This window comes from Nocardia sp. NPDC050712, from assembly GCF_040654295.1.
Taxonomy (GTDB): domain Bacteria; phylum Actinomycetota; class Actinomycetes; order Mycobacteriales; family Mycobacteriaceae; genus Nocardia.
Window position 1 is genome coordinate 563,888 of record NZ_JBFAHT010000001.1, and the last position, 56,467, is coordinate 620,354.

General features: G+C 68.0%; 55 protein-coding genes and 1 tRNA gene (2 of these 56 cut by a window edge). 21 read left to right on the top strand and 35 right to left on the bottom strand.

What is annotated here, in order from left to right; all coding sequences use genetic code 11:
• On the top strand, positions 1–1,262 hold the final stretch of the coding sequence (locus tag AB0H76_RS02620) for a UPF0182 family protein (protein WP_357316342.1). 1,735 nt of this gene lie to the left of the window's left edge; only the last 1,262 of its 2,997 coding nucleotides appear in the window; its start codon lies off the left edge, out of view; it ends in the stop codon at positions 1,260–1,262.
• Positions 1,263–1,361: 99 nt separating this feature from the next.
• On the opposite strand, the gene AB0H76_RS02625 is transcribed toward AB0H76_RS02620, so the two are convergent.
• Positions 1,362–1,916, bottom strand: a complete 555-nt coding sequence (locus AB0H76_RS02625; RefSeq protein ID WP_357316344.1) for a transglycosylase family protein — start codon at positions 1,914–1,916, stop codon at positions 1,362–1,364.
• 561 nt (positions 1,917–2,477) lie between these two features.
• On the opposite strand from AB0H76_RS02625, the gene AB0H76_RS02630 reads away from it, so the two are divergent.
• Positions 2,478–2,551, top strand: a tRNA-Met gene (locus tag AB0H76_RS02630).
• 51 nt (positions 2,552–2,602) lie between these two features.
• On the opposite strand, the gene AB0H76_RS02635 is transcribed toward AB0H76_RS02630, so the two are convergent.
• Entirely contained in the window at positions 2,603–3,589 is a 987-nt protein-coding gene (locus tag AB0H76_RS02635; RefSeq protein WP_357316347.1) for a LacI family DNA-binding transcriptional regulator, read from the bottom strand.
• Positions 3,590–3,779: 190 nt separating this feature from the next.
• Between AB0H76_RS02635 and AB0H76_RS02640 the strand changes: the two genes are divergently transcribed.
• The 5 genes from AB0H76_RS02640 to AB0H76_RS02660 are packed head-to-tail and all read left to right on the top strand — an operon-like array spanning position 3,780 to position 9,266.
• Positions 3,780–5,069: an amidohydrolase family protein gene (locus AB0H76_RS02640; protein ID WP_357316350.1), complete on the top strand. Its 1,290-nt coding sequence runs from the start codon at positions 3,780–3,782 to the stop codon at positions 5,067–5,069.
• Positions 5,070–5,102: 33 nt separating this feature from the next.
• The gene (locus AB0H76_RS02645; RefSeq protein WP_357316353.1) at positions 5,103–6,539 is read left to right on the top strand and encodes an FAD-binding oxidoreductase; all 1,437 of its coding nucleotides are present in this window, start codon (positions 5,103–5,105) and stop codon (positions 6,537–6,539) included.
• Positions 6,536–7,705 carry an ABC transporter substrate-binding protein gene (locus AB0H76_RS02650; RefSeq protein WP_357316356.1) on the top strand — a complete coding sequence of 390 codons (1,170 nt, stop codon included), beginning with the start codon at positions 6,536–6,538 and terminating at the stop codon, positions 7,703–7,705. Before AB0H76_RS02645 ends, AB0H76_RS02650 begins: the two co-directional genes overlap by 4 nt.
• A 23-nt stretch (positions 7,706–7,728) precedes the next feature.
• Positions 7,729–8,487: an ABC transporter ATP-binding protein gene (locus AB0H76_RS02655; RefSeq protein WP_357320337.1), complete on the top strand. Its 759-nt coding sequence runs from the start codon at positions 7,729–7,731 to the stop codon at positions 8,485–8,487.
• Positions 8,484–9,266: an ABC transporter permease gene (locus AB0H76_RS02660; protein WP_357316359.1), complete on the top strand. Its 783-nt coding sequence runs from the start codon at positions 8,484–8,486 to the stop codon at positions 9,264–9,266. Before AB0H76_RS02655 ends, AB0H76_RS02660 begins: the two co-directional genes overlap by 4 nt.
• Positions 9,267–9,324: 58 nt before the next feature.
• Here the strand turns inward: AB0H76_RS02660 and AB0H76_RS02665 are convergent, their stop codons facing one another.
• From AB0H76_RS02665 to AB0H76_RS02680, 4 genes are all read right to left on the bottom strand, one after another.
• Entirely contained in the window at positions 9,325–9,918 is a 594-nt protein-coding gene (locus AB0H76_RS02665; protein ID WP_357316361.1) for an ABC transporter permease, read from the bottom strand.
• Positions 9,919–9,953: 35 nt separating this feature from the next.
• Positions 9,954–10,982, bottom strand: a complete 1,029-nt coding sequence (locus tag AB0H76_RS02670; protein ID WP_357316364.1) for a medium chain dehydrogenase/reductase family protein — start codon at positions 10,980–10,982, stop codon at positions 9,954–9,956.
• Positions 10,983–11,059: 77 nt separating this feature from the next.
• Positions 11,060–11,629, bottom strand: a complete 570-nt coding sequence (locus tag AB0H76_RS02675) for a TetR/AcrR family transcriptional regulator (RefSeq protein ID WP_357316367.1) — start codon at positions 11,627–11,629, stop codon at positions 11,060–11,062.
• A gap of 62 nt (positions 11,630–11,691) precedes the next feature.
• On the bottom strand, positions 11,692–12,504 hold the full coding sequence (locus AB0H76_RS02680) for a nuclear transport factor 2 family protein (protein ID WP_357316370.1): 813 nt from the start codon (positions 12,502–12,504) through the stop codon (positions 11,692–11,694).
• Positions 12,505–12,598: 94 nt separating this feature from the next.
• Here AB0H76_RS02680 and AB0H76_RS02685 point away from each other — a divergent pair, with 94 nt between their 5' ends.
• Positions 12,599–13,390, top strand: a complete 792-nt coding sequence (locus AB0H76_RS02685) for a 3-oxo-5-alpha-steroid 4-dehydrogenase (RefSeq protein WP_357316373.1) — start codon at positions 12,599–12,601, stop codon at positions 13,388–13,390.
• Here the strand turns inward: AB0H76_RS02685 and AB0H76_RS02690 are convergent.
• The 11 genes from AB0H76_RS02690 to AB0H76_RS02740 form a co-directional block, all read right to left on the bottom strand.
• Complete coding sequence (locus tag AB0H76_RS02690; RefSeq protein WP_357316376.1) at positions 13,378–13,836, bottom strand: DUF2231 domain-containing protein; 459 nt, start codon at positions 13,834–13,836, stop codon at positions 13,378–13,380. The genes AB0H76_RS02685 and AB0H76_RS02690 overlap by 13 nt on opposite strands.
• Before the next feature lie 59 nt (positions 13,837–13,895).
• Positions 13,896–14,099: a hypothetical protein gene (locus AB0H76_RS02695; RefSeq protein ID WP_357316379.1), complete on the bottom strand. Its 204-nt coding sequence runs from the start codon at positions 14,097–14,099 to the stop codon at positions 13,896–13,898.
• A 166-nt stretch (positions 14,100–14,265) separates the two neighbouring features.
• Positions 14,266–16,026: a cytochrome c oxidase subunit I gene (ctaD, locus tag AB0H76_RS02700; RefSeq protein WP_357316382.1), complete on the bottom strand. Its 1,761-nt coding sequence runs from the start codon at positions 16,024–16,026 to the stop codon at positions 14,266–14,268.
• A 193-nt stretch (positions 16,027–16,219) separates the two neighbouring features.
• Complete coding sequence (locus AB0H76_RS02705; protein ID WP_357316385.1) at positions 16,220–16,807, bottom strand: TetR/AcrR family transcriptional regulator; 588 nt, start codon at positions 16,805–16,807, stop codon at positions 16,220–16,222.
• A 48-nt stretch (positions 16,808–16,855) separates the two neighbouring features.
• Complete coding sequence (locus AB0H76_RS02710; protein WP_357316387.1) at positions 16,856–17,830, bottom strand: DoxX family membrane protein; 975 nt, start codon at positions 17,828–17,830, stop codon at positions 16,856–16,858.
• A gap of 26 nt (positions 17,831–17,856) precedes the next feature.
• Entirely contained in the window at positions 17,857–18,774 is a 918-nt protein-coding gene (locus AB0H76_RS02715; protein WP_357316390.1) for an alpha/beta hydrolase, read from the bottom strand.
• Between the two features lie 89 nt (positions 18,775–18,863).
• Positions 18,864–20,606: an amidohydrolase family protein gene (locus tag AB0H76_RS02720; protein ID WP_357316393.1), complete on the bottom strand. Its 1,743-nt coding sequence runs from the start codon at positions 20,604–20,606 to the stop codon at positions 18,864–18,866.
• A 5-nt stretch (positions 20,607–20,611) separates the two neighbouring features.
• A complete protein-coding gene (locus tag AB0H76_RS02725; RefSeq protein ID WP_357316396.1) occupies positions 20,612–22,270 on the bottom strand; it encodes a class I adenylate-forming enzyme family protein in 1,659 nt (552 codons plus the stop codon).
• Between the two features lie 40 nt (positions 22,271–22,310).
• Positions 22,311–23,351 carry an NAD(P)-dependent alcohol dehydrogenase gene (locus AB0H76_RS02730; protein WP_357316399.1) on the bottom strand — a complete coding sequence of 347 codons (1,041 nt, stop codon included), beginning with the start codon at positions 23,349–23,351 and terminating at the stop codon, positions 22,311–22,313.
• Positions 23,348–24,502, bottom strand: coding sequence for a serine hydrolase domain-containing protein (locus tag AB0H76_RS02735; RefSeq protein ID WP_357316402.1), 1,155 nt, complete (start codon positions 24,500–24,502; stop codon positions 23,348–23,350). The genes AB0H76_RS02730 and AB0H76_RS02735 overlap by 4 nt, the downstream gene beginning before the upstream one ends.
• Positions 24,503–24,505: 3 nt before the next feature.
• The gene (locus tag AB0H76_RS02740; protein WP_357316405.1) at positions 24,506–25,876 is read right to left on the bottom strand and encodes an NAD(P)-binding domain-containing protein; all 1,371 of its coding nucleotides are present in this window, start codon (positions 25,874–25,876) and stop codon (positions 24,506–24,508) included.
• A gap of 105 nt (positions 25,877–25,981) precedes the next feature.
• On the opposite strand from AB0H76_RS02740, the gene AB0H76_RS02745 reads away from it, so the two are divergent.
• Positions 25,982–26,593: a TetR/AcrR family transcriptional regulator gene (locus AB0H76_RS02745; RefSeq protein WP_357320340.1), complete on the top strand. Its 612-nt coding sequence runs from the start codon at positions 25,982–25,984 to the stop codon at positions 26,591–26,593.
• Here AB0H76_RS02745 and AB0H76_RS02750 read toward each other — a convergent pair.
• On the bottom strand, positions 26,590–27,066 hold the full coding sequence (locus tag AB0H76_RS02750; protein ID WP_357316408.1) for a hypothetical protein: 477 nt from the start codon (positions 27,064–27,066) through the stop codon (positions 26,590–26,592). The genes AB0H76_RS02745 and AB0H76_RS02750 overlap by 4 nt on opposite strands.
• 536 nt (positions 27,067–27,602) lie before the next feature.
• Here AB0H76_RS02750 and AB0H76_RS02755 point away from each other — a divergent pair.
• On the top strand, positions 27,603–28,034 hold the full coding sequence (locus tag AB0H76_RS02755; RefSeq protein ID WP_357316411.1) for a DUF6319 family protein: 432 nt from the start codon (positions 27,603–27,605) through the stop codon (positions 28,032–28,034).
• 3 nt (positions 28,035–28,037) lie between these two features.
• Here the strand turns inward: AB0H76_RS02755 and AB0H76_RS02760 are convergent, their stop codons facing one another.
• The 3 genes from AB0H76_RS02760 to AB0H76_RS02770 form a co-directional block, all read right to left on the bottom strand.
• Positions 28,038–29,585, bottom strand: coding sequence for a GGDEF domain-containing protein (locus tag AB0H76_RS02760; RefSeq protein WP_357316414.1), 1,548 nt, complete (start codon positions 29,583–29,585; stop codon positions 28,038–28,040).
• 59 nt (positions 29,586–29,644) lie between these two features.
• Positions 29,645–30,124 (bottom strand): hypothetical protein, encoded by a 480-nt coding sequence (locus AB0H76_RS02765; protein ID WP_357316417.1) that lies wholly within the window; start codon positions 30,122–30,124, stop codon positions 29,645–29,647.
• 97 nt (positions 30,125–30,221) lie between these two features.
• The gene (locus AB0H76_RS02770; protein WP_357316419.1) at positions 30,222–30,887 is read right to left on the bottom strand and encodes a pyruvoyl-dependent arginine decarboxylase; all 666 of its coding nucleotides are present in this window, start codon (positions 30,885–30,887) and stop codon (positions 30,222–30,224) included.
• A gap of 353 nt (positions 30,888–31,240) precedes the next feature.
• Between AB0H76_RS02770 and AB0H76_RS02775 the strand changes: the two genes are divergently transcribed.
• Together AB0H76_RS02775 and AB0H76_RS02780 are read left to right on the top strand one after the other, a co-directional pair.
• Positions 31,241–32,929, top strand: a complete 1,689-nt coding sequence (locus tag AB0H76_RS02775) for a sodium:solute symporter family protein (protein ID WP_357320343.1) — start codon at positions 31,241–31,243, stop codon at positions 32,927–32,929.
• An 11-nt stretch (positions 32,930–32,940) separates the two neighbouring features.
• Positions 32,941–33,219 carry a hypothetical protein gene (locus AB0H76_RS02780; RefSeq protein WP_357316422.1) on the top strand — a complete coding sequence of 93 codons (279 nt, stop codon included), beginning with the start codon at positions 32,941–32,943 and terminating at the stop codon, positions 33,217–33,219.
• Between the two features lie 60 nt (positions 33,220–33,279).
• Here the strand turns inward: AB0H76_RS02780 and AB0H76_RS02785 are convergent, their stop codons facing one another.
• From AB0H76_RS02785 to AB0H76_RS02820, 8 genes are all read right to left on the bottom strand, one after another.
• The gene (locus AB0H76_RS02785) at positions 33,280–34,740 is read right to left on the bottom strand and encodes a PepSY domain-containing protein (protein WP_357316424.1); all 1,461 of its coding nucleotides are present in this window, start codon (positions 34,738–34,740) and stop codon (positions 33,280–33,282) included.
• 123 nt (positions 34,741–34,863) lie between these two features.
• A complete protein-coding gene (locus tag AB0H76_RS02790) occupies positions 34,864–35,427 on the bottom strand; it encodes a hypothetical protein (protein WP_357316428.1) in 564 nt (187 codons plus the stop codon).
• 153 nt (positions 35,428–35,580) lie between these two features.
• Positions 35,581–37,221: an acyl-CoA synthetase gene (locus tag AB0H76_RS02795; RefSeq protein WP_357316431.1), complete on the bottom strand. Its 1,641-nt coding sequence runs from the start codon at positions 37,219–37,221 to the stop codon at positions 35,581–35,583.
• A 185-nt stretch (positions 37,222–37,406) separates the two neighbouring features.
• Positions 37,407–39,032 (bottom strand): acyl-CoA synthetase, encoded by a 1,626-nt coding sequence (locus AB0H76_RS02800; protein ID WP_357316434.1) that lies wholly within the window; start codon positions 39,030–39,032, stop codon positions 37,407–37,409.
• 107 nt (positions 39,033–39,139) lie between these two features.
• Positions 39,140–39,556 (bottom strand): helix-turn-helix transcriptional regulator, encoded by a 417-nt coding sequence (locus AB0H76_RS02805; RefSeq protein ID WP_357320344.1) that lies wholly within the window; start codon positions 39,554–39,556, stop codon positions 39,140–39,142.
• Between the two features lie 200 nt (positions 39,557–39,756).
• Positions 39,757–40,425 carry a hypothetical protein gene (locus AB0H76_RS02810; protein ID WP_357316437.1) on the bottom strand — a complete coding sequence of 223 codons (669 nt, stop codon included), beginning with the start codon at positions 40,423–40,425 and terminating at the stop codon, positions 39,757–39,759.
• A 159-nt stretch (positions 40,426–40,584) separates the two neighbouring features.
• On the bottom strand, positions 40,585–41,094 hold the full coding sequence (locus tag AB0H76_RS02815) for a winged helix-turn-helix domain-containing protein (RefSeq protein WP_357316439.1): 510 nt from the start codon (positions 41,092–41,094) through the stop codon (positions 40,585–40,587).
• A gap of 65 nt (positions 41,095–41,159) precedes the next feature.
• Positions 41,160–41,567, bottom strand: a complete 408-nt coding sequence (locus tag AB0H76_RS02820) for a DUF3224 domain-containing protein (RefSeq protein ID WP_357316442.1) — start codon at positions 41,565–41,567, stop codon at positions 41,160–41,162.
• Positions 41,568–41,636: 69 nt separating this feature from the next.
• Here AB0H76_RS02820 and AB0H76_RS02825 point away from each other — a divergent pair, with 69 nt between their 5' ends.
• The 3 genes from AB0H76_RS02825 (at position 41,637) to AB0H76_RS02835 (ending at position 43,464) form a co-directional block, all read left to right on the top strand.
• Positions 41,637–42,425, top strand: a complete 789-nt coding sequence (locus AB0H76_RS02825; protein WP_357316445.1) for a helix-turn-helix domain-containing protein — start codon at positions 41,637–41,639, stop codon at positions 42,423–42,425.
• A gap of 27 nt (positions 42,426–42,452) precedes the next feature.
• Positions 42,453–42,917, top strand: coding sequence for a T6SS immunity protein Tdi1 domain-containing protein (locus AB0H76_RS02830; RefSeq protein WP_357316447.1), 465 nt, complete (start codon positions 42,453–42,455; stop codon positions 42,915–42,917).
• A 202-nt stretch (positions 42,918–43,119) separates the two neighbouring features.
• Positions 43,120–43,464 (top strand): Clp protease N-terminal domain-containing protein, encoded by a 345-nt coding sequence (locus AB0H76_RS02835; RefSeq protein ID WP_357316450.1) that lies wholly within the window; start codon positions 43,120–43,122, stop codon positions 43,462–43,464.
• A 72-nt stretch (positions 43,465–43,536) separates the two neighbouring features.
• Here AB0H76_RS02835 and AB0H76_RS02840 read toward each other — a convergent pair whose 3' ends face one another.
• Both AB0H76_RS02840 and AB0H76_RS02845 read right to left on the bottom strand, forming a co-directional pair.
• The gene (locus tag AB0H76_RS02840; protein ID WP_357316453.1) at positions 43,537–44,757 is read right to left on the bottom strand and encodes an acyl-CoA dehydrogenase family protein; all 1,221 of its coding nucleotides are present in this window, start codon (positions 44,755–44,757) and stop codon (positions 43,537–43,539) included.
• A gap of 33 nt (positions 44,758–44,790) precedes the next feature.
• The gene (locus tag AB0H76_RS02845) at positions 44,791–46,182 is read right to left on the bottom strand and encodes an acyl-CoA dehydrogenase family protein (RefSeq protein WP_357316456.1); all 1,392 of its coding nucleotides are present in this window, start codon (positions 46,180–46,182) and stop codon (positions 44,791–44,793) included.
• 279 nt (positions 46,183–46,461) lie between these two features.
• Between AB0H76_RS02845 and AB0H76_RS02850 the strand changes: the two genes are divergently transcribed.
• The 3 genes from AB0H76_RS02850 (at position 46,462) to AB0H76_RS02860 (ending at position 49,599) form a co-directional block, all read left to right on the top strand.
• Positions 46,462–47,946, top strand: a complete 1,485-nt coding sequence (locus AB0H76_RS02850) for a glycosyltransferase family 39 protein (RefSeq protein WP_357316459.1) — start codon at positions 46,462–46,464, stop codon at positions 47,944–47,946.
• A 179-nt stretch (positions 47,947–48,125) separates the two neighbouring features.
• A complete protein-coding gene (locus AB0H76_RS02855) occupies positions 48,126–49,031 on the top strand; it encodes an SMP-30/gluconolactonase/LRE family protein (protein ID WP_357316462.1) in 906 nt (301 codons plus the stop codon).
• Between the two features lie 55 nt (positions 49,032–49,086).
• Positions 49,087–49,599: a GNAT family N-acetyltransferase gene (locus tag AB0H76_RS02860; protein ID WP_357316465.1), complete on the top strand. Its 513-nt coding sequence runs from the start codon at positions 49,087–49,089 to the stop codon at positions 49,597–49,599.
• 24 nt (positions 49,600–49,623) lie between these two features.
• Here AB0H76_RS02860 and hisN read toward each other — a convergent pair whose 3' ends face one another.
• The gene (gene hisN, locus AB0H76_RS02865) at positions 49,624–50,409 is read right to left on the bottom strand and encodes a histidinol-phosphatase (protein WP_357316467.1); all 786 of its coding nucleotides are present in this window, start codon (positions 50,407–50,409) and stop codon (positions 49,624–49,626) included.
• 160 nt (positions 50,410–50,569) lie between these two features.
• On the opposite strand from hisN, the gene AB0H76_RS02870 reads away from it, so the two are divergent.
• Positions 50,570–50,920, top strand: a complete 351-nt coding sequence (locus tag AB0H76_RS02870) for a TfoX/Sxy family protein (RefSeq protein ID WP_357316469.1) — start codon at positions 50,570–50,572, stop codon at positions 50,918–50,920.
• Positions 50,921–50,936: 16 nt separating this feature from the next.
• On the opposite strand, the gene AB0H76_RS02875 is transcribed toward AB0H76_RS02870, so the two are convergent.
• Entirely contained in the window at positions 50,937–51,515 is a 579-nt protein-coding gene (locus tag AB0H76_RS02875) for an NAD(P)H-dependent oxidoreductase (RefSeq protein WP_357316471.1), read from the bottom strand.
• Between the two features lie 174 nt (positions 51,516–51,689).
• Between AB0H76_RS02875 and AB0H76_RS02880 the strand changes: the two genes are divergently transcribed.
• On the top strand, positions 51,690–52,547 hold the full coding sequence (locus tag AB0H76_RS02880; RefSeq protein ID WP_357316473.1) for a helix-turn-helix transcriptional regulator: 858 nt from the start codon (positions 51,690–51,692) through the stop codon (positions 52,545–52,547).
• Between the two features lie 10 nt (positions 52,548–52,557).
• Here the strand turns inward: AB0H76_RS02880 and AB0H76_RS02885 are convergent, their stop codons facing one another.
• Entirely contained in the window at positions 52,558–53,103 is a 546-nt protein-coding gene (locus AB0H76_RS02885; RefSeq protein ID WP_357316476.1) for a LysR family transcriptional regulator, read from the bottom strand.
• A gap of 82 nt (positions 53,104–53,185) precedes the next feature.
• Complete coding sequence (locus tag AB0H76_RS02890; RefSeq protein ID WP_357316478.1) at positions 53,186–54,526, bottom strand: cytochrome P450; 1,341 nt, start codon at positions 54,524–54,526, stop codon at positions 53,186–53,188.
• 246 nt (positions 54,527–54,772) lie between these two features.
• On the opposite strand from AB0H76_RS02890, the gene AB0H76_RS02895 reads away from it, so the two are divergent.
• Positions 54,773–56,467, top strand: partial view of an HAD-IIIC family phosphatase gene (locus AB0H76_RS02895; RefSeq protein WP_357316481.1) — the 5' portion only. Its footprint extends 8,385 nt past the window's final position; the window shows 1,695 of its 10,080 coding nt (coding positions 1–1,695); the start codon lies at positions 54,773–54,775; its stop codon lies beyond the right edge, outside the window.

Consider the following 56,467-nt stretch of genomic DNA (forward strand, 5'->3'; position numbering starts at 1 on the left):
AGAAGGTGGCGCCGTGGCTGACCACCGACGGCAACGCCTACCCGGCGGTCGTCGAGGGCCGGATCAAGTGGATCGTCGACGCTTACACCACCCTGGACAAGTACCCCTACGCGCAGACCACCTCCCTGGACGGCGCGGTCGAGGACAGCATCGACAACAAGACCGGCCGCCTGCTGCCTCGCAAGGAGGTCAGCTACATCCGCAACTCGGTGAAGGCGACCGTCGACGCCTACGACGGCACGGTGACGCTCTACGAAACCGACAGCACCGATCCGGTGCTGAAGGCGTGGCGCGGGGTGTTCCCGGGCGCGGTGAAGCCGGAGAGCGAGATCTCGCCGGAACTGCGCGCGCACTTCCGCTACCCCGAGGATCTGTTCAAGGTGCAGCGCGACATGCTCACCAAGTACCACGTGGACAATCCGCGAGAGTTCTTCACCAACAACGCGTTCTGGTCGGTGCCGAGCGATCCCACCATCGAGAGCCAGGGCGGCAGCTTCAAGCAGCCGCCGTACTACGTGCTGCTCGGTGACGCGAAGTCGGACAAGCCGGTGTTCAACCTGACCAGCGCGATGGTGGGCTTCAACCGGCAGTTCCTGTCGGCCTACATCTCGGTGCGCTCGGATCCGGACGGCTACGGCAAGTTCACCATCCTGCGCCTGCCGACCGACACCCAGACCCAGGGTCCACAGCAGACGCAGAACAGCATGACGACCGCGGATCAGGTCTCGCGGGAGAAAACCCTGCTGTCCAACTCCAACAAGATCAAGTACGGCAATCTGCTGACGCTGCCGATCGCCGACGGCGGCATCCTGTATGTGGAGCCGTTCTACAACGAGCGCAATACCGGCCCGAACACCTCGACCTTCCCGCAGCTGCTGCGCGTGCTGGTCAGCTACCGCGACGAAGCGGGCAGCGTGAAGGTCGGTTACGCGGCGACCCTGGCCGAAGCGCTGAACCAGGTGCTCCCCGGCGCGGGCGCGCTGGCCACGTCCTTCGGCGGTGACCCGGCGACCCGTCCGAAGGCGGGCACCACGCCGCCGGTGCCGGACACCACCCAGCCGCAGCCCGGGACCACCCCGCCGGTGCCCGGCACGGCGACGCCGCCCAGCGGGGCGTCGGCCGCCAAGGACGCCGCCGCCGCGGAGTTGAACCGGAAGATCGAGGCGGTACGCGCCGCCATGAAGACCGGTAACTTCTCCGATTTCGGCCGGGCGATGGACGAACTGGAGGTCGCGGTGAAGGCCTACCAGGACGCCAAGTAGTCCAATACACAGAAACGGCCCCGCTGAGTCCCAGTGATCAGCGGGGCCGTTCCTGTATGCGCTGGACGGGCCGGGTTCGGCGGCTCCGCCAGCGGGTCTCTAGTTGCCGGCCACCGAATCGATGATCGGGGCGTGCTGCTCCAGCAGCTGCTGGTACAGATCCTTGACGCCGTACTGCTCGGCGACGTTGGCGCCGGCGCTCTTGGCCTGATCGACAGCGGCCTTGGGGGAGTACGGGATCGCGGCCTGGACATCCGGCGCGAGCTCGGGCTCGGGGGCCGGGGCGGGCTCGGGTTCCAGGCCCGAGGAGACGCCCGCGGTCAGGCGCTGGCCGCAGACGGGCCAGGCGCCGACGCCCTGGGTGTTGAGCACGTTCTCCGCGACGCGGATCTGCTCGGCCTTGCTGGCGTTGTGCGCGTAGCCGGTGCCGCCGTTGGCCTGCCAGGTGGAGTGGCTGAACTGGAGGCCACCGTAGTAGCCGTTGCCGGTGTTGATACCCCAGTTACCGCCGCTCTCGCACTGAGCGACGCCGTCCCAGTTGTGGGAGGCGGCTTCCGCGGAGCCGGTGGCGAGTGTGAACGGGATGGCCACCAGTGCGCCGGTCACGGCCGCGAGGCCCAGGGCGCGAGCGTTGAACTTCCGGTTCTCAGACATACAATTCCCTCCCTGTGCCCACCTCCGCGACCGGATCGGTCGTGGCCCTGTCCCCAGGAGTCGGGGATCCTCGAACCGCGGGACAGGGTCACCGGCGTGCGGCGGATCGAGTTCTAGCCCATCCGCAGATTGCCTCCGGGCCGAGCACGACGGTAACGAACAAATCTCGGCAGATCACGTCTTGATAACAAGCGAATTGCATGAAGCGAATAACGCGATTATGGGCATTAACCCAGGTCGTAAATGCCATAAGTATGGATTCCGGACGGTCGGTTATAGCACCGTAATGTGTCGGGCGTCACAGGTAAATTGTGATGCGGGGCACGTTTGAATCGTGTTATCTAGATCGAATACGCGTGCGCGCGGATTTGAAAGCGTACATATCGGGTAATTCGAAGCGAATATGCGCATTGCGGGCCACGGCTGCCGGGGCCCGGCGCGGGCCGGTCGCTACAAGATCATCCGGCCGCCGCCTCCGAACCGTGCTGACCTGCGCGAACCTGCCGCATGGCCAGCGATTTGCCATCTGGGCGTAGACCTGTGTAATGTTGTGTTTACCGACGCGGGGTGGAGCAGCTCGGTAGCTCGCTGGGCTCATAACCCAGAGGTCGCAGGTTCAAATCCTGTCCCCGCTACAAAGAAGAACCCCGGAACCACTGGTTCCGGGGTTTTTTCTGTGCGGCCCCTTAGTCGCGCACGATCAGATCCGCGGTGAACGTCCGCGACGGCTCCTTGATGCCGGTCTTCATCTGTGCGATCAGCATGCGGGTGGCCTCGGTGGCCTGCTGTTCGCGTCGGGTGTCGATCGCCGTCAGCGGCGGCGCGGACAGCCGGGCGATCATGCCGTCGGCGGTGATCAGGGATATATCGTTGCGGCCCAGAAAATTCAGGGCCGCACCGACGCCGTGTGCGATCGAATCCAGCGGGGCGTAGATGCTGTCGGTGTCGGGGAATTCGCGCAGCAGTTCCAGCGTGGCCGCGCGGCCGGCCTCGGAACGGGCATCGCCCGGCTCGGCCAGGCCCACGCGTGCGGGAACCGCCTGGCGCGTGCACCATTCGAGGAAAGCGCGGTGCGTTCCGGCGGCGGTCTGCCGCTTGCTGGAATCCACCACCAGCGCGGGGCGGGTGCGCCCGCGGGCCAGGAAGTGCGACATCGCGCAGTCCACCGCGCTACCGCGATCCAGCGATACCGTCGCCACGTCCGCGCGTCCGACATCGCCGTTCACGATCACCATCGGCAGCCCGCGTTCGAGCAGCGTCGCGACCAGGGCGTCGTCGGGATCCGGATCCACCAGCAGCACGCCGTCGACCGTGAGCGTCCGCGCCCAGCTCTGCTGATCCAGGGGCGGCACGAGGGTGAGAGCGTAACCCTGCGCGAGACTTTCGGTCGCCGCGGCGAATGCCGTGCGCATGTACCAGTCGAGCCGGCTGTCGCGGTCGGCGGTCTGATCGGTCATGAGCGAGCCGACCAGGCCGATGGTGGTGCCCGCGCCGGTGCGCAGGGCCCGGGCGCGCGGATCGGCGCGGTAGCCGAGTTCGGCGGCCACCTGGCGGATGCGTTCGCGGGTGCGGTCGTCCAGGCGGCCCTTGCCGTTGAGCGCGTGCGACACGGTGGCGAGGGAGACCCCCGCCGCGGCGGCGACATCACGGATGGTGGGTCGCACCGCTGCCACAGGAACTCCCTCCGAGCTGCCGCCGAGTGCGGCCGCAGTCATGCTACCTGCTGCGCCGAACCCTGCACGCTTTGCCAAAACGTTTTTGCAACACCATCGTAAACCAGGTTCACGCCGACGAAATCTCGGGCGCGCAAGCTGATTCGCACACGGCGCTAAAACGTTTTGGCATCGGGATGGGAGGCAGCTCATGACGCATCGCACGGTCTTCACCGACGCGGTCGTGTTCCCCGTGCACGACGAGAATCTCGACCCCGAGCGCGGTTACCTCGTGATCGACCAGGCCGGAACCATCGTCGAGACCGGTGGCGGCGACTACTCGGGCGGAACGGCCGCGGAAACCGTGATCGACTTGGGCGGCAAGCTGGTGCTGCCCGGTTTCGTCTCGGCGCACAGCCACCTGTGGCAGAGCGTGTTCCGCGGCGTCGCGGACGGCTGTTTCACGATGGGCTGGATCGACAAGCTGCACAAGCGATTCGGCGCCGCCATGGCGCCGGGCGACATGTACGCCTTCACCCGGCACGGGCAGCACGATCTGCTGCGGCACGGCGTCACCACGGTCTGCAATCACACTCACGAATTCGGCGGCGGGCCCACCGAACAGTGGCAGGCCGCGCTGGACGGCGCCCAGCGCACCGTCTACTCGTTCTCGCCCCCACTGTGGCTGGCGGCGGCGGAGCGGCTCAGTGACCTCGACAAGTTCGCACACCTGATCTCCGACAGTCGCGATCGCGTGCTCGGGGTGTCGGTGAACACCACCCGGATCTATCGCGTCGAGGAGATGCGCCGCGAGAACGAGATCCTGCGCGAGCTCGGCTTCGGCATGCACGCGCACTATCTGGAAGACCCCAGTGTCGCTGCCGAGCAGCAGGATTCGTTCGCGGACCTGCTGGCCGGCGGCCGCATCGGGCCCGAGACGGTGCTGGCCCACTTCATCCACACCACGCCGCATATCCGCGACGCCGCGGCCGCCCGCGGCGCGGCCATGGTCTGGAATCCGCTGTCCAACGGCCGCCTCGGCTCCGGAATCGCCGATATCCCCGGCTACCGCGCCGCCGGACTCCGGATCGGCATGGGCGTGGACGGCCAGGCCAGCTCCGACGTCGCGGATCCCTTCCAGAACATGCGCACCGGCCTCTACCTCTTGCGGGCCGCCGCCCAGCAGGCCGATGTCCTCGACGCGCGCACCATCCTGCGCATGCACACCCTCGACAGCGCAGCGGTTCTCGGCGTCGACGATCGGGTGGGCAGTCTCGAACCGGGCAAGGCGGCGGACTTCCTCGTCTGCGATCCGCCCGCTCCCTACGGTCACCTTCCCGCACGAGAACTGTGGCCTTTCACGGTGCTCTCGACCTCCGCGTCGGACATCACCGACGTCTACATCGCCGGTCGCCGAGTCAGCGGCGGCCCGGCCGATCGCGATCGCGCCCTCGAAACCGATTGCGCCACAAGAGTCTCCCGGCTCTACCGCGCCGTCTGACCCGCACCCCGCACCGAGAAACGGAGTACACCCATGTCCACCTCAGTCGAATTCTCAGCTATAGACCGCCTTGTCGCGGATATCGGCGAGATCGAACACTCCTCCGAAGAACGCGTGCTGCGTGCCAAGAGCCGTGACCGCTTCGCCCAGAGCCCGCTGCTACGCGAGATCATGCGCGGCCGCCTCGCCGACATCTACATCGCGCCGGCCTCGAAGGACGAACTCCGCACCGTGGTGGCTTCCTGTGCGCGCCATCGCATTCCGATCACCGTCCGGGGCGGCGGCACCGGCCAGTTCGGTCAGGCCGTTCCGCTCTCGGGTGGCGCGGTCATCGATGTCACCGGAATCGTCGGTGTGGTCGGGCAGCGGCTCGGTTCGGTCCGGGCCCTGTGCGGCACCATGATCGCCGATATCGACAGTGCCATCCGCCCGACCGGCTGGGAACTGCGCATGCATCCCTCCACCGCCGCCAAGGCCACCATCGGCGGCTATATCGCGGGCGGTCACGCGGGCATCGGCAGCTGCCAGTGGGGCATTCTGCGTGACCGCGGCAATATCACCGCCATCGAGGTGATGACCGTGGAGGAGGAACCTCAGCTCGTCGAACTCATCGGCTCGGATGTCAACCTCGCCCATCACGCCTACGGCGCGAACGGCATCATCACCGAGGTCGAGCTGCCGACCGCGCCCGCCTGGAACTGGCAGGAGCTGGTCATCTCCTTCCCCACGTTCGCACAGGCCGTGCGGTTCTCGGTCGACGTGTGCGAGAGCGAGGGCGTGCTCAAGAAAGTCGTTTCGCCACAACAACATCCGCTGCCGACGCTCTATCCCGCGCTGGCTCGTTTTGTGCCCGAGGGGCATTCGATGGTGCTGGTGATGGCCGCCGAGCAGAGCATGCCCAATGTCGAGGATCTGGTGGCCGAGAACGACGGCCGGATCGCGAACCGCTGCGCCGAGGGCGCCGGCGACTACCGGCTCCCGCTCTACGAATACACCTGGGGCCATTCGATGATGCACTTCCAGCGCATGAACCGCGGCCTCATCGGCCTGCTGGCGCTGTACCCGCAACAGGACCTCTACGAGGCGATCATGCGCGTCACCGAGGAATTCGGCGATCTCGGCCCGACCCATCTGGAAATGAAGCGCTTCGACGGCGGCCTGTCCGCGCAGGGTTCTCCGGTGTGGGAGTTCGAGAGTCAGGAACAGATGGCCGATATCACCCGCCGGCTACAGGAGGCCGGGTTGTCGATCGCCAATACCCACACCCCGGTACTGCTGGCCAGCGGCATGAAGCCGTGGGCTCGCGCCGAGGCGGAGCTCAAGCGCCGAACCGACCCGTACGGCCTACTCGCACAGGGCAAGTCCGACGATCAGTTCGACGACGACGTCACCCGCAATACCGCCCTGCCCAGCAGCGGCTGGTCCTACCGTCTGACCGCCTCGAACGAGAACGTGGAGCAGGGACGATGAATCGTGCACTGAAAGCCGCCGCTGTCGCACTGGCGACGGCACTGCTGGGCGCGGCGGCCGGATGTTCCGGATCTACTGACAGCGCCGCTCTTTCGGGCTTCGACGGCCCGATCGGCTCGGTGAATCTGCGCGAGGTGTGCCCGGCCAAGATCGTCGTGCAGAGCGGCTGGAATCCGGAGTCGGAGTTCGGCTACCTCTACAACCTGATCAGCCGGCACCCGACCATCGACGCGGGCAGCAAGTCCACCAGCGGTCCGCTGTTCGCGCAGGGCGAGTACACCGGCGTGGACCTCGAGATCCGCGCCGGCGGCCCGGCGATCGGTTTCCAGCCGGTCATGTCGCGCATGTACCAGGACCGCGACATCATGCTCGGCTTCGTCGATACCGAGCAGGCGATCTCCACCTTCGGTGCCACCCCGATCACCAGTGTGTTCGCCCCGCTGGAGAAGAGCCCGCAGATGATCATGTGGGATCCGCAGACCTATCCGCAGGTCAAGACGATCGCCGACCTCAAGGCCGCGAACGCCAAAGTGCTGTATTTCCAAGGCGAGGCGTATATGAACTATCTGGTCGGCGCGGGCATTCTCGGCAAGGATCAGGTCGACTCCAGCTACGACGGCACGCCCTCGTTCTTCGTGGCCGCGGGCGGCAAGGCAGCCCAGCAGGGTTTCGCCAGCACCGAACCCTATGTGTACGAGCACCAGGTGCAGAGCTGGAACAAACCCGTCGCCTACCAGCTGATCAACGACGCGGGCTTCCCGACTTACAAGTCGACGCTGGCCGTCCGCAGTGGCGACCTGACCCAGCAGTCGGCCTGCCTGAAGAAACTGATCCCGGTCGTGCAGCGCAGCATGATCGACTTCCTGGCCGCACCCGGTCCCGCCGACAAACTCATCGTGGATTCGGTCGCCGCCTACGACACCGGGTGGACCTACGACAGCGACAACGCCGCGTTCGCCGTCGAAGCCATGGTGCGCCAGGGCATTGTCGGCAATGGAACCAGCAGCGCCCTGGGCGATTTCGACACCGCGCGGCTGCGCAAACTGCTCGAGATCACCACGCCGATCTTCCAGGCCGAGGGTGTGAATATTCCGTCCGACCTCACGCCCGAGATGGTCGCGACCAACCAATTCATCGATCCGTCCATCGGCTTCGCGACCAGTTGAGGGGTGAGTCCGTCATGGTGACAATGCAGCAGGCCCGCCCCGGACTCGGGTCGGAACTGATCGGGTTCGAGCAGGCGGGCGTGGTGTTCCCGGACGGCACGCCCGCACTCGAGCAGGTCGATCTCACCGTCCGCGCCGGCGAATTCGTCAGCCTGGTGGGCCCGTCCGGATGCGGGAAGTCCACCCTGCTCCGTGTGGCGGCCGGCCTTCAGGACATCACCGGCGGCTACGTCCAGCGCGGGGCGGCGCGACTCGGGTACGTCTTCCAGGAACCGACGCTGTTGCCGTGGCGGACCGTCCGTGAGAATGTCGCGCTACCAGTGGAATCGGCGAAGCTCGGCAAACGCGCGCGGTATCAGCGGGCGGACGCCGCCATCGCCACGGTGGGGTTGGCCGGATTCGCGGATCATCTGCCGCACACGCTGTCCGGCGGAATGAAAATGCGCGTCTCGATCGCCCGGGCGCTGACCTGCGAACCCGAACTGTTCCTGTTCGACGAACCCTTCGGGGCACTCGACGAGATCACCCGGGAACACCTCAACGACGAGACCACCCGATTGTTCGCCGAACGCCGGTTCGCCGGGATGTTCGTCACCCATTCGATCGCCGAGGCGGTGTTCCTGTCCACCCGGGTCGTGGTCCTGTCGGGCCGCCCCGGCCGGGTGGTCGGGGATATCGCGGTCCCGTTCGACTATCCCCGGGCACCTTCGCTGCGCTTCAGCGCCGAATTCAACGCGATCGCGGCCGAATTGAGCGAACTGCTGCGTGGAGGTCACCGATGACGCGCCGGTCCGCACGGATCCTGGCTCCCGTCGCCGTCCTGCTCGGGCTGCTCGGATGCTGGTATCTGGTCAGCTACGCGCTGCTCGATCCGTCCCGGCGGTTCCTGATGCCGCCGCCGCATCAGGTGGTCGGCACGGGATTGCTGGGTCGGCAATCGGGTCAGATGTGGGATGCGCTGGGCCGCACCACGATTGTCGCGCTGACCGGCCTGGCGATCGCGGCGCTGCTCGGCATCGCCTGGGCGACGGTGATGTCGCAGACCCGGTGGGCCGAGATCGCGCTGTTCCCGTACGCGGTGGTCTTGCAGTGCGTGCCGATTCTCGCGCTGGTGCCGCTGATCGGGTTCTGGTTCGGGTTCGGATTCACCGCGCGCGTCCTGGTCTGCGTTCTCATCGCCTTGTTCCCGATCGTGTCGAATACGCTCTTCGGCCTCAAGTCGGTCGATGCGAGCCACCGGGAGTTGTTCGCGCTCTTAGGAATTCCCACGGCGACCCGGTTGCGCAAACTCGACTTTCCCACCGCGCTGCCCGCGATCTTCGCCGGGCTGCGCATCTCGGCGGGCCTGGCGGTGGTCGGCGCGATCGTCGGCGACTTCTTCTTCAAGCAGGGCGATCCCGGTATCGGAATCGTCATCGACACCTACCGCGCCCGATTGCAGTCGCCGCAGCTCTTCGCCGCGATCATCGTCGCGTCGCTGCTCGGTGTCGCCGTCTTCGCCGTGTTCGGCTGGGTGTCCAGGCTGGTGGTCGGCCGGTGGTATCAGCCGTCGCGGGAGTGAACCGCGGCGACGACAAGACCCAGGTCAGAAGCTCTGACCTGGGTCTTGTCGCGATCGATCAGGCGTAGCGGTAATTGATAGCGGCGCTGCGGCGCTGCGGCTCCAGGGCCGCCGCGATCAGGTAGCTGCCGCCTCCGGCGACGGCCAGCACCCAGTACGGCCCGGCCCCGTCGAGCAGCAGCGCGGCCGAGGAGGTGAGGGCGAGCCAGGCGCCGAGCGTGTACTGCAAGACGTCGCGGTAGGCGGCGCCGCTCGCCAGGTAGAGCAGCCCGACGACCAGCCCGGAGCCCACCGGCCAGAGCAGCATCTTCAGGTCCGTCTGGCCCAGCGCCGAACTGAGCGCGGTGATCAGGAAGAACAGCGCGCCGAAGCCGATCAGCCACGAGGCGGCGAGCAGATTGCCGACCACCGCCTCCCGCCCCGTCGCGGAGCGCTGCGCCCGCATGCTCACGACGGTGGTGATGACCATCGCGGTCACCAGCCCGGTGATCAGCAGGGCGGCCGGGACGAGGGCGGGTAACCGCAACAGCGGATCGTCGCCGTGGGACAGGGCGTACGCGCCGTGGCCGAGCAGCCAGGCCGCGCCGAAACTCGAGTAGGACGGCCGGTTGTCGAGCAGGACACGCAGGGCGGTCGAATCAGGCTGGAACATGGTGGATCTCCGATGCGGTGAACGGGGGAGGGGGTTCAGGAGTTCGCGACGATGACGACCTTGCCGACGACGGTGCTCGACTCGGCGAGCTCCATCGCGCGGGCGGCCTCGGTCAGCGGGATACGGGCGGCGACCTGCGCGCGCAGCACCCCCTGCGCCGCCAGCTCGAACACCTGGCCCAGGTCCGCGGTGACGCGTCCGCGGAAGCGGGCGAGGTTGCGCTTGCCCGCCCACAGGTTGAAGAAGTGCGCATGGCGCTTGTTGGGCAGCGCGTTCCAGGTGAGCAGCCGCGCGAACAGCTTCAGTACCGGCAGCCGGGAATTGCCCGCGTCGTCCTTCGTGGCGGCGGTGCCGTAGGAGACCAGCGTGCCGTGCGGAGCCAGCAGTGCGAAGGAGTCGGTGATGCCGGGGCCGCCGATGTGATCGAAGACGGCGTCTACACCGCCGGGCGCGAGCGCTCGAACCTGGTGCGGCACATCGCCGCGGTAGTCGATCCAGGTCGCGCCGAGTGCCTCGACGGCCGCGGCGTTGCGGGCGGAGGCGGTGCCGATGACCCGAATCCCGTTGGCGCGAGCCAGCTGTACGAGGGTGGAGCCGACGCCACCGTTCGCGCCGTGCACCAGGATGGTCTGCCCGGGCCGGACACGCGCGGTCCGGTAGAGCATCTGCCAGGCCGTGATCCCGTTGACCACAAAGGTTTCCGCCTCGGCGGCGTCCAGGCCGACGGGTACCGGAACCAGGTCGCCGGCGTCGAGCAGCGCGTGGCTGGCCCAGCCGCCGATCTTGGTCAGCGCGGCGACGCGGGTGCCGGTCAGGGCCGGGTCGACGCCGGAGCCGACCGCGGTCACGGTGCCGACCAGGTCGTATCCGGGCACGAACGGGAAGGCGGGCTGGTCGTAGTACTTGCCGCGTCGCATCTGCTGTTCGGCGAAGGAGACGCCGCTGGCCTCGACTCTTACGAGTGCCTGGCCGGGCCCGGGTGCGGCGAGTTCGCGCTGGGCGACCAGTAGGCCGGCGGGCTCGACGCGGCCGGGCAGGATGATTTCGGTGGCGAGAGTGGACATGATTACTCCTAGTGTGTGACTGGTCAATCACTCTATGGGTCAAAGAAACGCCCCGCGAGGGGGCGGTCGATGTGCGGTCAGTGGGCGTTCGGGTGGCGAATGCCCGCGGTGAGGATGCGGGCCCAGGGGCTGTCGTCGCCGTCCAGGCCGAGGGTGGTGATGAGGTGGCAGAGCTGCCCGAAGGCGATGAACCGCTGCACCTGGTCGTCCGGGGCACCGGAGCGCTGCTTGGCGACGTCGGTGACCCGGCCCAGGCCCGTACGCAGGGCCGCGCCGATCTCGGGTACGTCCGCGACCGACTGGGCGTGCACCTGGAGCATGAGCAGGCTCTTGTCGCTGATCAGTTCGGCGTAGGCCCCGCCCATTTCGTGCAGGATCTGCTCCGGGGCGGCGCCGTCGGCGCGGGCGGCGCCGGCCGACAGCGCACGCTCGATCAGTTCGAAGCAGCGTTCCAGCGCGGCGACGAACAGGGCGACCTTGCCGGGGAAGAGCTTGAAGACATAGGCCGGGGAAATCTGCGCCGTCGCCGCCACCGTGCTGATCGGGGTGCCGTGATAGCCGGTGCGGGCGAACTCGACGATCGCGGCGTCGACAACGGTGTCGCGCCGGGCGTCCGATCGGGAGAGGGTGACTCCGCTCTTGCTCATGTGAGTGACTGTACACTCACTCTTTGTGAGAGCGCAAGACCTGCCGCTCGGGGGCGCGATAGTCAGGCGGTCTCGTCGAGGAAGACGGTGACGGCGTCGATCCGGTGACCGCCGGTCGCGAAGTCGACGAACGCGACGCCGCGCGCCCCTTCCAGCTCGACCGACACCGAGACGGTGCGTCCGGCGGCGATCAGCTTGTCCCAGCGCATGTTCCGGGTTCGATTGGTGAATTCCTCCGCCGATACCGTGCTGCCCGCGGGCAACTGGAGCGCGGTGCTATCGTCCAGCAGGGCCCGCACCCGCCCGATGTCGGTGGCGGCTGCTGCCGAGAACAGCTGTGTCACAGCCTTTTTCCCGGTACGGCCGACACTGCGCACCGCCCGCAGCATGCCGAACATGCCGCCGACGCCCTGGTTGGCGATCAGCTGGGGTCCGAGCTTCACCGCGGCGGTCAGGCCGCGCACCCCGGTGCGCAGCATGAGCTGGGTGACCATGGCGGCGAACTCCCAATGTGCCGCCAGCCGAACGATTTTCCAGGCGCCGTCCACCTCGGCCAGGTCGTAGCGCAGGTGCATCGGCACCCGCACCGTGGCGCCGGTGGACATGGTGGTCTCGATGTAGAGATCGCGCACCACCGCGCGGCCGCCCACGAGGTCGCGGTCGACATCGAAGGCGATGCCGTTGGGTCCGATGAACGTGTCCCAGAAACGCTCGATGGCCGCGCGGCCGACGTGCGGGCGCGCGCCGACCGGGTCGTTGACTTCGGCGTCCGCCGTGAACAGTGCCACCCAGGTGGATTTGTCGTGCGCCGCAACGGCCCGCGGTGAGGCGTGCACCGCGGCGAGCAGTGCCTCGGCGGTCGGGTTCAGCGCCATGGGTAGTTCCTTCGCGATCGTGGTCCAGGACTCCGACCCATGGTAGAACATGTTCTAATTCACGTGCGAGATGTCTCACCTTTCAAGGATTTCGATGGACTGGTATACCGGGAACACCACCTACGACACCGTGCTCACGGTCGCCTTCGCCTTCGCGGCCTTCGTGCTGGTCGGAGGCATGTTCGCGCAGAGCCCGTACGGCCGCTTCGCCTCCACGAAAGTGGGTTTCAACCTCAACCCGAAACTCGGCTGGTGGTTGATGGAGATTCCCGCGACGGTGGTCTTCGCGGTGTTCTATCTGACCGGCCCGAACCGGTTCGAGCCGGTGCCGCTGGTGCTGGCCGCGATCTGGTTGCTGCACTACGGAAACCGGGGCTGGTTCTTCCCGCTGTCGATCCGGCAGGTGCCCGGCAAGCGCAGCAGCTTCAATGTTTCGGTGATGGCGGCCGGCATGTTGGTCACCACGCTGCACGGTTACCTGAACGGGTCCTTCTTCAGCCACGACTACCTGAACCAGTACGGCACCGAGTGGCTGACCGATCCGCGCTTCCTCGGCGGACTGGTGGTCTACCTGGGCGGTTTCACGCTGCTCGTGCGCTCGGAGTGGATCGTGCGCAATCTGCGCGACAAGGCCAACCCGGGCGCGACCGAATACAAGGTGCCTTTCGGCGGCGGCTTCAAGTTCGTCACCAGCCCCGCCTACCTCGGTGAACTCCTGGCCTGGGCGGGTTTCGCGCTGCTCACCTGGAACCTGGCCGGCCTGGTGATCTTCCTGATCACGGCGGGCAATCTGGTGCCGCGCGCGTTCGCCACACACAAGTGGTATCGGGAGAAGTTCGCCGACTACCCGACCGAGCGCAAAGCGCTGATCCCCTACGTCATCTGACCCCAGACCGCGCGGGAACCCGAGTCGCCGACCCGGTAGGTCTGCACGGTGGCGGCGACGCTCGCCACGATGGTGAGCACCGCGATCACCCAGACCACCACGCGCGCCAGCGGCCGGCCGCGCTGCTCGCGCAGAAAGACCACCAGCAGCGCGGCGGCGGCGACCAGCAGCGGCACCGCGAAGTAGTTCATGGTGCCGCCGAGGTCGGTATGGGTTTGCAGCGCTTCCGAAGGGCCGAAACGCTTTTCGAAGGTTTCCCCGGCCGCGATGGTGACGGGGGTCAGCGCCATGGTGATGACCGCGAGCCCGACGGCGGGCCAGATCAAGCGCTGCCGCGCGGCCGGCCACACCGCGCACAGCACCAGTGCCAGCGCTGTCAGCGGCACGAACACGACGATGACGTGCACCAGCAGCACGTGGGCGGGCAAACCGTTGATGGTCGACATGAGGCGCTCCGTTCGGTTCGGCCTCAGTATCGCCGACACCCGCGCTACGGCGCTGATATTCAGTTCATGGCCGGGTCGGGTAGTGCTCCTTCGGCGGCGCGCATGCGCTCGCTGATGCGGGTGAGCAGTTCGATCGATTCCTCGGAGAGGCCGACGGCGACGCGGACGAGGCGGCGTAACGGCGGATTGGACAGCTGCAGGACGAGGACGAGGTCGTGATCGCGGTCGTGGCCGCGATGGTCGAGATCCACAGGGGTGCTCACAATCTGATTACTCAGGTGAAAAAGACGCTCTGGTTGTAGGCGCGGTGCGGAAGTAGGGAGAGCTACTTCGCTAGGGGAATGCGGTCGCGGGCATGACATAGCCACAGCGACGCACAGTGTCTCTCGCGGCCACGGTGGCCGCGAGCCGGAGCCGGTCGATGCCGGATCACGGCTCCTTGGTTTCGGGTTGATCCGGTGCCCCGGCCTTGTCGAGCTCGAGCGCGGGTTCGGCGACCCGATGCGCCCGCTTCGAGCCCCAGCCCACATGCGCCTCGGCGCGGTTACGTTCGATCATGTGCGGATAGTGCAGTTCGAACGCGGGTCGTTCCGATCTGATGCGCGGTAATTCGTAGAAGTTGTGGCGCGGCGGCGGGCAGCTGGTCGCCCACTCCAGTGAATTCCCGTAGCCCCAGGGATCGTCCACGGCGACCACCTCGCCGTAGCGATAGCTCTTGAAGACGTTCCAGATGAACGGCAGCATCGAGGCGCCGAGCAGGAACGCGCCGAGGGTGGAAATGGTGTTCAGCGTGGTGAATCCGTCGCCGGGCAGATAGTCGGCGTAGCGGCGCGGCATGCCCTCGTTGCCCAGCCAGTGCTGCACCAGGAAGGTGGTGTGGAAGCCGAAGAACGTGGTCCAGAAGTGCAGTTTGCCCAGGCGCTCGTCGAGCATGCGGCCGGTCATCTTCGGGAACCAGAAGTAGATCCCGGCGAAGGTGGCGAACACGATGGTGCCGAAGAGCACGTAGTGGAAGTGCGCGACCACGAAATAGCTGTCGGTGACGTGGAAGTCGAGCGGCGGCGAGGCCAGGATGACACCGGACAGCCCGCCGAAGAGGAAGGTGACCAGGAAGCCCAGCGCGAACAGCATCGGCGTCTCGAAGGTGAGCTGCCCGCGCCACATGGTGCAGATCCAGTTGAAGAACTTCACGCCGGTCGGTACCGCGATCAGGAACGTCATCATCGAAAAGAACGGCAGCAGAACGGCTCCGGTGGCGTACATGTGATGCGCCCATACCGCCACCGACAGGCCGCCGATGGCCAGCGTCGCGTAAACCAGTGTGCTGTAACCGAAGAGCGGTTTGCGGCTGAAGACCGGGAAGATCTCGGTGACGATGCCGAAGAACGGCAGCGCCACGATATAGACCTCCGGATGCCCGAAGAACCAGAACAGGTGCTGCCACAGCAGGATGCCGCCGGTCGCCGGATCGAAGACGTGCCCGCTCAGATGCCGGTCCACGAACAACCCCATCAGCGCCGCGGTGAGAATCGGAAAGGCAAGCAGCACAAGAATGCTCGTCACCAGAATGTTCCAGGTGAAGATCGGCATGCGGAACATGGTCATGCCGGGTGCGCGCAGGCAGATGACCGTGGTGATCATGTTGACGCCGCCGAGGATGGTGCCGACACCGGAGACCGCCAGGCCCATGATCCACAGGTCGCCGCCGACGCCGGGCGAGTGCTGGATGTCGCTGAGCGGGGTGTATCCGGTCCAGCCGAAGTCGGCGGGGCCGCCGGGGGTGAGAAAGCCGGAGGTGGCCATGGTCGCGCCGAACAGATACAGCCAGTAGCTGAAGGCGTTCAGGCGCGGGAACGCCACGTCGGGCGCGCCGATCTGCAGCGGCAGCACGGCATTCGCGAAGCCGAACAGGATCGGGGTCGCGTAGAACAGCAGCATGATCGTGCCGTGCATGGTGAACAGCTGATTGAACTGTTCGGTGGACAGGAAATGCATACCGGGACGGGCCAATTCGGCGCGCATCAGCAGCGCCATCAGGCCGCCGATGAAGAAGAACGTCATCGCGGTGGTCAGATACATGATCCCGAGCACCTTGGGATCGGTGGTGGTGATCATCTTCCACAGGTAGGAGCCCTTGGGCCCGAGCCGGCGCGGGTAGGGCCTTACGGCCTGCACTTGTGCGACTGCCATGGTGGTCGCCACCTTCCATGAACGCCGACCAGCCTTGTGACGGGATTATGCGCCTTCTCGATCACCGACATGCGGAGTTTGGGGCGAACACATGGGATTACCGGGCGACCGGCAGCTACCGTGGGAGGCGCGGCGGGCGCGCGGAGCCTGCTGAATCTGCTTGATTTCCAGCGCATTCCGATGTCGGTGCGAGCTAGGCGGTCGCGACCCGATAGCGCTCGATCAGCGCCACGCCCATCTCGCGGGCGCGGCGGGCGGCCTGCTGGTCGCCTTCGGCGGCGGCGACGATGGAACCCTTCATGAGAATGTGCCAGGAGCGCGCGAAATCGTCCGGATCGGCCAGGCCGGCTTCCTCGGCGCGGCCGCGGACCAGATTCCGGACGGTGGCCAGGTAGTTGATGCTGGCGATTCCGGTCGGGTGCTCGGCACCCATTTCCAGCAGCACATTGACGAATGTGCAGGTCTCGAAGCCGTCGGTGCTGAACCACTCGTCGAATACATCGAAGATGGCCAGCAGCCGCTGCTCCGGGGTATCGCCGCGCAGCTGGGACTGCTGCTCCAGAAAGCCGTAGGTCCACAGCTGCTCACGGCGCTCCAGTACCGCCAGCACCAAATCGTCCTTGGTCCGGAAATGCCGGTACAGCGTGGCTTTGGCGATGCCCGCACGCGCGATGACCTCGTCGATACCGACATCCCGGATGCCCCGGCGGGTGAACAATTCGTAGGCCGAGGACAGAATCCGTTCGCGGGCGCCGCCGACAGGGGCTGCGCTGGCGGCCATGGGGGCCAGCCTAAACCGCGACGGAACGCCGCGGTTCAGGCTGCCTGATCACCGCAGCCGCGCTTCGGCGCGCTCACGGGCGGTCTCGGCCCGTTCCCGAGCGACTTCGGCGAGGTGGGCACTGCGGTCACGCGCGGTGGCGGCGAGCTCCGGTCCGCGTTCACGGGCGGTGTCGGCCAGGTCGGCGCCGTGCTTCTGCGCCGCCTCGGCGAACTCCGCGCCGCGGTGCCGGGCGATCTCGGCCAGCTCCGCCGCCCGTTCCCGGGCGACCTCGGCGAACTCGGCGCCGCGCTTCTTGGCGATCTCGGCCCACTCGCCGCCGTGCTCCTTGGCGTAATCGGCCCAGTCGGCGCCGTGTTCCTTTGCGGTGGAGGCGATTTCGGGTGCGCGATGCTTGGCGACCCCGGCCAGTTCGGCGCCGCGATGCTGCGCGGCATCGGCGAGCACGGCGCCCTTGGCGGCGGCGACCCCACCCAGCTTCTGCGCCCGGACGGCCGCGTCGTGCGCCCGTTCCCGCAGCACCTCGCCGGTCTGCGAATCCGAGGACCCGGTGAACGGCAGCGCCGCGGCCGCGGCGGCCGCGGCCTTGCGGCCCCGCCAGCCCAGCGACGGCTTGCCCGCGGTGTCCGCGGCGGCGATCATCAGGCCGCCGAGCAGGCTGACGTCCTTGAGGAAGGCGGTCCGCTTGGCGGTCTTGCGGTCCGGATCTTCCTCATCCCAGAAGTTCTGCTCGGTGATGGTGGCCGGGACGACCGTCGCGGCCAGCACGAGCGAGGCCAGGCGCGGCGCCTTGCCGAACGCGAGCAGCGCGCCGGCGGAGACCTGGGCGAACGCGTTGATCCGGACGATGGTGCCCGGGTCGGCGGGCAGCTTCGCCGCGTATTTGTCGGGCAGCGAGCGTTCGCCACGCTGCACGAGCGTGGCGGCCGTCTTCGCCCGTGGCTCGGGATGGATGAGCGTATCGACCCCGTCGACGATGAAGGTGGTCGCAAGTAGTGGTCGGGCAAGTCGGCGCAGCAACATAGCGGGGCAACCCTTTCCTCGGTGGCTTATTGGTCGGGTTCCCGCGCATTCTCCCGCCAAACACCAAGATCAACTGGCGGCGACACGGCTTCGACCTGCGTGAATTCGGAATCGGCCGGGAGCGCGTCGAGAAAATCGGTGATTGCGCCGGTCACCGCGCCCGGATCCTCCATCATCGGCAGGTGCCCGCAGTCGGGTAACACCACGCTGGTGTGGGGGTGCAGCGTGGTCGCGCCGAGCGCGGCCCCGGCCGTGGCGGACAGGATGCGGTTCTGCGCGCCCCAGATGGTGCAGATCGGCGGGAAGTCCGGGCCGGGGGTGAAGGAATCGAGCGCTCGGAAGGCCGGGAAGTCCTGGACCAGGCGGTCCAGCGCGATCAGCCGGCCGGTGTCGCCCCAGGGCGCGCGCAGCGTGCGGGAATCCTGCAACTTCTGGGCACGTCCGCGCGAGCCGAGCTGGTTGGCGATGATCAGGCCGGACACCAGGTCGGGCAGGGCGAGCCGGCGGGCCAGCGGCGCGAGCGGCAGCGTCGCCGACAGCCACGCCAGCGGCGCCTGCTGCCCCCGGTAGACGGTGTTCCAGGTGAGCGGATTGATCAGCACCAGCGCGCGCACCCGGGGCACGGCCCGGGTAATCGTGTAGCTCAGGGCCACCGCGCTACCGAGGCAGTTACCGACCAGCACGACATCGGTCAGGTGGTGCTCGTCCAGGAACGCGTCGAGCATGCGGACATAGTCGACGAGTCGGTAGCCGGTCGCGGGCCGCTGGGATTCGCCGTATCCGGGCAGGTCGAGGGCGAAAACCTCGTGGTCCCGCCGCAATTCGGCCACCTGCTCGTCCCAGATCCGGCGCGAGGTGCCGGCGTTGTGCAGCAGCACGATCGGCGGTCCGTCCCCGGCCCGGTCGTAGACCACGGTGCGTCCGTGGTGCGCGAAAGTGGCCACATCGCCTCCTTGCGATCGGGAGGCCGCGTTGCCCCCCTGCGCTCCACGGTAATCCGAATGCCGCACGGCCGACGCCGTATGGCCTGAGCTCAAGCGCCCGCCCGCAGGAACTGCCCGGTGCGCCGCTTGCCGAGAACCTCGGCGGCAACCCCGTTTCCGAAGACGTACTCGCCGTTGACCAGCACCGCGGTCACCGTCTCGTCGTTGCGGTTGACCATGCGGGACAGATTGTCGAACTCGGGCACCGGTGCTTCGGCGTAGGCCTCGACCGTGTCGTCGAGCCGTTCGGGATCGAGCACGACCAGATCGGCGCGATCCCCGGGACGCAGGTGACCGGCGTCCAAGCCGTACCAGTCGGCGAGTTCGCCGGTGACGCGGTGCACCGCCCGTTCCAGCGAAAGGAACGGCGTCCCGGCCTGTTCGGCCCGGTGCACCCGGCGCAGCAGGCGCAGGCCGAAGTTGTAGAAGGCCATATTGCGCAGGTGCGCCCCGGCATCGGAGAAGCCCAGCTGCACGCCTGGGTCGGCGGCGAAGCGATCCAGGACCGCCGGCCGATGATTGGAAATCGTGGTGTGCCAGCGCACTTTTCCGCCGTGCTCGACGACCAGGTCGAGGAAGGCGTCCACCGGGTGCAGACCGCCCCGGTCCACGCCGACCTGGCCGAAGGTCTTGCCGATCACCGCGGGATCCGGGCAGGCCACGATTTCGGCGTCGAAGAAGTCGCGGTGCCAGACCCGCGGCCCGTACTTCTTGTCGTAGTCCTTGCGGAACCGGCGGCGGTAGGCCTCGTCGCGCAGTAGTTCGCGTCGCTCGTCGAGCTGGTCGGCCAGGTGCAGTGCGGCGGCGCCGGAACCGAATTCCTCGAACACCGGCAGGTCGATCCCGTCGGAGTAGACCTCGAACGGCACCGGCAGGTGCTGCCACCGGAAGTTGCCGCCGAGCCCGTTGATCACCTTCGCGATCAGCGGAAAGATCTGGGCCACAGCGGGAATCGCCTTGATATCGGCGGCCGAGAGCAGGCTGACCTTCAGCGGTGCGCGGAAGAGCCCGAGGCTGCTCGCCGCCATCGCGACCAGGCTCTGCGGCTTGGCCACATCCGGGCCGCCCTGCAGTGCGCGTCCGCGCTCGCGCAGAATCTTGTTGAGCCGCCGGCGTTCCCGGCTCGTCGCGTAGGTCGACGGGAGCGTGCGCGAGCGGCACAGTTCGCCGTCGACCTTGTCGAACATGAGCTGCTGGGAGGACATTCCGACGAAACCGGCGTCCAGCGCCTCGGCGAGTTTGCCCGCCATGGACGCCAATTCGGCCGGGGTGGGCCGGACCTCGGATCGGGTGGCGCGGTCCAGGCCCATTTCCGCGGCGCGGATATCGGAGTGGCCGATGAACGCGGCGAGGTTCGGGCCCAGCGGCAGGGCCTCCAGCGCGCGGACGTACTCCGCGGCGCTGGACCAGGTCTTGGTCGCGGTGACCGCCTCGATGACGTGCTTGCGCGGGATCGCCTCCACCCGCCCGAACAGATCACCGGCATCGGTGGCGCCGACGTGCACGGTCGAGAGCGAACAGGAGCCGAGGAACACGGTGGTGACGCCGTGGCGCACGGATTCGGCCAGGGCCGGACCCGTCAGCACCTCGACGTCGTAGTGGGTGTGGATGTCGAGCATGCCGGGCAGCACCCATTTCCCGGTGGCGTCAATGACGGTCGGGCAGGAGTCCTCGGCGAGTGGTTCGGCGGCGACGGCCGCGATCCGGCCGTCCCGGATCCCGAGGTGGCGGACCGCGGAGGGCCCGCCGGTCCCGTCGAACCAGCGGCCGCCCTTGATGATGGTGTCGTACATGGCGCTCACACTTCGAGACCGCTGCGCACGACCTTGCCGGTGGCGTTGCGGGGCAGCGGGGTGGTGGTGATCCGCCAGCGGGCGGGCACCTTGTAGTACGCGAGCCGTTCGCGCACGAATTCGGTCAGCTCCGATTCGGTGAGGGCGTCGGCCTTGTCGACGATCACCAACGCGGCGACCTGCTGGCCCAGATCCGCGTCCGGCACCCCGATCACGGCGCTCTCGCGCACCGCGGGATGTTCGTCGAGGACCTGTTCCACCTCGGTCGGGTAGACATTCTCACCACCGCGCAGGATGAGATCCGAACGGCGACCGGACAATCGGAGCCGCCCCTGCTCGAGGATGCCGATATCGCCGGTGCGCAGCCAGCGGTCCGGGGTGATGGCCGCGGCCGTGGCCCGCTCGTCGTTCCAGTAACCGAGCATCACGTACGGGCTGCGCACGCAGATCTCGCCTTCGACAGCCTCGCCCACGGGTGCACCCGCGCCGTCCCGGATTTCGAGGCTGACGCCGATCACCGGGCGGCCCACCGTATCCGGGAATGCCGCCAGCTCCTGCGGTGCGGCAATGGTTGCGGCGGTGGAGCATTCGGTCATGCCGTAGCTGGTCACCAGCGCGGTGCGGGCCACCGGCAGCTCCGTGCGCAGCTTGTTCTGCAACTGAGCCGAGGACGGGGCGGAGTTCAGCGAGAACGCGGCCAGCGTGGAGAGGTCGTAGTTCGACAGATCGACGTCCAGCAGGCGAGTCGCCATGGTGGGCATGGCGCCCCAGTTGGTGATGCGCTCCCGTTCGATCAGGCGCAGTACCTGGTCGGCGTCGAAGCCGCCCTGATAGATCACGCAGGTGTCGCCGGTGGCCATCCGCGGAATCACCAGGTTGTGCAGGCTCGCGATGTGGAACAGCGGCGAGGTGACCAGGAAGCGGCGGCCCTTGGGCGCGCCGTCGTCCTGACCGCCGGTGAACGCCGCCGCCATCGCGTCGTTGAAACGGTGATAGTCGATGACCGACAACAGGTTTCGCTGCGTGTGCACCGCGCCCTTGGGGCGGCCGCTGGTCCCGCTGGTGTAGAGGATGACCGCGGGATCGTCCTCGCCGACCGGCGCGGGAGCCACGGCGGGCCGGTCCGCGTACTCGGCGATCAGCGCCGGAAGATCCTCCGCCATGGTCAGCACCGGCATCGCGGCGTTCAGGTCCCGGACGCGCTCGGCGCGTTTGGCGTCGACGATGAGCACGTCGGGCGCGGCATGCTCGAGCCCGTAGCCGATCTCGCGGGGTGTCCACCAGGCGTTGTAGCCCACCGCGATAGCGCCGAGCAGCTGCGTCGCCCAGAACGCCTGCACCCATTCGATGGTGTTCGCGGCCAGAATCCCGACCCGGGCGCCGGGGCGCACCTGGTATCTGTCGGCCAGCGCGGCGGCCAGCGCGACGACCTCGGCGTAGTGCCGCGCGTAGGTCAGGCGCTGGTCACCGCTGATCAGGTAGTCGCGGTCGCCGAGTTCCCGGGAGGCCTCGAGAATCTCGGCGAGCGATCGCCTGCGGTTCTTGATCACCGGCAGTTTCGCGCCGAGCACGTCCTCGACGGTCATTTCGAACGGGCCGCCGGGCCCGGTCAGGCGGCCCGCGATCTGCGCGGCCATCGCCTGGACATCAACAGGTTTGGTCATCGAACTTCCTCATTGGTCGACGGAGAATGAGAGCGGGCGGTCAGGGCACGAGGACCGCGCGGCCTTGGATCAGGCCCTTGTCCAGGCGGTCCAGCGCGGCGCGGCCGTCGGCCAGGTCGAACCGTTCGACTTCGACCCGGACCCGGCCGGACCGGGCCAGGGCGACTGAGTTGATCAGGTCGGACTTGGTGCCGCCGTAGGACTTTCGGACCGACGCTCCCCACGGCCAGCCCGGCCCGCCCGCGGGACCGGCGGTGATCTCCGGTGCGCCGCCGCCGAGCCCGATCATGCGATAGGCGCCGTTGGGCGCGACCGATTCCACCGCCAGGGTGGCGGTCTGGTCGGTGCCGACGAAATCGAACACCGCGTCCGCGCCGCGACCGCCGGTGCGATCGAGAATCGCGCGGGCGGTGCCGCTGTCGGCGAGCAGGCCCTCGGCGGCGCCGCAGCGGGCCGCCAGTTCCAGCTTCTCCTCGGCGATGTCGACCGCGATCACCCGGGCGGCCGTAGTCGCCGTAAGTATCTGCACCGCAACATGTCCCAGGCCGCCGATGCCGAGGACGACCGCCGTCGAGCCCGGGTACAGCCGGTCCCGGGCGCCCTCGATCGCGTGGTAGCTCGAGAGCGCGGCATCGGCCAGCGGCGCCGCCTGCAGGAAGTCCAGATCGCCGATGGGCACGAAAGAGCTTGCCGGAATGCGGATGTACTCGGCCATCCCGCCGTCCGGGCCGAGCCCGGGGCACGGCGGCATGGCGACCCGCCCGGCGGCCAGGCAGACGTTCTCGTTGCCGCTCACGCATTCCCGGCAGGTGCCGCAGGACCAGCACAGGTAGACCAGCCCGCGTTCGCCGACGGTGCGGTCCGCGACGCTGCCGCCGACCGCCTCGATGGTGCCGGCGATCTCGTGGCCCAGGGTGAGCGGATCCTCGCGCAGCTGGAACGGCAGGTGCAGTACGTGCAGATCGGAATGGCAGATGCCGGCCGCGCCGACCCGCAGCAGCAGGTCGGCCGGTCCGATCTCGGGAACCGGGATCTCGCGCAGTTCGAGCCGGCCGGGCCCGGTCAGTTGCAGCGCCCTCATCCCCGCACCGCCGCGTAGGTGGCGCGCAGGTAGGCGTCGGCGCGGGCCGAGCCGATGATGCCCGGTTCCATCTTGTTCATGGTGTAGGCGAAGGTCATGCGCCGATCCAGGTCGTTGACGACGATGGATCCGCCGTACCCCGACCACCAGCAGACCCGGCCCGCCGGCACCTCGGGCGCGGTCTGCGGCTGCGGCAGTCCGTAGCCGATGCCGAAGCGCAGCGGGACCATCAGCGCCAGGTCGACGCCGTCGGACTGCTGCTCGAAGATGAGATCGATCGTCTTGCCGGACAGGAACTCCCGGCCCGCCAGCGTGCCGCCGTTGGAGACCAGCGATTGCACCCGGGCGACCGAGCGGGCGTTGCCGTGCCCGTTGACCGCGCCGATCTCGGCCTGCTGCCACTGCGGAGTCGCGGTCATGGCGACGTCGAGCAGGGGACTGGTGAGCGTCTTCACCAGGATGCTCTCCTGATCGAGCAGCGTCATGTCGAATTCCAGGGCGGGCGGCGGGATCAGCGGTGCGATCCGGTCGTGCTGCTCGGGGCCGGTGCCGATGTGGAAGTCCGCACCGAGCGGGCCGGCCAGCTCGTCGGCGAAGAAGGCGCCCAGGCTGCGGCCGGTGATGCGGCGCACCACGGCGTCGACCAGGTGCCCGTAATTCAGGCAGTGGTAGGCCGACGCGCTGCCGGGCTCCCACCACGGTGGTTGCGCGGCCAAGCGGGCGGCGGCGGCCTCGGTGTCGTAGAGGTCGGGCACCGCCATCGGCGGCTGCCAGCCCGACACCCCGGAGGTGTGCCCGAGGATGTGCCGGATCTCGATGTCGCCCTTGCCGTTCGCCGCGAACTCGGGCCAGTAGTGCGCCACCTTGCGGTGCGCGTCCAGCTCGCCGCGGTCGATGAGTAGTAGCGCGGACAGCGCGGTCATCGTCTTGGTGATGGAGAAGACATTGACGATGGTGTCCGACGCCCAGGGCCGGGTGCGCTCCGGATCGCGGTACCCGCCCCAGATATCGACGACGGGCTCGCCGTCGACGACCACGGCGATGGACGCGCCCAGTTCCGCGCCGGAGGCCAGCTGGTTCGCCAATTCCCGGCGCAGGCCTTCGAATTGCCCGGTGCAGGAGCCCGAGGTGGTTTCGGTGATCGAGGTCATCAGCTACTCCGCCGTCTCGAGCGCGCGGGCGGGTACCGGCAGGGCGTTCCCCGCGGCGGCGGCACGCTTCGCGCCCCTGGACATTTCCTTGACCATGTCGCGCACGTACGGCTCGAACTCGATCTGAATCGTGTGCCGCGGTGAGTTGTAGTAGCGCTCGCGCTTCTTCTGCTCGTCGGCGGTGACATCGGCGCGCATATCGGCCGCCGGGGGCGGCAGATACCGGCCGGTGAGGTAGGCGGCAACCAGTTTGCTCTGCTGCTCGGCGAAGTTCACCAGAGTCGGAAGTGGCTGTGCCAGACCGAGATAGAACAGATTGTCCACGCCCGGTTTCATCATCTGTTTGAACAGCGGTAGTCGATTGTCGCTGTCGGGCACCAGCTCCGGATCGGTGAAGAACGGGAAGCTGATGTGATAGCCGGTGGCACAGACGATCACGTCCACCTCCTCGGTGCTGCCGTCGGCGAAGCGCACCCGCGGGCCTTCCAGCGCGGTGATTGCCGGTTTGAACGCGATGTCGCCACAGCCGGCGCGGTGCAGGAATTCCTCACTGGCCGAGGGATGGGCCTCGAACGGCCGGTGGTCGGGTTTGGGCAGGCCGTAGAACTCCATGTCGCCCCGGAACTTCCGGACGAAGCGCTGCTTGAGCCGCAGGCCCAGCTTGCGCGGCATCCACGCGGGCACGCTCTGCTTGTCTCCGACCGCGCCGTGCACGTACTTCGGCAGTACCCACACCCCGCGCCGGGCCGAGACGGTGAGCTTGGCGGCGATGAAGCGCTGGGACAGCTCGGAGGCGATGTCCAGGCCGGAGTTGCCCATGCCGACCACCACCACTCGCTTGCCGCGCATGTCGATCGGATCGAACGGGTCGTTGTAGGCGTGGCTGTGGATCAGCGCGCCGTCGAATTCGCCGGGGTAGTCGGGGGTGCGCGGGTCCCAGTGGTGGCCGTTGCAGACGATCAGCGCGTCGTAGCCGCGGGTACGCCCGTCGCCGGTGGTGACCAGCCAGGCGCCGTCGGGCTGCCGTTCGGCCGCGGTCACCTCGGTGTTGAAGATGATTTTGTCCCGCAGGCCGAAGTGATCGACGTAGTTCTTGAAGTACTCGAACAGCTGGGAGTGGTGCGGGAAATCCGGCCAGCCCTCGGGCGCGGGAAAGTCCTCGAAGGCCAGGCGCCACTTGGAGGTATCGATGTGCAGGCTCTGATAGCAGGCCGACATGCCGTTCGGGTTCTTGAAGTACCAATTGCCGCCGACCTCGTCGGAGGCCTCGAAACAGTCGAACGGAATCCCGAACTCCTGTAGGCGTTTCGCGGTGGTGATCCCGGAGGGCCCGGCGCCGATGACGCACACCCTGGGGAGATTTTGTGAAGTCAAGTGTGATCCTCATCTGAAAGCTGACGTCGCCGACGACCGTTGGCCGCGGAGTGACGTAGGCAACAAGCTAACACTGGCTAGACGGACTGTCTAGTGAATGACATGATGTCCACTGTGACCAGGCCGAGCTTGCGCGACGAACAGAAATTGCAGACCAGGGCGAAGCTGATCGAGGGCGCGAAAGCCCTGTTCAGCACCCAGGGCTACGCATCCGTGCGGGTCGACGACATCGCCGCCGCGGTGGGTTGTAGCCGCGCCACCTTCTATCTGCACTTCACCAGCAAGCTCGATGTGCTGCGCGCCGTCGCCGAACAGAGCACCGCGCCCAGCGCCCTGCATTTCTACGAGGATCTGGACCGGGTGCTCGACACCGATTCGCGCGCGGAATTCGTCGCCTGGATGACGCGCGCCATCGAATGGTTCCAGCAGTACAAGGATTTGCTGCCGGCCTGGGACGAGGCCACCGCGCTGGAACCGGAATTCCGGGAGATCGCCAAGCAGGGCATCCTCGCCCTGCCCAACGCCATGCCCTCGTACCTGGCGCGCTGGCCCGCCGATCGCCAGGACGAGGCCCGGCTGCGGGTGGAACTGCTTGTGGCCCAACTGGAACGGTTCTTCACCCGCTGGGCGATGCAGGGCACCATCGATGTCACCGCCGCGCAGGCGGCCGAGGTGCTCAGCGATATCTGGTTCCCCGCGCTCCGGGCGCCGAGTTAGCGGGGAATTGGCAGCACCTCGGGCACGCCGCCGTCGGGCGTCTTGGTGAGGGTGGTGAACAGGCCGTCTACGGGTGCTGACAGCTCGACGGCGACCGGGAACGATTGCCGCGGCGCGCTGGCGCAGTCCGGGTGGCAGACGCTGCGCGATTCCATGCCGCGGCCGAAGGCGCCGCTGTCGGTCCAGCTGTCCCACACCATCCGGTCGATGATCATATTGGCGTCCGCGCAGGTCAGGACGATCTCGCTGGGCCGGATCCGGGGTTGGCTCAGGCAGTTCACGATTCGCACCGAGCTGATCGGCATGGTCGTGGGTGCGGGCGCGGCCGGGCTGTGCTCCATCTCGGTCTCCGGCTGACGCACCAGTTCGGCCGTCGGGGCGGCGTCGTGCCGGGCCGGCCCGCAGGCCGCCAGCGCCGGGATCGCGGCGAGGACGGCGGCGGCGAAGGGCGTGACGGCGGCGAGCCTGCGCATGGAACTCCTCCTGCTTGGTCCGCGTCGGACGGGTGCGTTGAATGTAACTGAGAGTTTGCTGAAGCTGGGGATATGTGGCCCGGCAACTCTTCGGACCACAGTGCGAGTGCTCGATTTGGCAACGCGGTGCAAATCTGTCGGTGCGGTGCGGCATCATCTGTGCACGCAGCCCTGTACGAGAACGCCGCCAGTAATCGAAACCGCTCGGAGTGCCCATGCCGTCCCCCAGAACCAAGCCCAAGCCATTGTCGGACACGGAGATTCAGCAGATCGCCACGGACATCGAGGGCGGCCGTCCGCCGATGGTGTGGTTCACGGCTGCCGCGGTGGGTGTGCCGGAGGGTCGGTCCGGAAAGGTCGTCGCGCTCGGTGATCCGGCCGACGGAGATTTCTTGCAGGTCCGTCCCACCGGCTCGAAAGATGTACTGTCCTTCTCTCCCACCGAAGTGACGTTGACTAAGCCGCCACGTAAGCCCGAGCCGGCGGCCAGCTCGAGAACTGCTCAGCCGAAGTCGACAACCAGGAAGGAATCCACTGTGACCCAGCCGTCGACCCTGACGAGCGTCGCGAATCCGCCCGTCCCCGCCCCGGTGGCGGACAAACCGATCGGCGCGCCGTCCGAACCGAGCGAGACCGAGGCCAAGGCCGCCGCGAAGCCGGCCCCCGCCAAGGCGGTCAAGTCCACCGCGGTGCGCAAGGCGAAGGCACCCGAGGTCACCGTCACGCTGAACGGCACCGCCGACGGCGAGTGGACCGTCGAGGTGATCAACGGCAAGAAGCGCACCATCCGCGGCCTGCCGGTGCAGAGTTCCGCGGTGGCCCAGGCCGCCAAGATCCTGCATCCCGAGGTGGCCGAGGTGGTTTCGGGCATCCTCGACGCCGCCCGCCAGGTGCAGGAGCAGAAGGTGGCCGCTCTGCAGGCCGAGCTCGAACAGGCGCGTCGGCTACTGGAGGAACTCGCCGACTAGCAGTTAGACAGCTGTGCTCGTCGTCTGGCCGGCCGGGCGCCAACTTCGGCGCCCGGTTTCCGCTGTCGCGGGGGCCGGAGCGGGCGCGGGTGTGCCACGGCGGGTGTGCGGCGGGGTCTTCCAGGTGCTGGGCGGCGTCGTGCCCTGGCGCATGTCGTCGTGGAAGGCGTACCCCAGCGAGTACTCCTTCGCGTGATACATCGCCGAATCCGCCTCGCGGATCAGGTCGTAGATGCTGGCGTCGCAGGTGCGCGGGCCGGTGCAGGCGATGCCCACGCTGGTGGTGATCGGCACCTCGCCCGCGCTCAGCTCGAACGGCCGCACGAACGCGCCCAGCAACCGCTCGGCCAGCATCGAGGCCTCCTGCCGGCCCAGCGGCGCCAGCACCACGAACTCGTCGCCGCCGTAGCGGGCGACCACGTCGTCGCGGCGCACCACCCGGCGGATCCGGGAGGCCGCGTTGGCGATCAGCTCGTCGCCGACCGCGTGCCCGTAACTGTCGTTGACGCCCTTGAATCCGTCCAGGTCGATGAACAGCAGGCACAGCGGCTGCCCGGCCCAGTGCTCGCTGTTGCGATTGAGCGCGCGCAGCAGCGCGGACCGGTTCAGCAGCCCGGTCAGCATGTCGTGGTCGGCCTGGTATTGCGCGCGCCGCTCACTGCGCTGACTGCGCTGGATCGCCCGCTCGCTGCGCACCAGGACGCCGATCAGCAGCAGCGCGAACAACGAGGACACCACGATCCGGTCCACGGTGCCCAGGCTGGAACCGACCACCGGCACCAGCGAGGCCACTATCAGCGTGACCGCGATGAAGCTGGCGCGCTGCCGGGAGTGATGCGGATGGATGCGGCGCGGGCCGCCGATGCTCGTCATCGTCGGGTGCAGCGCCGCGAAGCCGACGGTCGCGTACCCCACCAGCAGCGGCGTGACCAGTACCTCGTGCCCGATCGTCGCGGTGCCGACGGTGTCGAGGCTGTAGCCGAGATCGCCGACCAGCACGGCGAACAAGGCCAAATGCAATAGCCGCAGCGAGGTTTCCGAGCGCGTCGAGGTGGCCACCGAATGCGCGACCAGGGTGAGCAGCAGGGCGTCCAGCACCGGGTAGGTGGCGGCGGCGACGGTGTTCATGGTGGCCGCGCCCGCCTGCAGAATCGGCGAGATGAGGAAGGTCCACGACGCGAGCAGGGCCCCCAGCCCGATCAGCGTGGAGTCGAGCAGCAGGTCGTAGTTGCCGCGGACCTGGCGTGGCCGCAGCCACAGCGTCGCGGCGACACCGATGCCGAAATAGCCTGCGAGAGTGAAGATATCGTCGAACGGGCTGGCGGCGTTGGCGGTGAATTCCCGCAGGGTGGTGCCCACTGCCGACAGCAGCGCCGACACCGAGATCAGATACCAGGGCAGCGGTTGGGCGGGTCGGTGCCTGCGTAGGCCGATCGCGATCATGAATTGCGCGCCGCCGATGACGACCAGCACGGTCGCCAGCGCGAGTAATCGTGAGTCGATGAACAGCGGAAGCGCGATCAGCGTGCAGACGCCTATCAGAACCAGCACACGCCAAGGCATTCCGAAAGGGAAGGGTTCGTTCGTGGACTGCTCTTCGCTGACTGCCATCAGCCCCCCTTGGTCGCTCCGTCCTCGGCGAACAGCGCGGTGTAATACGTTTGTGAATCCTCCACCGCGACTTCGACGTTCGCCTGCCGATCGAGTACCGCCAGCAGGCGGTCGATGATCGATCGATGAGTGTTGTTGTACGAGCAGATGTCCCAACCGACCGCAGCGCGATCGGCCACCAGAACCTGGACAACTGATTCGATCATGGCATGAAAGGCGGGCCCTTGTCGCGCAGTTGGGGCGACGAGTATGAAACCCAGGTAATAGATGGCGTTTCGGGCGGCGTGTTCGGGATATCGGGCCCAGAAATAGTCCGGACTGATCCACGGCACGGTCTCGAGATGCCTGGTCAGGGTAGCCATACCGACCGGTTCGCCCAGGGCGGTGCGGGTCACATGCTTCTGAATTCGCGGATCGAGCAGTTCCGCGCGGAATTCCTCGGGATGCAAGACGTGCCGGGCGATCGCCTTGGTCCGCATCGGGCCGAAAGCGTCCTCGTAGAGCTTGTGGAACTCCTCGATCCGATCCTCGGGGATCTCGGTTTCGATCGTTACGTGTAGCTCGTCTCCGGGCATATCACCTCCACGGTGCTGTGTGATAGGCGGCGAGCACCAACGCGCACGCCGGGGTTCCGGTGCACCGTGTCTCGGTGACCGAAAGCTGTACGGGACCGAAGTTTTCCGGCCGGTTGACCGTCATGTCGTGCAGGCTGGATCGGATCAGGTGCTCGACCTCGGTGCTGGTCTCGGCCTCGTGCTCGACGAAAAGCCCGGCGCCGGAACCATCGTCGCGCAATACCCAGCCGATGCCGGCGGCCGCGGTCGCGCCGGGCTCGGTCGCGTATTGGGCCGCGTAGACACAGTAGAGCCGATCACCCCATGCGATCGGCTTGCGGACCCGGTCGCCGCGTTCGAGCACGGCGCGCGGTGGAATCACGGAGGACAGCCGAATCAAGTTGGCATCACCCACTCCAAGCTCGCGCAGTGCCGCGTCGAAGGCCGACAGGGTCGTCGGCCCGACCCCGGTCGCGGCGCCGATCTCGATCGTCAGTGGCGCCCCATGATCCGTCGGCGCGCCGGCGTGCGTCGCGCGAATCCGGCCGAGGGGCGGGCGTAAGCGTCGATCGATCCACTGCAGCCCGAGTAGGCCGCTGCGTGGGGTTGTGTGAATCATAATGCCCTCCCGCCGAAACATCCGACCCATTTTGCAGGTCGTTTTTGCGTCAAAATGACTGTGCGTCACGTTTCCGGATCCCGCACGGGGAGTCGGAGAATCCAATGCTCGCTCGGCGTGTCGCCGGATTGGGTCCCGATGTCGTTGTCGCCGTGTGGTTTTCGTGTGGGATGAATCACGGTTTAGCTCGGTTGTTCGAGTGTCGCGGGGTGATCGGCAGGGCCCCTGAGCAACTGACCAGGTTTTTCCGTGAATCCACCCGTGCGGCGCGGCGCGGGCGCGCACAGTAGATGGCAGCCGACAATGTCCGGCGAACCGCACTCGCAGGACCATGCTCGACACCAGGTTTCACCGCCAGGAGGGACGACGCTGTGCCGCTTGCCGATTCATCTGTGTCCATATCCGCTTCGACCGGGCAACTGCTGGCCGCGGACCAGCTGCGGCTGGACGCGGCGCCCGTCGACTACGTCCTGGTAGCGCTGTATTTCGTGTTCGTCCTCGGCATCGGCCTGCTGGCCAGGTCCCGGGTGTCGAACAGCATCGACTTCTTCTTGTCCGGGCGGTCGCTGCCGGCCTGGGTGACCGGCTTGGCGTTCATCTCGGCGAATCTCGGCGCGGTCGAGATCATGGGCATGTCGGCCAACGGCGCCCAATTCGGCTTCCCCACCTTCCACTACTTCTGGATCGGCGCGGTCCCGGCCATGCTGTTCCTCGGCGTGGTGATGATGCCGTTCTACTACGGCTCCAAGGTGCGCAGCGTCCCGGAGTTCATGCGCCGGCGCTTCGGCACGGGCGCGCATCTGGTGAACGCGCTCAGCTTCGCGATCGCGCAGGTGCTGATCGCGGGCGTGAACCTCTACCTGCTCGGCTCCATCGTCAACGTGCTGCTCGGCTGGCCGCTGTGGATCTCGGTGATCGTGGCGGCGGTGATCGTGCTGTCCTACATCACCCTGGGCGGCCTGTCGGCGGCGATCTACAACGAGGTGCTGCAATTCTTCATCATCGTCGCGGCCCTGCTGCCGCTGACGCTGGTCGGCCTGCACCGGGTCGGCGGCTGGGACGGGTTGAAGGACAAGGTCTCCGCCTCACCCGGCGGCGCCGCGCAGCTGAGCTCCTGGCCGGGTAACGAACTCAGCGGATTCGCCAACAACTTCATGTCGGTGCTCGGCATCGTCTTCGGTCTCGGCTTCGTGCTGTCGTTCGGCTACTGGACCACCAACTTCGTCGAGGTGCAGCGCGCGCTGGCCACGCACTCGATCTCGGCGGCCCGGCGCACGCCCATCATCGGCGCCTACCCGAAGATGTTCATCCCGTTGATCGTGGTGATCCCCGGCATGATCAGCGCGGTGCTGGTGCCGCAGATGGCGGAGTTCAAGCAGGCCAAGGCGGCCGACCCCGACTTCAGCGGTGACGTGAAATACAACGACGCGCTGCTGTATCTGATGAAGGACGTGCTGCCGAACGGCCTGCTCGGCGTCGGCCTGGCCGGCCTGCTGGCCGCGTTCATGGCGGGCATGGCGGCCAATATCTCCGCGTTCAACACGGTCTTCAGCTACGACCTGTGGCAGCAGTACATCAAGAAGGACCGCAGTGACGGCTACTACCTGACCGTCGGCCGCCTGGCCACCGTCGGCGCCACCTTCGCGGCCATCTTCACCGCGATGATCGCCGGAAACTTCAGCAACATCATGGATTACCTGCAGACGCTGTTCAGCTTCTTCAACGCGCCGCTGTTCGCGACCTTCATCCTCGGTATGTTCTGGAAGCGGATGACGCCGACCGCGGGCTGGATGGGCCTGGTCTGCGGCACGCTGTCCGCCGTCACGGTCTTCCTGCTGCACGAGAACGGTGTGTTCACGCTGTCCGGGCAGGGCTCCAGTTTCGTCGCCGCGGGCGTCGCCTTCGTGGTCGACATCGTGGTCAGCGTCGCGGTCACCATGGTGACCCAGCCCAAGCCCGCCAGCGAGCTGGTCGGGCTGGTCTACTCCGAGACGCCCGAGGAGATGCGGACCGATCCCGAGCAGGCCTCGCTGCCCTGGTACCAGCGCCCGGTCCTGCTCGCGGGCATCGCGCTGGTGCTCGTCATCATCCTCAACGTGCTCGCCGGATAAGGAGTCCCGCAATGCTTTTCGACATCCGCACCATCGTCGGCGCGCTGCTGGCCCTTTACGGCGTCATCCTCGTGGTCACCGGTCTGGTGGCCAACACCGCCGAGCAGAAGGCCAAGACCGGCGACTGGAACGTCAACCTGTGGGCCGGACTCGGCATGCTCGTGGTGGGCCTGCTCTTCATCGCCTGGGCCGCGCTGCGCCCGGTCGTCCCGGATCAGGTGCCGGTGGAGTCCGCGGACCCGCTCGCCGGACCCGATCCGCTCGAGGCCGATCCGCTCGACAAGCGCTAGTCACCAGCGGCGAAAGCCCCGCCCGGACGATCGGGCGGGGCTTTCGTGTTCGGTGCCGCGTCAGCCGGAAGCGCGGGCGCGCTGGATCGAGCCGAGGACGACGTCCACGACCAGGAACGCGATCAAGCTCAGCCCGACCAGCGGTGCGAACCAGCCGACCACCAGGGCGGCCGCCAGCAGCGGGACCGCGATCCACAGCGAGGTCTTGCGCAGCACGCCCCGCCGCGGCGCCCGCCCGACCGCGAACGCCGACCCGCGAGTCGGCCTGCGCTGCCACCACATCCGGTAGCCGTAGCCGATCACGAAGATCAGCCCGATCATCGCCGCGAGCAGCAGCAACTGGTTCGGCAGCCCGAAGAGCAGACCCATGTGGAACGCGATGCCCCAGTTGGTGAGCTTGGCCATCAGCGGCCAGTCGGCGAAGGCGAGCCGGTCGGTCACCGCGCCGGTGCTGCCGTCCACCGCGACCGAGTCGACGGTGTAGGTGCCGGGCATGCGGCGTTCCTTCACCGCGAACGCCTGACCGGGCTCGGACGGAACGCTGATCTCGGCGCCCTGGGTGATGCCCGCCGCGCGCGCCGCGGCATAGACGCCGTCGAGCTGGGCGATCCGCTGCTCCGGGTTCTCCGGCTTGGGCGCCTCGTGTCCCGCGTGCTGGTGATCGCCGCCGGATGCCGGTGCGGCAGCGGTCGATCCGGGCAGTTTCGCGCTCACCGCGGGGGTCGTCCAGCTCAGCTGTTCGCGCAGCTCGGTGACGTTCGCGCCGGCATAGGTGGACCAGGTCATGCCGGTCGCCGCGATCAGCAGCAGTACCGGCAGGGTCCAGAGGCCGACCGCCCCGTGCCAGTTCATGGTCTTGGTGCGGCCGGTCTTGCCGCGGTCCGGCCGCAGCAACCAGCGGGCCGAGTTCCGTTCGCGGCGGGCGCGCACCCGGCGGAACCACAGCACCAGGCCGGCGAGCCCGATGATCCACAGCCAGGACGCCGCGAGTTCGGCGTAGAGCCGGCCGGTTTCGCCGAGGTGCAGGCTGCGATGCAGGTTGTCGATCCAGGTGCGCAGGGGCAGCGCGCCCGAACTGCCGTAGACGACCGAGTCGCCGACCGGGCGCGCGGTGTACGGATCGACGAACACCGCGCGCCGCTCGGATTCGCCGAGGGACGGATCGTTGAAGATCACGCGGGTGGTGTCCGAGGCGCCGGGCGCGGGGGAGACCGCGACCAGCGCCAGGTCCGGCCGGGTCGCGACCGCCGCGCCGACCTGCTCGGCCAGCGGTTTCGCCGTCCCGTGCGGTTCGACCCGGAGCAGGTCCTGGGAAGTGAGGTCTTCCAAGGTCGGGGAGATCGCGTAGAGCGCGCCGGTGACGGCGGCGATCAGGATGAACGGTGCGATGAACACACCCGCGTAGAAATGCAGCCGCATGGCCAGGGCCTGCAGGCCGTTGCGGGTCGCGGGTCTGCCCGGACCGGCGGGTTCGGGTGGGGACGCCGAGGTATCGGCGGGAAGGATTTCAGTTGTGCTCACGGGTCTTTTCGCTTCGTCAGAGGGAGACCCGGTCACGGAGCCGTGCGGACTGCGCCCATGCGGATACGCGCACGCGGCACAGCCCGAACCGGAGGGTTCGGCTGGGACCGGGTGTAAAGGAATTCAGACGCGAGCGACGAGCGGCGGACCCCGGGTCCGCAAGGTTCCGGCGGCGAGAACGCGCAGGATGGCGCAGTCGCGGTAGATGGTCCGCAGGGGGGCGGGGCCGGGGATGGCGAGCGCGCGGTACAGCGCGGGCAGCATCCGGGCGAGCACGGCGGTGCCGATCCGGTACGCCGCCTCGGCGCCCCGGATGACGAGTGCGGCCAGGAACGCCGCGACGATATGAGCGGTGAGCATGGCCGGGGTCAGCTGCGCGTCACCGTGGTGCAGGTGCCCGGAGCTGATGCCCATCGTGGTGTGGCCGAGCAACTGACCCGCGACCAGCGCGGCGATCAAGCCGCCCGAGGTGTCGCGCAGCGGTGCGATACCGGCGACGAGCGCGCCGACGATCGCCGACGCGGCGGCCAGCAGCACGAGCGTGGTACCGCCCGGCGTCATACCGCCGGAGGCCCACCCGTGCGCGGCGAGCGAGATCGCCCCCGAGATCGAGCCGGCCGCCGCGCCGCGCACCTGCGCGACGGCGCTGCGGGACCCCGCAGCTCTCGGGCCGACCTTGCTACTCACCCGCTGATGATAACGGACTGTTCACCGGCGGAATCCCGGCCGGAAGCAACTGCGAAAACCTGGGTTGCCCAGCAACTTCCGCCCGGAAATTTTGCGGCCGAAACGCAGTGGTGCCCGCCCTCCGGAGGGAGCGCGGGCACCGGGGGCCGAGAATCAGGCCTGCACGTCCATCTCGATCAGCGGCTTGCGCAGCAGCTTGCCGGTCGCGTTGCGCGGCAGCTCGTCGAGGAAGATCACCTCGCGCGGCACCTTGTACCGGGCCAGGTTCGCCTTCACGTAGTCCTTGATCTCCTGCGGATCGCGCTTGGAATCCGGGCTCGCGACCACGACCGCGCGCAGCCGCTTGCCGTACTCGCGGTCGTCCACGCCGACCACCGCGGCCTCGAAGATGTCCTCGCGGCCTGCGAGCAGGTTCTCCACCTCCAGCGGGAAGACGTTCTCGCCGCCGGAGACGATCATGTCGTCGTCGCGGCCGTCGATGTAGAGCAGGCCGTCGGCGTCGAAGTGCCCGACATCGCCGCTGGACATCAGGGTGCCGACCATCTCCTTGTTGCGGCCGTCGGTGTAGCCGGAGAAGGCGAAACCGTTGTCCACGAAGATGGTTCCGGTGACGTTCGGCGCGGTGATCGGCTTGCGATTCTCGTCGAGCAGCGCGATCCGGATGCCGACCGGCGCCTTGCCCGCGGTGGTCGGCGCCTTGCGCAGCTCCGCCGGGTTGGCCACGGTCATGACCGCGCACTCGGTGGACCCGTACAGGTTGTAGAGCGAGTCACCGAAGTAGTCCAGGCTGCGGGTGACGACGTCGGGCGCGATCGCCGAACCGGCGGCGAAGATCACCTTGATGCTGCGGGGGTCGTACTTCCCCAGCACGTCCTCGGGCTGGTCGAGAATGCGCTGCAGCATGGTCGGCACCACGATCAGCGAATCCGCCTTGTACTTCTGGATGTTCGCGAGCGTGGCCTCGGGGTCGAAGCGGCGCTGCTGGAAGATCACCCGGTTGCCCAGCGCCAAGCCCAGGGTGAACTGGGACAGGCCGGTGCCGTGGAAGATGGGCGCGGCCATCAGCATGGTGCCGCCCCGCGGCAGCGGCACCCGGTCCAGGAACTGCGCCGAGGCGATCGGGCTGACCCGATCGCGCGGCGCGCCCTTGGGGGTGCCGGTGGTGCCGCTGGTCAGGATGATCATGCCGCCCGGCTTCTCGGGGGCGGGGTGGGTGGCCGTGGACTGGCCCGCCGAGACCGATTCGATGGTCGGAATCGAGGGGTCGGCGTTGTCCTTGGCGTCCACCCAGGTGAGCACCCGCGGGATCTCGGCGGGAATGGCGCTCATCAGGCCGAAGAACTCGCTGTCGTGCAGCACCGCCTTGACCTGCTCGCGAGCCGCGACGTCGGCGAACTGTGGCTTGGCGAAGCCGGTGTTCATCAGCACCGCGCGCACGCCGAGCTTGCCGGCGGCCAGCAGGCTGAGCACCATGCCGCGGTGATCGCGGGCCAGCAGGGCGATGACGTCGCCGGGCCGCAGACCCTGTGCGGCCAGGCCGCGCGCCAGGGCGCTGGACTGCTCGTCGAGCTGGCCGTAGGTCAGCTCACCGCGCTCGTCGACGATCGCCGCGGCCTGGGGTGTGCTCTGCGCGGCATGCATCACCACGCCGGCGAACGGGCCGAACTTCAGGACGTTGATCGCGGATTTGGCGGCGTGATCGAGGCGGAGGGGATTGAAGAGCCCGCGCTTGCGCATGACGTTGACGCCGGAGGCTAGATCGCCCACCTTGCGGGCGGTGCCGGACAGAGACATCGAGAACAACCTTCCGCGATCCCACTCACCGAGCCGGCCCTGGGCAGACCAAGGCGAAGTGGTGTAGACCGCAACATCGAGATCCAGTGCTGGTGCTAACAGTAGCAAGCATCTGTGACGCGGTGTGTCACGTATCTCACGCAGCACAAAGGCCCCGCACCAGGTGCGGGGCCTTTCCCAAAGGCTCAGCCCTTGACGTCGTACTCCACCAGCACGCGGCGCAGCAGCTTGCCGGTCGGATTGCGCGGCAGATCGTCGAGGAAGATCACATCGCGCGGCACCTTGTAGCGGGCCAGGTTGTCGCGCACGTGGGTCTTGAGTTCCTCGGCGTCGGGGGTGTGCCCCGGCTCCGGCACCACGAAGGCGCGCAGCCGCTTGCCGAACTCCACGTCGTCCACGCCGATGACCGCGGCGTCGAACACGTCCGGGCGTTCCAGCAGCAGGTTCTCCACCTCCTGCGGGAAGACGTTCTCGCCGCCGGAGACGATCATGTCGTCGTCGCGGCCGTCGACCATGAGCAGGCCGTGCTCGTTGAAATGGCCGACATCGCCGCTGGACATGTAGCCGTCGATGATCTGCTTGTTGCGGCCGTCGGTGTAACCCTCGAACGGCGCCCCGGAGCGGATGAAGATGCGCGCGGTCGTATTCGCCGCGGTGACCCGCTGGTCGTTGTCGTCGAAGAGCCGCACCTCGCAGGTGACCGGCGCGCGCCCGACGGTGCCGGGCGCCAGCGCCAGTTCCTCCGGGTTGGCCACGGTCGCGACCGCGCACTCGGTGGAGCCGTAGAGGTTGTAGAGCACCGGGCCGAAGACCTGGGTGGCCTTGACGCACAGTTCCGGCGAGAGAGCCGAACCGGCCAGCACGATGGAGTTCAGCGCGGACAGGTCGTACTTGGCGCGCACCTCCTCGGGCAGTTCGACCATGCGGTGCAGCATGGTCGGCACCGCGACCAGCATCTCGGCCTTGTGCTCGGCCAGCATGCGCAAGGTGGCCTCGGCGTCGAAGCGGCGGCGCACCACCACCTTGTTGCCGATGGATCCGGCCAGCATCCAGGTGGCCAGGCCGGTGCTGTGGAAGATCGGCGAGACGATGACCTGGGTTCCCCTGTTGGGGAACGGAATCCGGTCGGCCAGCTGGGCGGGCGCGACCGGGGTGATCTTGGTACGCGGCGCGCCCTTGGGCAGGCCGGTGGTGCCGCTGGTGAGGATGATGAAGCCGCCCGGCGCCTTCGGCGCGGGCAGCGCCTCGGCTGAGTTGGCGGCCACCAGATCATCGAGAGTCTGTGCGCCGCTGGGCAGTTCGGTGCCCTCGTCGACCCAGGTCAGGTAGCGCGGCAGGTCCGCGGGCAGCGCGTCGAGCAGGCCGAGGAACTCGCTGTCGTGCAGCACCGCCTTGACCTGCTCGCGGGCGCACACCTCGGCGAACTGCGGCTTGGCGAACCCGGTGTTCATCAGGGCGATCCGGACCCCGAGCTTGCCGGCCGCGGCCATGGCCAGGATCAGGCCGCGATGGTCGCGCGCGAGCACGCCGATGACCGTGCCCGCGGTGATCCCGGCGGCCTGCAGGCCCCGTGCGATCGCGTTGGACTGGTCGTCGAGCTGGCGGTAGGTGAGCTCACCGCGCTCGTCGACCAGGCCGGGCCGATCCGGCACGACCCGGGCCGAATGCCGGATGGCGGTGGCCTGGGGTCCGTAGACCTGGGAATCCTTGACGGTCTTCAGCGACTCCAGCGGCTTGCGCGGATCGGTGACCCCCCTCTTGCGAAGTACCCCCAGCGCTTTCACGACTTCCAGCGCGTGCGCCACCTTCATCCGTACGACCTCCACGGTGAAATCTCGCGAGGCTCGCGCCCCGGCATCAACAATCCACACCGTAGCAGTGCGTAGTCCACGTCACATTGATCTGAAGACAATTGGTTTCACTCTGTTCCGTCCGGGGGAATCGCGGGCAACCCTTCGCTCAGCCGCAGCTTCTCGGCGAGGGTGGCCAGCAGATACTGCGATTCCTCGGACAGGTCGAAGGCCCGGCTGGACAGTCGGCGCAGGCCGTAGCCCTGGAGAAGCGACAGCAGGGACAGATCGTTGTCGATCTGCGAGGCGTAGGCGCTGTTGAAGAAGTAGTCCGGCTTCACCTTGAAGAAGCGCGCCAGCGCGGCCACCGTCTCGTCCGAGGGATTGCGCCGTCGGCCCGAACGCAATTGGGACAGATACGGTTTGGAGATCGGATGACCCGCCGCGGTCAGCGCCGCGGCCACCTCGGCGTTGGTGTGCGGCTTGCGGCCGGGCGGGCGCACCTGCTCGAACAGCCGGTTCAGGCGGGCGCTGAAGATCGGCAGATCGCCTGTCGCCGAGCTCTTTTCCTCGGGAAAGGCGATCACGTTGCCGGTCGCGTAGACCGCCTCCAGGCCGGTGGCGCGGGCCCGGATCGTGCGCACCCGATCCGCCGCGATCGCCAATTGCCGCGCGTAGGCCAGGCCGATCGAGGACCGGTCGATCAGCTCGCTGACCCGCGCGGCCGCGCTGTCGTCGTGTGCCATCACTGCTCCCTCCCGGCGAGGCGATTGATCCAGGCATAGTTGAGCCGCAGTCTGGCCCAGCGCCGTTCCACCGCCTTCGCGGAGCGCCAGCCGAACAGGGCCGCGATCTCGGCCGCGGTATATCCGGAAGCCTTGCCCCAGACCAGATTCCGGTCGCGCTCGGACAGCTCGGCCAGGTAGCCGAACAGCACCCGGCGATTCACCACGGATTCGGCCAGATCGGTACCGCCGCCGGTGTCGGGGAAGCCTCCGGCGGGCTCGTCGCAGACCTCGGCGAGTTCACCCGTGCGCCGGTATCTTCGGAACGCGTCGACGAAGGCGTACAGGCACGACCGGATGAAATAGGCCGATAGGCTCGCCCCGCCGTCCTGGCGCCATCCGGTGCCCGCCAAGGCTTTTCGCCGGAAGCTGACCAGCGCCGCCGACACGGTGTCGTTGGCCAGATCCTCACTCAGCCGCACCGAGACCAGTCGGCGCTCCTGGCTGGACGGGCGCAGATCGCGGCCCATGCCCTCCGCCTCGGCGAAGATATGGCCGGACCGGAGCCAGGCGGTCAGCACCACCAGGCCGTACCGGACCAGCCGGTCGGCCAGCAGATCCCAGGCGGGACCGCGAAATCCGGTCGCGCTGACCACGTCGAATAGTTCCTGCTCGGCAGCTTCGACCATGGGATCGAACTGCACGGGTCCGCCAGCGCTCGGTACTTGCGCGTCGTCGGCCACCCCACCACCTCCTGCACGGCTTTTTCCAAGGTAATAGGGCGGGTGCGGTGCCGTAACCCCCTGTCTCGCAACGAATGAGCAAACATGAGGTGTCAGGTACTGGAGTCAGCGCCGTGAGCTGGCCAAAGCCACCAGAAGTGGCACAACCCGGTTGGCGGGCACCTCGAATCGGCCGCGCCCGGCGGTCTGTAGCCAACCGACAGCAGCCAGCTGGCGCAGATGGTGATAGATCTGGCCGGAGGTGCCGACCTCGGGCAGTCCGGCGAGCTCGGCCGCCGTGCGGCGACCGGCGAGAATGGCGCGCAGCAGCCGCAGCCGCACCGGACTGCCGAGGGCGGCAAGGCATTCGGCGGCCTCGTCGGCGTCGTCCAGGAGTAGATCGTCGGTGCTGAATTCGCTCTGCCAGCCGTACTGCTCACCGGGCGGTAGCCGGACCGACCCGGTGATCAGCACGCCGCCGTTCAGTTCGTCGGCGGCCGCGTACTCCTGCTTCAGCCGGTGCAGCGCCCAGGATTCCTCGTCCACCGGTGTCGCGATCTGTACCGGGACCCGCTGCGCGGCTTCGAGTTTCGCCAGCCGCCGTTCCAACTCCGCAATGCGATCTTCCAGACCCACCTGTACGAGATTACGAAACTACGTAGGTTCGGGCAATGGTTTGTTTCTGTCCCTATCGTCGCAGGTCAGAGACGGCTGTAGGTGAGGGTGTACGTGGTGTTTCCGGCGCTGGACTCGTAGCCTCCGGTGCCGGTGAGCCCGGTCAGCTCGCCGGTGCCGGACCCGGGCACCACCGACCAGTCGGCGCGGGACTCGCCGGTGGCGGTGAAGGTGCCGGTCATGCGCAGGACGAAGGTGCCGGTGCGCCCGCCCAGGGTGCCGCGGGTGCGTTGCAGGCTGTCGAAGGTGCCGTTGCCGTCGTCGGCGGTGAACATCAGGCCCTGCCAGTCGGCGTCGCCCTCGAGATCGCCGCGGTAGAGGTCGAAGCCCTTGGCGGTGGTCAATTTCGGGCCGGGCGCGCCGAGGTCGGCGTATTCGCTCTGCTCCCAGGTCTTCGATTCGACGGTGCCCGTGGCAGTGGTTGTTTCGCTCATGGCATCGACGGTATTTCCGCACCTCGGCAGCGGTCTTGAAGAAACGCGAACAGGCGCGACAATGGGGTGATGGACCCGACCACGGAGACCCCGCCGCGCGGGCTGCTCGATCCGCGGGCCGGGGACGGGCTGTACCGGGAATCGTTCATCCCGCCCGCCGCCGGCCTGGGCGATATCGTCGCGCACCACTGGGCGGTGCACTGGGACCTGCGCGGCCGGGCGCCCCATGTGGTCGAGGTCCTGCCGCATCCCGCGGTCATCCTGGTGGTCGAGAACGGGCAGTGCCGGGTGCACGGCGTACTCCGGGGCAGATTCAGCGATGCCCTGGCGGGGGAAGGCGACATTTTCGGCACGACCTTCCGGCCCGCCGGGTTCCATCCGCTGTTCGGGCGCTCGGTCGCCGCGCTCACCGATCGGGTCCGGCCGGGAGCCGAACTCTTCGGGCCCGCCGCCGATCTGTTCGCGGCCCGCATCGCCGCCGCCCCGGTGGACGACCGCGCGGCGCTGGCGGAAGAATTTGTCCGCCACCGTCTTTCCCCGCCCGCACCGGTGGTCGCGCTGGTCAACGAGATCGTCGACGAAGTGCTCGCCGACCGGGAAATATTGCGCGTCGACGATCTCACCGCCCGATTCGGAATAGGAAAACGCAACCTGCAGAAGCTATTTCGCGAACACATCGGTGTTTCCCCGAAATGGGTTATTCAGCGCTACCGGCTGCACGAGGCCGCGCAGCGCCTGGACAGTGCCGACGCGGATCTGGCGACGGTGGCCGCGGAACTCGGATACGCCGATCAAGCCCATTTCGCGCGGGACTTCAAATCCGCGACAGGCCGACCCCCGGCCACCTACCGGGGTTGATCCGGCGGGCATCTGTAGGGTGTGGGCGTGGAATTGATCAAGTCGTTCACGACCGAACAATTCGAGTCCGCCCTCGCCGCCTGGGAATGGATCGGCCTGACGGGAAAAACGGCGCTGTGCGCGTCGTTATTCGGCGATGTCTTCTTCGATTCCGAAGAAGGCCTGTGGTGGCTCGACACCCTCAACGGCGAGCTCACCCGGCCCTGGGACAACGCCGACGACCTGGAGAAAGAGCTGGACACCGCCGACGGGATGGAGCAGTACCTGCTGGCCACTCTCGCGGCCGATACCGCGGCCACCGGCCTGGTACCCGCCGAGAACGAGGTCTACGACTTCGTCCAGCCCCCGATCCTGGGCGGCGAACTCGAGGTCGCCAATGTCCAGGTGACCGATTTCGTCACCGCGCTCAGTATCGCCGGCCAGATCCACGGGCGAGTTGCCGACCTGCCGCCCGGCGCCGAGATCGACCCGCAATTGCTGGTCCTGGAATAGCTGCAACGTGCGTCGTATGAGCCGACGCATCCGGGTAATCGCCCTGTCGTGCGGCCTTGCGGTTTGTTTGTAGGGTTTTCCGGCGCATAGGGGGATGATGGGATCACCAAGCCGCTGAGGCGAATTCGTCGTCTCGGCATCATGGCTCTTGCTCCAGTCCCCGGCATTCAGCCTTCAGCACACCTATGCACCGGAGGCCAGAGTGACGACGACTGCGCGCCCCAGCACCAATGGATCCGCATCCCCGGATCCCGTCCCGCCTCTGACCCCCACCCGGATCGACGGCTGGATTACCCCGGACCTCGAGTTGGTGCTGCAACGAGCGGTCGACATCGCCGATACGGCGGGTCACCGGCAACTACGCGTGGAGCACGTCGCGCTCGCGATGCTCGAGGATTCGGACTCCGGCATTCGATCAGGCTGGAACCGCCCACTGACCGCGGCGCAATGGCAGGCCGTGCTGTTCGCGGGCTTGCCTGCCCACGAGTTGGAGCGAAAGCAGACGCACCAGGTCACCGACATCTTCTGCTGGCGTTCGGTCCGCTGAGCCAGTCCCGCAGACGCGAAATCCGGTGCGAGTCGAAACGCTGACTCACACCGGATTCCGTTGTCTACCAGGTCACTTCAGTTCGGCGCTGGTCTTTCCGAGCACGCGCCGGGCCACGATCAGCTGCTGGATCTGCTGGGTGCCCTCGAAGATGTCGAGGATCTTCGAGTCGCGGCCCCACTTCTCCAGCAGGGTGTGCTGCGAGTAGCCGATGGTGCCGGCCAGCTCGACGGCCTTGAGGGTGACGTCGGTGCCGGTGCGGCCCGCCTTGGCCTTGGACATCGAAGCCTCGAGCGAGTTCGGCTTCTTGTTGTCGGCCATCCACGCGGCGCGCAGGCTGAGCAGGTAGGACGACTCGTAGTCGGCCTCCATGCGCAGGAACTCCGCGGCCGCGGCACTCTGGTTGTTGACCGGAGTGTCGTAGGACGGCTCGATGCCCGCGTCCGCGAGGATCTTGCGCAGCTCCTCGAGCGCGGCCCGGGTGACGCCGACGGCCATCGCGGCCACCAGCGGACGGGTGTTGTCGAAGGTCTGCATGACCCCGGCAAAACCCTTCTCCACGTTGACTTCCGGGCTGCCGAGGATGTTGTCGGCGGGGATCCGGCAGTCCTGCAGCAGCAGCACCGCGGTGTCGGAGGCCTTGATGCCGAGCTTGTGCTCGAGCCGCGCCACCGACAGGCCCGGAGCGTCGCGCGGCACGACGAACGACTTGATCGCCGCGCGGCCCAGGCTCTTGTCCACGCTGGCCCACACCACGATGTGGGTGGAGCGCTGACCGGCGGTGACGAAGATCTTCTCGCCGTTGAGCACCCACTCGTCGCCGTCACGCACCGCGGTGGTGGTGACCGCGGCCGAGTCCGAGCCGAAGGACGGCTCGGTGATGGCCATCGCGGCCCACACCTTGCCGAACCGCTCCAGCTGCTCGTCGGTGGCGACCGCGGCGATGGCGGCGTTGCCCAGCCCCTGGTACGGGATCGACAGCATCAGGCCGACATCGCCCCAGGAGGTCTCCAGCGCGTTCAGCAGCGCGGACATGTTGCCGCCGTTGCTGTTCCCGAGCAGCTCGGTGGCGTGCTCGTCGTCGTCGGAGCGACCGCCGGCCGCGCCGCCGATCTTCTGGGTGCCGGAGTCGGCCAGGCCCTCGACCATGGCGGCCATGGTGTCCAGCTCGACCGGGTAGTCGTGCTCGCCGAGGTCGTACTTGCGCGAGATCGGGCGGAAGATCTCCTGCGCGACCTGATGCGCCTGGTTGGCGCTGGCCCGCAGCTTCTTGGGGAGTTCGAGATTGATCATGAGGAAGTCTCCTGGAAGTAAGGAACGGGCCGGTTAGATGAGCACGACACCTTCGGCGACGCCGACGGCCCGCAGATCGCGGTACCAGCGCTCGACCGGGTGTTCCTTGGTGAAGCCGTGGCCACCGAGCAGCTGCACGCCGTCCAGGCCGATCTGCATGCCCTTGTCGGTGGCGAGCTTGCGAGCCAGCGCGGCCTCGCGACCGAAGGACAGCCCCTGCTCCGCGCGTGACGCACCCCGCAGAGTCACGAGACGGAGGCCGTCGAGTTCGATCGCCATGTTCGCGACCATGAAGGCCACCGCCTGGCGGTGCGAGATGGGCTCGCCGAACGCCTCACGCTCGTTCACGTAGGGGATCACGTAGTCGAGCACGGCCTGGCCGGTGCCGGCGGCGAGCGAGGCCCAGCCCAGGCGGGCCAGGCGCACCGCGTCGGCGTAGTCCTCGGCGCGCGACTTCGAGTCACCGTCGCCCAGGATGGCTTCGGTGCCGACCGCGACGTTGTTCAGGATCAGGCGACCAACGCCCGCCGCGCGCAGACCCATGCTCGGGTCGGCCTCGACGACCAGGCCGGCGGCGTCGGACTCGACGATGAAGATCGCCGGGCGGCCGTCCAGCTCGGCGGCGACCAGGAACAGCTCGGCGTCGGCGGCGGCCGGCACCAGCGACTTCACGCCGTTGAGGCGGTAGCCGCTGGGGGAGCGGGTGGCCTTGGTCTGCAGTGCGAACGGATCGAACAGGGCGCGCGGCTCGCTGATCACGACCGAGGCCTGCGGGACGCTCTCACCGGTGAAGGCGGGCAGGTAGGTCTGCTGCTGGGCGTCGGTGCCCCACTGTGCCAGCGCGACCGCGACGCCGGAGGGCGCCAGGATCGGCAGGGCCAGACCCATGTCACCGTGCGCGAGCGCCTCGGCGACCAGGGAGTTGGTGACCGCGCCGCGCTCGGAGGCCGCGCCTTCCAGCTCCTCGGGCACGTTGATCAGCGTGATGCCCAGCTCGGCGGCGCGCTCCAGCAGATCGCGCGGGGCCTTGGCGGCGCCATCGGCTTCGTAGGCGGCCGGGCGCAGGATCTCGGCGGCGAACTCGCGCACCGTCTCGACGATCATCTGCTGCTCGTCGGAGGGCGTGATGTCGAACAGGTCCTTGCTCTTGGACTCGTTCTCCGGCAGCCGCTTCGGCTGGTTGCCGCCCGCGACCTTGTTGAACACGCGGGTGGCCGCGCCCAGGGTGCGGAAACCGGTCTTCGTGCCCTCGTAGGTGACTCGCTCGATCGGCTTGCGCAGGTTGTACTTCTCGGCGAGCTCCGACCCGGTAAGAGTCGTCATCACCCGCATCGCCGCCCCCATCCAGTCCCGTTTGGGGTGGCTGAGGCCGACTGCGGACGTGTCTTGACGTCGCGTCGTTGCGCTGTCTCGAGTACTCATCATCACCTGTTTTCTCGGGTGGGTGGGGTGAGGTCTGGTCCCAGCTATCTTACTGCGGAGTAAGTCTATCTTACTCCTCGGTAAGAACTGCGTCGAGCCGCAGCATACGCGGTTGTTTGCGGTCACGGCAGGGGGGTGGGTGCGACTGTGCTCGGGAATAGTGCGGAGGTGCTGGTCGGCGCGGTTTGCGGGGTGGGTTCCGAGGCGGTTCGTACCCCAGCGTGCGGGTGGCAAACGGGGGTGCGGCGGTAGAACCTTTGTTCGGAGGCGCTCGGTTGCTGGATGGTCGGCGGCCCGGAGCCGGTGGCGGCCTGCGGCACGCTGTGGGACAGTGGCGGAATGTACTGGGTGGCAGGCGCTTTCGCCGCCATTTTGGCCGCGTTCGCGAACCGCTATGGATATCACCGGGACGAGCTGTATTTCCTGGCGGCCGGGCGTCGTCTGGATTGGGGTTATCCGGATCAGCCGCCGTTCACGCCGCTGGTGGCTCGGTCGGTGTCGTCGATCGATGCGGATTCCCTGGTGCTTTTGCGAGTTCCAGCGATACTCGGCGCGGTGCTCGTGGTCCTGTGCGCCGGCTGGATGGCCCGGGAACTCGAGGGCGGGCGCGCGGCGCGGGCGCTGGCTTCGGGTGCGGTGGCGAGCGCGGCGCTGGTGCTGGGGGTGGGGCACCTGCTCAGTACGGCGGTGTTCGACCTCGCGGCCTGGGCGCTGATCAGTCTGCTGGTGCTGAAGCTGCTGAACGGTGCCGACACGCGGTGGTGGTTGGCGGTCGGCGTGGTCACCGGCGTCGGGTTGCAGAACAAGGCGCTATTGGTCTTTCCGGTGCTCGCCCTTGTGGTTTCGCTGGTCGTAGTTGGACCGCGCAAAGTCTTCGCCACCAGATACTTTCCTGCCGCGGTCCTGATCGCGGGGTTGATCTGGCTGCCTTATCTGCTGTGGCAGGCGAACAACGGGTGGCCGCAATGGGCGTTGAGCCGGGCGATCGCGGGCGGATCGTCGGGCACCTCGGATTCCGCGATCGAATTCGCGCTCTTGCAATTCGGGTTGATGGGCCCGCTGCTGGTGCCGCTGTGGGCGTACGGGCTGTGGCGGTTGTGGCGTGCGCCGCGCTATCGCGCGTTCGCGGTCGGCTACGCGCTGCTGTTCGTGGTCTTCCTGACGACCGGCGGCAAGGCGTACTACCTGGGCGGGATGTACCCGATCCTGCTGGCCGCCGCCGTGGTCCCGGCCGCCGCCTGGCTCGCGCGCCATCGAATCCGCTGGGCAGTAGCGATTTCCCTCGTCCTGGTGAACGCACTCGCTTCCGTGGTCCTGTTCCTGCCGGTGCTCCCGATTTCCTCGTTGAACGACTCTCCGGTCCTGGCCGTCAACTACGACGCGGGCGAAACCATCGGCTGGCCCGAATTCGTCCGCCAAATCGGCCAGGTCCGCGCCGCCCTCGGCCCGGACGTCACCATCCTCACCGCCAACTACGGCGAGGCCGCCGCCATCGAACGCTTCGGTGCCCCCTACAACCTGCCTACCCCGTACTCCGGCCACAACGCCTACTGGTGGTGGGGCCCACCGGCTTCCACCCCAGAAACCATCACCATCGGCATCGACCCCACCCAGCTCTCCGACTTCTTCACCGACTGCCAACCCGTCACTCGCATCGACAACGGCCTCGGCATCGACAACGACGAACAATCCGAACCGGTCTTCCTCTGCCGCGACTCTCGCGCCCCTTGGGGCGAACTCTGGCCCCGGGCAAAGCATTTCGGCTGAAACATCCGACACGATGCCCGTAGTGAAAATTATTGGGGTGGAGCATATTTCGATCGCGCGAGCGCGTTTCGCGGGCTGCGGGCGGCGCGCGGGTGATGGATTGGGCTGTTAGGTTGGCTCGCATGATAAAAGGGCTGGGGAGTCGGCGTATTCGGGCTGTCGGAATAGCGTGCGCGCTGGTGGTCGGGGTGATCGCCGGCGGGCCGCAGGCGGGGGCGGATCCCGGGACGTGTTCGGCGGGATGGGAAGTCGGGAAGGTCGTCAGTGGGATCGGGAATCTGGAGAATCTGGATTCCGATGGGGTGGGCGGTTTCTATGTGACGGGGATTCTCGATGGGTATCTGGCGCATGTCGATGCGCGAGGGCAGGTCGAGAAGCTGGTCACCGGGTTGAAGAACCCGGCGGGAGTGCGGGTGGACGGGAAGTACGTGTATTTCCTGACCGGTGACGGCTTCATGGAAGATCCCGGCACGCTGCAACGCTTCGATCGCGAAACCCGGACGGTGACAACGCTGCTCACCGGTCTGAACGGTCCGAACGGCCTGCTGCTGCTGCCGGACGGCGACCTGCTGTTCACCAACATCGGGGTCAACGGCGTGCCGAGCGGCATCTCGCGCTACCGGCCGAGCACCACCGAGTACACCAAGACCTGGGCGAATGTGCCCCTGTCCAACGGCATCGCACTCGCGCCCGACGGCGCATCGATCTATACCGACAACTTGACCCTGCGGATCTTCCAAATCCCCCTGGACCGCCCCGGCGAGCAGAAGGTGGTCGTCGGGGTCCCGCAGCTGATGGGCCTGCTCGACGACATGGAGGCCACCCGCACCGGAAAACTCTTCGTCGCCGACCACATGCAGGGCGCGATCTACCAGGTCGACACCGCCACCGGCGCGGCCTGCTCGATCGTCACCGGCCTGATCAAATCGGGCGCCGAGCGCAACCCACCGGACGGCGCCACCTCGGTCCGCATCGCCCGCGACGGCGACACCTGGACCCTGTTCGCCACCAGCATGGACGGCACCCTCTACCGCCTGCGCCCACCGCCCGGCCTCGACCTCACCCCTGCCACTCCCCAGCGCTGAACCGGCGTCCGGGCACGGCAGTACTGTCGGTCTTGATTCGGTGAGAGGAGTGGTGATGATCGAGACGGCTCCGATGGTGCCCGCTCGGCCCGCGGACGCGACGGATATCGCCGGGCTGCGGGATCGGCTGGCGCAGTGGATGGTCGAGAACGGGATCGCGCAGTGGCTGCCGGGGGAGTATCCGGCCGAGGTCGTCGCCGAGGAGATAGCGCGCGCGGAGTGGTTCGTGTGGCGTGAGGGCGGCGCGCTGCTCGCGACCGTGCGGCTGATCTGGCGCGACCCCGAGTTCTGGGGTGCGGACGATGCCGAAGCCGGATACATCCACGGCCTGATGGTCGCCCCGGAACAGCGCGGCCGCGACCTCGGTTCCCGGATCATCCAGTTCTGCGCCGAGCACACCCGTGCCCGGGGCATCACCCGGCAGCGTCTCGACGCCGCCGCCGACAACCAGGTGCTCCGGAAGTACTACAACGCACAGGGTTTCACCGAAATCCGGGAGGCGCCCCTGCCGCCACAGTTCCAGGGAACCGCGGCGGTAGTCCTCTTCGAGAAGCAGCTTCCCGCTTAGCTCGGGCCGCGGAGCGCGGCGGCCTTACGCGCCCAGGCGGCGGAGGACCTCGTCCTGGAGCCGGCCGTTGCTGGCGACGGCGTTGCCACCGTGCGGCCCGGGCCGTCCGTCGAGCGCGGTGAACGTACCGCCGGCCTCCCGGACCAGGATGTCGAGCGCGGCCAGATCCCACAGCGACACTTCGGGTTCGGTGGCGATGTCGACCGCACCCTCGGCGAGCAGGCAGTAGGACAGGAAGTCGCCGTAGCCGCGGACCCGCCAGACATCATCGGTGAGCTGGATGAACTCCTCGCGCAGGCCGCGATCCCGCCAGCCGGAAAGACTGGAGAAGGCCAGGCTGGCCGAGCCGAGTTCGGCGACCGCGGACACCGAAATCTGTTTCGCCGCCTCGCTGCCGAACGCCGACCAGGCGCCGTTGCCGGCCGAGGCCCACCAGCGCCGGGCCAGCGCGGGCGCGCTGACCACGCCGAGCACCGGGATGCCGTTGTCCAGCAGGGCGATCAAGGTCGCCCAGACGGGGACGCCGCGCACGAAGTTCTTGGTGCCGTCGATCGGGTCGACCACCCACTGCCGCCCGGTGAACTCGACGTCGCCGCCGAACTCCTCGCCGAGCACCGAGTCGTCGGGCCGCGCGTGCTCGAGCAACACCCGGATCGCCTTCTCCACCGCCAGGTCGGCGTCCGACACCGGCGTCAGGTCCGGCTTCGAATCGACCTTCAGGTCCAGCGCGCCGAAGCGCGTCTTGGTGATCGAGTCGGCCTCGTCGGCCAACCGGAGAGCGAGTTCGAGGTCAGAGGAGTGCGCAGCCACGACCGAACCCTATCCGGCGCGCCGAAGCGGCCGGTGCTCGGCACGCGCGTGGCGAACGGCACCGGCCACGGTCGGCTCCGGCGTGCCTGCGCCGGATCCGGGCCTCGATGCGGAAAGTTTGCGATGCCACCACGCAATGCCGCGAACAGGAGCAGGAACCGTGCCTTTCGACCACGCGCTGACCGACCGCATCCGCGAGTATCTCGACGACCGGGCGGTGATTGCCGAGGTACCGCTGTTCGGCGGCCTCGCCTTCCTCGCACATGGCCGAATGTTTGCCGGTGTCTTCGCCAGTGACCTGTGGGTCCGGGTGCGCCCCCGAAACTGGGCGGCCGCCCTGAACCGCCCGGGTGCCCGACCATTGACCGTCGGCAATCGCCCACCCGCCCGCGACTGCCTCTACGTCGCCGGCGAGGCCCTCGACGACGAAGCGCTCGATCGCTGGCTCACCGCCGCGTGGGACTCCCTTCCGGAAACCCGCCCCAGGCTCGTGCTTGCCATCTCGCGCTAGCGGCCGGATCCGGCGATCACCCGACCGCCACACTGCGGGCGGCGGTCAAAGCGGCCGACCACCAGCGCAACTGGTCGAGCATGGCCGCGGCGGCGGCATTCGGCTCCTCCGGATCGATCAGCTTGCCCGCCTCGTCGAACAGCAGGTAGTAGCGCGGGAACGAGACGTAGTTGCGGACGGTATGGGCGTTGAGCTCGTTGAAGACCTGGCGCAGGTGCTCGATGGCGAGCAGGCCGCCGCTGACCCCGCTGTAGCCGACGAAACCGATGGCCTTCTCGTTCCACTGGGTGAAATGCCAGTCGATGGCGGTTTTCAGCGAGGCCGGGTAGCTGCGGTTGATATCGGGGGTGACGATGACGAACGCGTCGGCGGCGCCGAGCCGCTCGGTCAGATCCACCATGCCGGCGGGCCGGGGCGGGTTCGGCTCGAACATCGGGGACGTGGCGGGCAATTCCAGCGGCAGGTGCGCCTCGGCCAGATCGATGACGTCGACCTCGAATCCGCCGTGCGCGGCGGCCTGCTCGACGAACCAGCCGGCGACGGTGGGGCCGAAGCGGCCGTCGCGGACGCTGCCGATGATCACTGCGAGCTTCATGAGATGCCTCCTTCGGATGCCGGCCGGGAGTCGGCCGCTCCTCGAATCTGCGGCCGCGCGGCCCGCCCAGGAAGACCGCGGTGAGAGTGGTAGTGACAGGGTCACCTTCGGACCGCCGGATCTTGTTAAGTTCGAAGTGTTCGGGAGTGACCCGCAAGGGGAGGAGCGCGGCAAGTGAGCGAGAACGAACTGGGCCTGTTCCTGCGGAGCCGCCGTGAGGCCGTGACGCCCGCTCATGTGGGTTTGCCCGCGGGGCCGCGCCGGCGGACACCGGGTTTGCGTCGCGCCGAACTCGCCATCCTCGCCGGGGTCAGCGTCGAGTACATCATCCGGCTCGAGCAAGGCCGGGACCGTCGCCCGTCACCGTCGGTGCTTTCGGCGATCGCCGACGCGCTCCACCTCGCGCCGAGTGAACGCATTCACCTGTACCGGCTGACCAAAGCGGCTGACGCGGGATTCAGCTGCATAGGCGCCGCGGGCCCGGCGCGCACGGTTCGTCCGCCGGTTCGGGCGATTCTCGATCATCTGGAACCGACCGCGGCGGTGGTGGTGAACCGTCTCCGGGATGTGCTGGGCTACACCGCGGGCTATCACCGGCTGATGGCGTCGAGCGGTCTGCTCGAGGACCCGGCCACCGCGAACCTGGCGTTGTTCGTCTTCGGGGAGTCCCGTGCTCGTCAGTTCTATCCGGATTGGGAGCATCTCGCCGACCAGCAGGTCGCCGCGCTCAAGCAGGGTCCGTTCCGCAATGATCCGTCCACCGCGGCGCTGGCCGATCAGCTCGAGATCATCGCGGGGGAGGAGTTCACGCGCCGTGTCGCGACCGTGCCCAGCTTGCCCGCCGCGACCGGGACAGTTCGTCTGGAACATCCGGCGGCGGGCCGGCTTCGCCTGACGTATGAAACCCTGGATCTGCCCGCGGACGACGATCAGCAGTTGCTGATCTATCTCCCGGCCGATGAGGCGACCGCGGTGGCGTTGGACAAGTTCGCGGGCCGGCATCCGGGTGCGCTGCGCGCGGTCTCGGGCTGACCGCTGCGCGTCAGTCCGGCAGCCAGTGCAGCTCGTGCGCCAGGGTTTTGGCGACGGCACGGATGCGGCGGTGTAGCGGCGACTGCTCGCGCGGGAGGAACCGGCGTACGCCGGGGCCCGGCTGTTCACCGCGGGTGATCCCGGCATCGATGCGGCCGTCGGCGACCGCGGGCGAGATCTCCGGTGTCGCCATCGGGACCGCGCCGACCTCGAGTCCCGGGCTGCTGCGAATCAGCCTGTCCACCAGGGCCGGAACCGTCTCGGCCCCCGTGCTGAGGCTGTATCCGATGCGCAGCGTGCCCAGTTCGCCGGCCGCCGCGCTCCGGGCGGTCTCCCATGCCCGGTCCAGCGCCGCCAGCGCGGGCGGCGCGGCCTCCGCCAAAGCCGCACCGGCCGTGGTCAATACGACGCTCCGGGTATTACGGACCAGCAGGGCGGTACCGAGTTCCGTCTCCAATCGGCGCATCTGGGCACTGAGCGCGGGCTGTGCGATACCGATCCGAGCGGCCGCGCGGGTGAAGTTCAACTCCTGCGCCAGCACCGCCGACGTCGCCAACTACGCCACCGGCGGTGTCGTCATCGTCCACTATCCGGTGCGGGACGGCGTCGGCTGAGTCGGCGCGGAGTTCCGGCCGCCGTCAGCGCACGCGCAGGGTGATCCGCCCGTTCTCCGCGGGGCTCAGGCCGGTGTGGAAGCGGCGCGGCGGTTCGACGGGCCCGGAAACCGTCTCGATGCGGCGCTGTTCGAGGATGGTGCGGAACAGGATCCGCGCCTCCGCGAGGGCGAATTGCGCGCCGAGGCAGCGATGCGGTCCGGCGCCGAAGGTCAGCCAGAGATGGCCGTTGATGCGTTCGTCGATGAAGCGTTCGGGGCGGAACACCATCGGGTCCGGGTAGTGCTGCGGGGATTCGTGAATCAGCAGGACCGGGACGATGACGAGGGCGCCCTTGGGAATCTGCACGCCGTTGATCACCGTGTCGCGCAGCGCGCGCCGGCCGGTGAAGGGGGAGACCGGGCGCAGCCGCATGGTTTCGGCGACCACGGCGTCCAGGTACGCGTCGAGTCGGGCGCGGTCGCCGGAGTCGACCGCGGCGTCCACCTCGGCCATCGCCTCGGGGTGCCCGGCCAGCATGGCGGCGATCCAGCCGAGGGTGATCGCGGTGGTCTCGTAGGCGCCCAGCAGGATGCCGCGCAGATTGCGGGCCAGCGCGGCGTCGTCGTGCTGATCGAGGTCGGTGCCGACGTATCGCGACAGCACGTCGGAGCGTTCGGCCGCGTAGCCGGGATCGGCCCGGCGGGCGGCGATCTCCTCGAGGATGACGACGTCCACGTCCGCCTGGCGGCGACCGAGCGGCGGGTAGGGCGGCGTGTACCCGCCGAACAGCGGGGTGAGCAGGGTGACGGCCAGGAAGCCGCGGCTCTCGATCGCCCCGAACCATTCGCTCACCGCGTGCTTCAGCCGGTCGGCGCGGGCCGGGGCGACGTCACCGAAGACCACCCCGAGCAGCACGCCGATGGCCAGGTCATAGCCGACCGTCAAGAACTCCAGCGGTTCGCCGACCGGCCAGGTGGGCAGCTCACGCTGGACCACCTCGACCATGAGGTCCTCGTAGGACGCGAGCGCCTTGTGCTGGAACGGCGGCGAGAACAGCTTGCGTTCCCGGCGGTGCTCGGCGCCGTCGAGGAAGATCAGTGTCTCCTTGCCGAACATCCGGTCGTGGCTCGACAGTCGGCTCAGCACCTGCCCCAGGGAGAAGTCGTCCTGATTGGCGAACAGCGCGCGCACATCGTCCATGTCGTGGGTGACCAGCATGGTCGGGAATCCCGGCGGCGCGACGACGAACCGTTTCCCGAATTCCAGCAGCGGCGAGGAATGCGTGCCGGGGCGCAGCAGTCCACCGAGCTGCCCGAAATCACGAATGCGTAGTCGGGGGAGCTGGCGCAGCGTTATCGGGGTGGCTACCGGAGTGTGTGACACCCAGCCATCCTCACCGCTGGTCCCACTCCTGGCAAACGCGAAATCGGCACGGCCGCAAACGGCTTCGACCTGCACTGCCCCTACTTTTGGGGGCTACCGGACAGCGCGCTTGCCGACGGTCGACGGCACACCGTAAATATGGCTACTGTGGGCGCCGATCTGTCGCCCACCGCCCGTCGGCTATTCCGCGTATGTCAGGGAACGCGGACCCGGAATATCGAGATTTACAGGTAGAGGATGTAGTTCGTGCTCAACACTTTCGTCGGAACGCTGTTCGATCAAGTCGAGAATCGGTCCGCCGAGTTGGTGTACAGGTTCCTGGACAGCGGTGACGTCGAGGGCCAGGTCCGCGAGCTGACCTATGCCGAGCTGGGCACGCGGGTGCGGGCGATCGGTGCCGCGCTCCAGGATTCGCCGCCGCGGCGGGCGCTGCTGCTCTACCCGGCGGGTCCGGAGTTCGCGGAGGCGTTCCTGGGCTGCCTGGCGGCCGGGGTGGTCGCCGTACCGGCACCGCTGCCGGAGTGGGACAACCGCTCGCTGCGCCGGTTGCGCCGCATGGTGGCGCACGCCGAGGTCGATGTGGTGCTGGCACCGCAACGGGTGGTGGCCGATTCGGCCGCGCTGTGTGCGGAGATTCCCGAACTGACGGGCCTGCGATGGCTGGCCACCGACCAGATCGCGGGCGTCGAGGCCACGCGGTGGCGCGTGCCCGATCTCGGCCCGGACTCGGTCGCGTTCATCCAATACACCTCCGGCTCGACCAGCGCGCCGCGCGGCGTCCTGCTCACCCACGAGAATCTGCTGCACAACCAGGCGGCGATCGGCGCGGGGCTCGGGCACGACCCCGGTTTCGCCGACGCGTGGGACGGCGCGCTGTTCGCCAGCTGGCTGCCGATGTACCACGACATGGGTCTCATCGCACCGCTGTTGCACACGATCTATCTCGGCGCCCATTCGGTGCTGATGTCGCCGCTGCATTTCCTGCAGCGTCCCGAACGCTGGTTGCGGGCGATCTCCACCTACCGGGCGCACACCAGCGGTGGCCCCAATTTCGCCTATGAACTGTGCGCGCGCAAGGTCACGCCGGACCAGCTCGACGGGCTCGATCTGAGCACCTGGCGGGTGGCGTTCAACGGCTCCGAGCCCGTGCGGGCCGCGACGATGCGGCGGTTCACCGAGGCCTTCGGCGGGGCCGGCTTCCGCGCCAAATCCCATCAGCCGGTGTACGGCCTCGCCGAGGCCACGCTGATCGTGACGGCGTCGTCCACCACCGCGGCGCCGACGGTTCGTACGGTGACGGGGCGGGCGGGCTCGGGCGCGCGTGGCGTCGAAGTGGTCGGGGCCGGGCAACCGGTCGAGGGGCTATCGGTCGCGGTGGTCGACCCCGAGCAGGGCGTCGAGCGGGCCGAGGAGGTCGAGGGCGAGATCTGGGTTGCCGGGCGCAGTGTCGCGGCAGGCTATTTCCGGGACGAGGAGGCCACGGCCGAGATCTTCGGGGCGAGGTTGCCCGGTGACGATCGCCGCTACCTCCGCACCGGCGACCTCGGATTCTTCTCCGGTGGCGAGCTGTTCGTCACCGGCCGGCGCAAAGACCTGCTGATCGTCGACGGCCGCAACCACTACCCGCAGGACCTCGAAGCGACGGTCGAGGGCGCACACGACGGTATTCGAGCGGGCTGTGTCGCGGCCTTCGCCGTCGAATACGGGACGGGCGGTGAGCAGCCGGTCGTGGTGGCCGAGGTGCGCGGCGAAGATCCCGGCGAGCTGGCCGAGATCGAGAGCGCCGTGCGCGGCGCGGTCGCGACCGAGCACGGGCTCGCACTCTCGACGGTGCTGCTCATCCGGCCGGGCACGATATTCAAGACCAGCAGCGGGAAGATTCAGCGGTCGGCGTGCCGGGCGGCCTATGACTCCGGTGAATTGCTCGCCCTGACGGCGGGC

Bases quoted from the DNA above. Each gene is read 5' to 3' on its own strand.
- AB0H76_RS02845 (WP_357316456.1), bottom strand. From the start codon at position 46,182: ATGATGAGTACTCGAGACAGCGCAACGACGCGACGTCAAGACACGTCC.
- AB0H76_RS02710 (WP_357316387.1), bottom strand. From the start codon at position 17,830: ATGTTGCTGCGCCGACTTGCCCGACCACTACTTGCGACCACCTTCATC.
- AB0H76_RS02780 (WP_357316422.1), top strand. From the start codon at position 32,941: ATGCTTTTCGACATCCGCACCATCGTCGGCGCGCTGCTGGCCCTTTAC.
- AB0H76_RS02705 (WP_357316385.1), bottom strand. From the start codon at position 16,807: ATGGCCGCCAGCGCAGCCCCTGTCGGCGGCGCCCGCGAACGGATTCTG.
- AB0H76_RS02640 (WP_357316350.1), top strand. From the start codon at position 3,780: ATGACGCATCGCACGGTCTTCACCGACGCGGTCGTGTTCCCCGTGCAC.
- AB0H76_RS02750 (WP_357316408.1), bottom strand. From the start codon at position 27,066: ATGCGCAGGCTCGCCGCCGTCACGCCCTTCGCCGCCGCCGTCCTCGCC.
- AB0H76_RS02820 (WP_357316442.1), bottom strand. From the start codon at position 41,567: ATGAGCGAAACAACCACTGCCACGGGCACCGTCGAATCGAAGACCTGG.
- AB0H76_RS02840 (WP_357316453.1), bottom strand. From the start codon at position 44,757: ATGATCAATCTCGAACTCCCCAAGAAGCTGCGGGCCAGCGCCAACCAG.
- AB0H76_RS02765 (WP_357316417.1), bottom strand. From the start codon at position 30,124: ATGCGGACCAAGGCGATCGCCCGGCACGTCTTGCATCCCGAGGAATTC.
- AB0H76_RS02655 (WP_357320337.1), top strand. From the start codon at position 7,729: ATGCAGCAGGCCCGCCCCGGACTCGGGTCGGAACTGATCGGGTTCGAG.
- AB0H76_RS02725 (WP_357316396.1), bottom strand. From the start codon at position 22,270: ATGACCAAACCTGTTGATGTCCAGGCGATGGCCGCGCAGATCGCGGGC.
- AB0H76_RS02875 (WP_357316471.1), bottom strand. From the start codon at position 51,515: ATGAAGCTCGCAGTGATCATCGGCAGCGTCCGCGACGGCCGCTTCGGC.
- AB0H76_RS02650 (WP_357316356.1), top strand. From the start codon at position 6,536: ATGAATCGTGCACTGAAAGCCGCCGCTGTCGCACTGGCGACGGCACTG.
- AB0H76_RS02850 (WP_357316459.1), top strand. From the start codon at position 46,462: ATGGTCGGCGGCCCGGAGCCGGTGGCGGCCTGCGGCACGCTGTGGGAC.
- AB0H76_RS02665 (WP_357316361.1), bottom strand. From the start codon at position 9,918: ATGTTCCAGCCTGATTCGACCGCCCTGCGTGTCCTGCTCGACAACCGG.
- AB0H76_RS02800 (WP_357316434.1), bottom strand. From the start codon at position 39,032: ATGAAGGTGGCGCACGCGCTGGAAGTCGTGAAAGCGCTGGGGGTACTT.
- AB0H76_RS02690 (WP_357316376.1), bottom strand. From the start codon at position 13,836: ATGTCGACCATCAACGGTTTGCCCGCCCACGTGCTGCTGGTGCACGTC.
- AB0H76_RS02645 (WP_357316353.1), top strand. From the start codon at position 5,103: ATGTCCACCTCAGTCGAATTCTCAGCTATAGACCGCCTTGTCGCGGAT.
- AB0H76_RS02745 (WP_357320340.1), top strand. From the start codon at position 25,982: ATGTCCACTGTGACCAGGCCGAGCTTGCGCGACGAACAGAAATTGCAG.
- AB0H76_RS02735 (WP_357316402.1), bottom strand. From the start codon at position 24,502: ATGACCTCGATCACCGAAACCACCTCGGGCTCCTGCACCGGGCAATTC.
- AB0H76_RS02675 (WP_357316367.1), bottom strand. From the start codon at position 11,629: ATGAGCAAGAGCGGAGTCACCCTCTCCCGATCGGACGCCCGGCGCGAC.
- AB0H76_RS02670 (WP_357316364.1), bottom strand. From the start codon at position 10,982: ATGTCCACTCTCGCCACCGAAATCATCCTGCCCGGCCGCGTCGAGCCC.
- AB0H76_RS02810 (WP_357316437.1), bottom strand. From the start codon at position 40,425: ATGGTCGAAGCTGCCGAGCAGGAACTATTCGACGTGGTCAGCGCGACC.
- AB0H76_RS02795 (WP_357316431.1), bottom strand. From the start codon at position 37,221: ATGTCTCTGTCCGGCACCGCCCGCAAGGTGGGCGATCTAGCCTCCGGC.
- ctaD (WP_357316382.1), bottom strand. From the start codon at position 16,026: ATGGCAGTCGCACAAGTGCAGGCCGTAAGGCCCTACCCGCGCCGGCTC.
- AB0H76_RS02685 (WP_357316373.1), top strand. From the start codon at position 12,599: ATGGACTGGTATACCGGGAACACCACCTACGACACCGTGCTCACGGTC.
- AB0H76_RS02720 (WP_357316393.1), bottom strand. From the start codon at position 20,606: ATGTACGACACCATCATCAAGGGCGGCCGCTGGTTCGACGGGACCGGC.
- AB0H76_RS02825 (WP_357316445.1), top strand. From the start codon at position 41,637: ATGGACCCGACCACGGAGACCCCGCCGCGCGGGCTGCTCGATCCGCGG.
- AB0H76_RS02680 (WP_357316370.1), bottom strand. From the start codon at position 12,504: ATGGCGCTGAACCCGACCGCCGAGGCACTGCTCGCCGCGGTGCACGCC.
- AB0H76_RS02730 (WP_357316399.1), bottom strand. From the start codon at position 23,351: ATGAGGGCGCTGCAACTGACCGGGCCCGGCCGGCTCGAACTGCGCGAG.
- AB0H76_RS02860 (WP_357316465.1), top strand. From the start codon at position 49,087: ATGATCGAGACGGCTCCGATGGTGCCCGCTCGGCCCGCGGACGCGACG.
- AB0H76_RS02625 (WP_357316344.1), bottom strand. From the start codon at position 1,916: ATGTCTGAGAACCGGAAGTTCAACGCTCGCGCCCTGGGCCTCGCGGCC.
- AB0H76_RS02660 (WP_357316359.1), top strand. From the start codon at position 8,484: ATGACGCGCCGGTCCGCACGGATCCTGGCTCCCGTCGCCGTCCTGCTC.